The organism is Sulfurirhabdus autotrophica, assembly GCF_004346685.1.
In the GTDB taxonomy this organism is placed as follows: domain Bacteria; phylum Pseudomonadota; class Gammaproteobacteria; order Burkholderiales; family SMCO01; genus Sulfurirhabdus; species Sulfurirhabdus autotrophica.
In genome coordinates, this window is the sequence record NZ_SMCO01000018.1 from 1 (window position 1) to 57,671 (window position 57,671).

The window sequence follows — 57,671 nt, forward strand, 5'->3', positions numbered from 1 at the left end:
CCACTATCCTCACCAGATTGCTTAGGGCCTCGGCCGTTACACGGCCTCATCCCCTGTGTCGAATAAGACTGGCTGAGGATGCTTTATAATCAGGATTACTTATATTAATGAGGCTGTTTTATTAGCCAACAATCATTTGCTTTTGCTTGGTGAAATCTGAAATTGGCATGCCGTGGCGATCCTAATATTTACTAACGTAATCGTTATGACTGAATTGGTGGCATTTCCTTGTCCATGTTAGGATACGTAACCTATTTTTTGTTGATATTTATTCATTATGCGACCAAAAAAACGCGCTCATAAATCCGGTATGTCACCCGGGTCTTTGGTTTATGTGGGGGATAAAACTGCTGCCAGTGACGCCCGTATCATGCTGTTCGATTTTGATGAACACCATGTTGTTGAAAAGCCTGTCCATAACATTGTGGATTGTTTACCTTTTGCGAATGCGAAATCAGTAACATGGATTAATGTGGATAGTGTGTTGCTGCCGGGTGTGCTGGAAGCTTTTGGCAAGGTGCTGAATTTTCACCCGCTGATGCTGGAAGATATTCTGCATACAGATCAGCGCCCTAAATATGAAGATTATGGTGATTACATTTTCTTTGTGTTGAAGATGCTGGATTTTGATACCATCAAGAATGAAATTACGATAGAGCAATTAAGTCTCGTTCTGGGGGAAAACTATTTAATTTCCTTTCAGGAACGGCCAGGTGATTCATTTGAACCTTTGCGTGAGCGCATTCGGAAGAGTGTGGGGCGGATTCGTAAATCGCGACCTGATTATACGGCTTATGCGCTGATGGATTTGGTTGTTGATGGCTATTTTGATGTGCTGGAAAAGATCGGGGACAAGATTGAATCGGTAGAAGCCATTTTGGCGAGTAATCCTAAGACGGACACGCTCCGTATGATTCACGAACTGCGCCGTGAACTGATCTTTCTGCGAAAATCCGTATGGCCGTTAAGGGAGGTAATTGCTTCCATGCAGCGCTCTGAATCCCCGCTTATTCACGAAAGTACGGAGCTGTTTCTTCGTGATTTGCATGATCATGTGATACGGGTGGCTGATAGTATTGATACCTATCGGGATATGTTATCCAGCATGCAGGATGTTTATCTTTCCAGTATCAGCAACCGGACGAACGATATCATGAAAGTGCTGACACTGTTTTCCAGCATTTTTCTGCCACTGACTTTTATTACCGGCATTTTTGGAATGAACTTCCATAACTTTCCGGAGCTGGAATGGCGGTATGGTTTGCAAATTACGTTTGCGCTGATGGTGCTGTTAGGGGTGGGAATGTATTTATATTTCAGACTGAAAAAATGGCTGTAGTTCTGAAGTTGGTTCAGTGCTGCGTATTTTTGTGAAATGTGTCGATAGGAAATTTGCTTATTTTCCGCAGCGGTGAACCAATTCGGGTCAAAGCATTAAATCGGTTAATGTGAAGTTAACGACTTCAGAAAAGCAATATAGACTGGCGCAGCCCAGTCTCTTCCACCCAAAGCCAGATAGCGGAGTTTTCCTTCCGGGTCGACAATAAAACTGGAAGGTAAGCCGCGGGGTTTCCACAGTTCGGTTGTCAGGCCATCCCTGTCCATCAACGTATTTAATTCCGGCGCCACAGTCGGTAAAAAAGTAAATACTTCATCATCGGTTTCGGCTGTATTGACGAGCACAAGTTGAACGGGCACGTCCTTTAACTGTTTTTGCATGTTTTGTAGCGTCGGCATTTCTCGTCTACAAGGGCCGCACCAGGTTGCCCAGAAATGCACCAGCACCCATTGCCCGCGCAGCGTTTTGAGATCGGTTTTCTTGCCGTCCATGTCGGATAGGACGAGCGCCGGGGCTAATCGGCCATCTAAAGTTACCAGGCCTGCGGGTTTTTGAATGTCATGCGCCCAAAGTGTTCCATGGGCAAAAAAAAGTGCAAATAGAAGCGTGAAACGAGCAATCATTATTTGTCTCCTGACGGAGTTGGTTGGCTGCACTGCAAGTTTTCAGCTTTAAAGCGGATGTCAGGCCCATTCTTGTCTGAACCTGTTTTAAAAAGTACGTCCACTGAAAACGATTCTTTGGGCGGTTCAATGACGATGTTGCCACCAGCAGTTTCGCCTGTCAGTAAGTCACGACTTTCCGGTAGCTGAGTCCAGCCGAAAGTGGCGCGACTCGCTAAGGGAATAGTTAGTTTGGCCCATCGGGCATCCCATTCTTCCCGGCTGATGCGCCTGACATTGTTCCCTTGTTCTGTAGTAAAGCGCCAGTTTGAAGGCTCAAGCCAGACGATGTCTTTACGACTATTCTGGATGCCAACAGTTAATAGACACTTGCTTTCCAGTTCCCTGATCGCTATTTCAGGAAATCCTCGTGCGGAATAAAACGCACGAATTTGTTCGGGGGTGCGGACTGAGATTGAGAAAGTGACACCATCGTGTTTATAGGCATCGCGTTCAGCGGCATGGCTGTTTGTCATCACCATTAGCCCAAGTGCTATCAGTGGGTAAATGGTAAATGACTGTTTGCCAAATGATTTGAAAGAGAATGAATTTATTTTCATTCTTTCAGTTTACATTTAAATAGTAACGGTTCAAAGAATTCATAGATTATTCAAATACTAAAAGACCATAAAGTTTTAAAATAATGTGCCGATAAGTGATATACATTCGATTATTGTATTTTAATACTTATGCGGTTTCCTACTACTATACCCCCACCCATTATAGTGGGTGATGAAGTGCCAGAAATTCCGGGTGTTGATGAACTCACGGTTGCTCGGCCTGTTGCCAGGCGGGAGCATACTTCATTTGTGCAAGAACGTTTCGATAAGCCCCATCAGAACAAAAGAACGCAAACCATGCGGCGTGCAGTGCCAAGGCCCGAGAGCGTCATTGATCAGGACCGTCGCAAAATGTGTCGTCGCATCTATAATAAGCCCGTCATGCTGGACACCCGTTCCGGTAAAGATCGACGCGGAGAGCGCAGGCGTGAAGTGGATATAGCGACGCACATTACCATTAAAGCTTGAGGATCATAGCTTTAAGAGTTGTTATGCTTCGCTGTTCGCTATTCCTTGCTTAATTTCATACAATTTTTTTAAAAAGTTTTTTGCTAAAAAGAAGACCCCGGTGTTTTCAAAAATGCCTCTTCTTTATCTGTGGATAGGCGACCAAGTAGTTTGTTCCGGTGAGGGAAGCGGCCAAACCGTGCAATGATGTCAAAATGCCGCTGCGCGTATCGAATCGTTTCCGTCATTTCTGGGTCATTCTGCATCTGATTAAATAGTTCAATAGAACGTTGCTGATCTTCTAGCTGTTCGCTGTGCTCAAATGGTAAATACATGAAAGTGCGCGCTACATGGGGTAGCAACAAATCAAACCCTTGTGTAACGCCGTGTTGTGCAGCTGTCAGAGCTGCATTGTCCGTTGAAAATGACTTTGCGTCACCGCGGAACAGGTTGCGCGGGAATTGGTCCAGCAAAATAATCAGGGCTAGGCAATCAAGAGGTGTTTGTCGCCAGTCTGAAAATGCTCCTTGGGCAGCTGTTTTATAAATGTCCAAGAACTTGCTGCGTATTGCCTTATCAAATTCGGGATTTTTAATAAACCAGTCTTTGCGTCTTGCTAATCTATCGGTAAAGTCTGATGTCCCGAACCAGAACGTCAAAACTTCCTTTGCCTGCATATTCATTTCTTGGCTCTTCATAATGCTACTATAGCAGCATTAATTCGGAGAACGTGATGACAAAGCATTTTGATTTTATTGCAATAGGCGGAGGTAGCGGTGGTATTGCAGCTGCAAATCGTGCAGCGCTGCATGGCGCTAAATGTGCTGTAGTAGAAAGTGGCCGTCTTGGTGGTACCTGTGTCAATGTAGGGTGTGTTCCCAAGAAGGTCATGTGGAACGGTGCTGCACTTGCTCATACTTTGGAGCATGCGGAAGACTACGGATTTGAAGTGTCAGGGCATACATTCCATTGGCAAAAGCTAAAGAAGGCCCGGGATGAATATATTCTGAATTTGAACGGCCGTTACCAAACCTATCTCCAGGATAATAAAGTGACCGTTATTCGTGGTTTGGCGGGTTTTGTAGATGCCCACACCATTGAAGTAGATGGCGAACGTTATACCGCTGATCATATTTTGATAGCGACCGGAGGCACGCCACTGGTGCCGCCTGTGCCCGGCGCGGAATTGGGTATTACATCGGATGGTTTTTTTGAGTTGGAAGATAGACCAAAACGTGTCGCAATTGTAGGTGCAGGCTATATTGCGGTAGAGCTGGCAGGCATGTTGAATGCGCTGGGAAGTGAAGTTTCGCTCATGTTGCGGCGCGAACATTTTCTGGATAATTTTGATGCCATGCTGCGTGAAACATTAATGGAAGAAATGGTTGAAGACGGCGTTGAAATTCTGCCTAAAACACAAGTGGTAGAGGTTATAGAAGAATCAGGAAAGCTTACACTGCGCTGTGAAGATGGGCGACAAAATGCGGGATTTGATACAGTGATCTGGGCAATTGGTCGCGTTCCTAATTGTGAAGGTTTGAACCTTGAAGCAGCTGGCATCACTCCGGATAAGAAGGGCTTTGTGCAGACTGATGAATATCAGAATACCCCCGTAAAAGGTATTTATGCTGTTGGGGATGTCACTGGCCGTATTGCACTTACCCCTGTTGCTATTGCTGCCGGTCGCAGGTTAAGCGATAGACTGTTTGGCGGTATGAAAGATCGGAAGCTGGATTATGAAAATGTGGCGACTGTGATGTTCAGCCATCCCCCTATTGCAACCATTGGCTTGAGTGAAACTGAAGCGCGAGATAAGCATGGCGATGCGGTAAAAGTTTATCAAACGCGTTTCACACCCATGTTTCACGCCATCACACAACGTAAGGTAAAAACAGCCATGAAACTGGTCACAGTGGGCGTTGATGAGAAAATTGTGGGTTGCCATATTATCGGACACGGTGCGGATGAAATGATGCAGGGTTTTGCAGTGGCAATAAAGATGGGAGCAACGAAGGCTGATTTTGATAATACAGTGGCGATACATCCTACAAGTTCAGAAGAATTGGTGACAATGCGCTAAGTGATGAGGAGGAGTTGCTATGCAAATCCACAAAATTTTCCAGTTTGATCGCTATACTGAAATACACACAACCCAGCAGGTAAAAACTCCCATGCGTTGCGGTTTTAGTGTGCTCATGATTATTTTGTCGATACTGACATTTGCAGGATGTGCTACACCACGCTTCCAAACCACGTACCGGTATGAACCGCCTGCTGGCGCTGCTGGGCTCATGTGTCTGGAAAAATGCGAGAAAAAACTGGTTGCATGCCAACAGCATTGTGCTATAAATAGTGAGATCTGTGTAAAGCAGATTGAGCCGCAAGCAGACGAACGCTACGCAGAAGCACTCAAACGCTACGAATCAGAAATGAATCTGTACCGCTGGCAATTGCAGCAGTATGAGTTTTCATTAATGATGAGTAGAACGTATGTGCCTTATTGGGATCGGCGGGGTTATTATCATCCCTACCCGGGGCCTGTAGTATTCCCCCCATATCGCCCTGCAAAGCCAAAGCGTGAAGAAATATTCAGTAAACTGCGGGCAGAAAAGTGTGATGTGGATTGTGGTTGCCAGCCTTTATACGATGCCTGCTTTATGACCTGCGGTGGCAAGAAAATTCCGGAGGTGAAGTGTATTGCCAATTGTCCTAAGGAAAAGTAAAAGGTCAAAGTGTTTAAGCCGTTTTCAGGGATTGGATGGGAATGAACTCATCTTGTCCGAATGATTAATATTAATTGGGAAGTTATCATGAAAAGCATTTTATTTTTTGTTTGCCTGATTGCATCGATTACTGCAGTGCCGTCATTTGCGGCTGAAAATGTGAAAAGATCGCAGCCAATGGTCACTGGTGCTATTAGCCAGACCGTAGTGAAAATGCCAATTGCGAAAGATATTTCTATGGATGATGCGGTGGATTCCATGAAATTGCGGGCTAACTTTCTGAATATGAAATTGGTGGCGGAATTGCCCTTGTCCAAGCAGGTTGAAGCGACAACCGGAAAACCGGAACGGCGTATGACCATTTATCAATTCTGTGATGCCCTGACCGCCAAAAATATGGTGGATTACAGTATGGATTTTGCGGCGTATTTGCCGTGCCGTATTGCTTTGATTGAAGATGAAAAAGGTCATGGATGGCTGGTGATGATGGATCTGAACATCCTGATCAATAGCGCGAACCTTAATCCGAAACTCAAAGAGAAAGCCATTGAAGTACGCAACAATCTGGAAAGCATCATGAAAGCCGGTGCGAACGGGGAGCTTTGATTTAACCAGGAACCGCAGTTGGTCGGTTAACTGTGGTTCCCAAGGTTATCTGCTTAAACAGGTTTTGTAGCGCATGTCCACGCGATTAGCAAACCATTCGGTTGTAAGTTTGCGATGAATTTTTGGGCTTTTCAGGTTGATACGTGGCATGGTTTCCCGAGGAAGTATTTTTCCCGCGGATTGATCGGCCAGGCTGAATAATCTCTGATAGAGTGGGGAATGGGCAAATGCCGCATTTTTTTCCTGCTTGATGTCCCGTAAAATTTCGGCTTCACTTAAATGCAATTTTTTGGATAATGAATAAAGCGCCAACTGCGTAGTGCTGGGTTCGATTGAAGGCGAGCCATTATTGTAGCGTAGTAAATCACCATCCAGTGCCAACGGGTGCCCTGTAATTTTGACAATAGCATTTTGGAATGCTGCATTGCGGGCACTATAGCGGCCCGCATTGAAATCTGCGAAGCGGTAAATTGGCTGGCTGTAGGGCGCAGGGTAATCCAGTAAAATGGCGATACCGAAATACAATCCTCCCTTGCGGCTGAAAACCTCATTTCTGAGACTATCTTTTCTTGGGTAGGGATAAGGTTTTTCTTTGACTTGGCTTTCAGCAAATTCAACGCTCACCTGCATCGGGCCGCCTGTCCGGATCGGGTTGTAACCACTCAGCAAAGTTTTGCCGTATGGTAATTCAGAAATCATGTCGTCAAACAGGGCATTCATCTGTTTCTCTGTTTTCAAGGCATTGATTCTGGCTTTGTAGGTTCGACCATCCGGGGATGATTTTAATAAAGCAGCATCCAGCACTAATTCCGGAATATTGTACTTTTTACGTCGTGTATCAATTTCCTTCCAGACAATGCCAGATAAGCCGGGAACAACCGGATCTGACTGAAAGCTCGATTCCTGTTCTATGACAGCAATGGTCGCACAAAAATTTTCTTTGGTGGCTGGTATGTGAAGCGCAGCAAATGCCGAGAAAATATCTGTCGCCCAGCCTTTTTGATCAGAAGTGCGTGGCAGGAGTTTGGCAACAGCAATTTGTCCTTCTTTTGCGCTGGGATAGGCTGTCGAGGGTATAGAAGGTGGTACATTTTGGGGTGGAGTTGTGGTGTAAGGTAAGTTGGTGTCCGGTTTGATTATCCTTTCAATTACCGGTGCGCCTGTTGTTGAGCCGGTACCAAACGTGCTTGCTTCTTGCGAAGGAATTGCTGGTTTCCCAAGTGCAGGAGGTGTTTCGTTTATAGGCGTTGAGGCACAGCCATTGAGCAACGAAACAAAAGAGGCGATAAATAGTAAATGTCTATACTGCATGAGATTCATAGTTTGAATGGATGTCGGGGGCAACGTTATCTTTTCTCGATGCGGTGGTCAAGTGTTGTCAGGTTAAACACCCATTGACGATAAGAAACGCGAACAATTAGTTGGCTTTGTTATCTTGTAATTATCATCCTGTGGGCTAAAAAATTACATTGTTCCAGTTGTATTTTAAAAGCATTCAATATGAAAAAAATAAACTGGAAATATCTAGCATGTTCATCACGCTATATCTCATTGAATTACTAATAGAAAAATACGATATTTTGCGCAACTCATTGTATGTCAATGTATTTTATACATAATTATACTTGATCTTCATCTTGCCATTAACTATATTGACCGTAAGTTAAGCATGCGTATTTTTTGACCCATATACATCCATAATCTCAACTTGGTTGCAATGTTTTAAAGAATTTTTGGCGTAATTTAAGGTTGCGTTATTCACCCAGGTTGAATGATTTAATGGAACGCACATGACATCTAAAAACAACATTTTTAAAAATGTAAAAAGATTGCGCAGGGAGTTTCCCTTACAGGAAAGAATTGAGGCTGCGGATACTGCCACCTGTGAAGCTTACGCAACGGTATTGTTGGCATGGCTGCAAAATGGCAGCGCGCCGCAGCAGGATATTATCCCCGCCGTTGAGCTGGAAAAGCTATTGGCGATCGATGCAGTTGTACTGACTGACGCAGGTCTGGGATGCTATCCATTCAGTGCTTCTAAAACCGGGATAAGTGTCAAGTATGACGCGCATACCGTCTATGCAATGTGTGCTATTGATGCACTTGCCATCCCGTTTCTGGCTGCTTCTCCCGCAACTATTCATACTCATTGCAGCAATTGTGAAGAGCCGATAGTGGTAAGAACGGATGAAACTGGCCAGGTAAAAGAAGAAATCCCTGCTGGTGCACAAGTGGAATACCGTCAAATATCAGTACAGCACTCAGCTTGTTGTAATGATTTGTGCCCAGGCATTACATTTGTATGTCCTACTTGTGTGGCTAATGCACATTTAAAAAACGATTTGATGTCTCTGGAAGAAGCAGCCGTGGTTGGGCGTGCTTTCTTTCACTTCCAGTCTTGCCTGGATGTGTGTCTGGCTTAATAGCTTTCAGCTCAACACACATCTTTCAGGTTTGTGTTTGTCAGCTCATTAACGACTTATAACGAATACGTTTTGGTTTTGCCCCTTCTTCACCCAGACGTTTCTTCTTGTCAGCTTCATATTCCTGATAGTTTAAATTCAAGAAAGCCCCACTAAGTAGCAACTTCGCACGGCAGTATGTATGTGGTTATACGGACAAGGAAATAGCAACCATGAGAAATAACTATCACACAACCGGTGATTTTTAAGGGGTACATCTCTATAGCACTAACAAGGTTTTTAAGACTATATAGTGTAGTGATATATATGGTAATTCTGGTTTTGTCGGTATTTTTTACATAAAAACTTCCATTGTAATCATTGATTTTATTAAGGTGTAACTATTGACTGTAATATTTTAAGACATATGTTGCATATTATTGTCGAAAAATTTTACAGATTTATCCTCTGATATTTTCTGTAATAAAAATCCATTATAAATCTGTATGTTGCAAAATATTTGACCTGCCAGGTATGTTAATTGCTTTAAATAATATAACACCTGCATTATTGAGCTTAAGGTGTATATCAAATCATAGAAAGTGCGCTGTTAATTCCTCTTTTGAGGGATATCCATCACGAAAAACACAAACTTAGTTTAGAAGTTTTGTGAAAATCTAAAATTCAAAAAAAACATCCTTGTAGGGATTAAGAATTTATTTTTGTTTTTTGCGAGTAATAAAAACCATTGCTTGTCTTGTTGATATTTGACATGGCATGCAGGAGATTTCAAGGGGAGAAATAAGTGGGTGAAGTAATAAACTGTTCCGGGTGCTATTTGCAAGCTTTGCGAAATGCCAGAAATATTTTTCGTGCTTTACTCGGGTTGAGTTTAATTATGGGTATATTGCTGCCAATAACCAGCTACGCGCAAACGCAGGCAGACATAGAGGCCGCACAACGGCAGGCAGAGATCATCCAGCGCCAGGAACAAGAGCGCATACAGCGAGACCAGGAAGAAGCCCGTCGCCGCAGTGAGCGAGTAGACGGCATGGACACCCAGACCCTCCAACCCAAGATCACCGTACCCGCCATTGGCGCACCCTGCCGCGAAATCAGTGCCATCACCATCAACGGCGCACCTAACCTTCCCGCCTCAGTACGCCAGCGCATCACCAGTGAATTCACTGGCCGCTGCCTCAATGTAGGTGACATCGAACGGATACTGGCCGAGATCACCAAGTACTATATCGACAAGGGCTTCATTACCACCCGCGCCTACCTCCCGCCACAGGACCTGACCCAAGGCCACCTTGAAATACTCGTCGTCGAAGGCATCGTCAACAAAATCATGATTGATGACGGCAAAGCCAACAGCATTTCGATCGGCAACGTATTTCCCGGCATCGAGGGCAGCTTGCTGAACCTGCGTGATCTGGAGCAAGGCATCGACCAGATCAATCGACTTACCTCCAACAACGCGCAGCTCGATATCCAGCCCGGAGACAAGCCAGGCACCAGCATCGTCGTAGTGCACAACAAACCGCGCTTACCTTACCACTTTAATGTCTCCGTAGATAACCAGGGCTCCGAATCGACCGGCGAATTGCAATCCGGATTCACCGCCAGCGTCGACAACCTGCTGGGCTTCAACGAACTGTTCTCTGCCACCCATCGGCAAGCCATACCCGGCTATCCCGGCCATAAAGACTCCGGCAGCGACAACTTCAGCTTTAATATCCCCTTCGGCTACACCACCCTGTCTTTGGGCACCAGTCGCTCAAAATATGAAAGCACCATACGCGTCCCCAGCGGGCTGGAACTCATCTCCAGCGGCAACAGCAAAACAGACAGCGTACGCCTGGACCGGGTCATGTATCGCGATCAAACCACGCGCGCCACACTGGCCGCCACAGTCACCACCAAAGAATCCAAAAACTATCTGGACGGGCAATATCTGGGCGTCAGCAGCCGCAACTTGACGGTGCTGGATGTGGATGGAGACCTCAATACCGGATTGGCGGGTGGCGTACTGACTCTTAACCTGGGATACGCCCAGGGCCTGAACACCATGGGCGCGCTGCGCGACCCGGACAACCTGCCGGATTGGGCAGCACGTGCCCAGTTTGGCAAATTCAAGGCCGGATTCAACTACGCACGTCCCTTTAAACTGTTCAATAAAGACTTTACATTGACCAGCCAGTTCACCGGCCAGAAAGCCAAAGACGTGCTGTATGGTTCCGAGCAAATCTCAATCGGCGGCATTTACTCGGTACGTGGATTTGTTCGCAACGTGTTATCCGGTGATGACGGCTACTACTGGCGCAATGAAATCTCCATGCGCCAACCCATCGTGATAGGCAATGAAACCATTTCCACCCGCCTCTATGCCGGCTACGACACGGGTGAGGTGCACAATCGCACCGCCAACATTCCGCAGGGTCGCCTGGCCGGCATGGTGGTAGGGATTTCTGCAAACTGGCGGGGTGCTACCTGGGATTTCTTCAATACCCGGCCTCTCACCTTACCCGACACCATGATCAAGGAATCCAGCCAGACCTGGTTCCGTGTTGCTTATACCTACTAGGAGAATAATAATATGAATCGTATCCACCGCCTCGTTTGGAATGAACACACCGGATCCTGGGTTGCCGTCGCTGAAACCGCCCGTTCACGCGGCAAAGGTAGCGGCCGTGGTGCCCGCAAAGCCTTTCTGGCTGCACTGATTGCATCCGGGCTAGGCATGTCGACCGCACTGGCTGATCAGCCCGCCACCACGGTCGTGCCCGCCAGCGGCAAAACCAATGCCTATATCTCCGCCAACGGTGTACCGGTCGTCAACATCGAAACCGCCAATGCAGTGGGTCTCTCCCATAACCTGTATACCCGTTACGATGTTGAAACCAATGGACTGGTGCTGAACAACGGCAACAACAGTCAGATTGCGCGTCAATCCCAGTTAGCCGGACAGGTCGTATCCAACCTGAACCTGGTGCAGGAAGCCAAAGTCATTCTGAACGAAGTGGTATCGACCAATCGCAGTACCCTGGCAGGCTTTACGGAAGTGCTGGGCGGCAAAGCCGATGTCATCGTCGCCAACCCCAACGGTATCACCTGCAACGGATGTGGCTTCATCAACACCGATCACGCCACGCTTACCACCGGTACGTCGAATATCGGGGCTGATGGCAGCCTGACCGGTTTTACCGTTAATCGTGGTGATGTTCTGATCACCGGCCTGGGGGCCAACGCCAGCACCCAGCAGATCTTTGATATCGTCGCACGGTCCGTCAAATTGGACGGAAAAATCAGTACCGTAGCAGATGGCAGCCTCGGGGTGACCACGGGCAACAACATCTGGAATTATGCTGGCCGCAATGTCACCGGCACGGTAGCCGGCAGTGGCGCAGCGCCCACCTACGCATTGGACTCCAGCGTGCTGGGGGGCATGTATGCCGGGCGTATTCGCATTATTGCCACTGAAGCGGGTGTAGGCGTACGCATGTTGGGTGAAGCCGCCGCCAGTGCGGATGACTTCACGCTGAACAGCGCAGGCAAAGTTGAAATGCAATCCGCAGTGAGTGCCGCGCGAGATGCCAGCATCACTTCCACCTCCGCCAGCGGGACCGCCGATCTGTTCCTGAATAGCGCAGGCGCTAAAATCTCGGCAAGCCGGGATGTATTACTCACTGCCACTTCAGGCCAGATCAAACTGACCGAAGGCGAGCTATACGCCGCCAATAACCTCACGCTCACAAGTGCCACCCTGAGCGATGTATCGACAGCCGCAAAAACCCGTTTTGCCAAAGTGAATAACACGCTTGTGACTTCAGGCGCTGCCAGTATTGATGGTGGCGTATGGGGTGCGGGTAGTGCGCTATCAGGCGCTTTTGGCAGTCTTGCGATTGGTGCTAATGGTTCTACAATTTACGCAGGAACGACACTGGGTTTAAGTGCCACCAATGACTTGGCGTTAGCGACGGCAGCGGTTCGCTCGGCGGGTGATATGACGTTGAATTCCAGCGCGGGTATGATCAGCACCGCAGCAGGGTCAACACAAGGGGTTCAGACCACGGCAGGCAATTTGAGTCTGACAGCGGGTAATGGGCTGACTAACGCTGGGACGATGACCTCCGATGCGGGGAGTGTGACGGCACGTGTTAACGGCACAGTCAACAACAGCGGCACATTGCATGCCAAGACCACTTTTGATATTGCTGACAAGACGAACGGCAGTACTGAGAATGTGACAAACAGCGGTATCTTGATGGCTGATGGAAACATCGCTGCGCGCGCGGCCTCATTTCACAATCTGTTCGGCGCGCGGCTTCAAGCCGCGACCGGCTCGGTACTTTCTGCCACGAATTTGACTAATGACGGTACCTATATCGCGTCGAGCACGGTCGGCCAAACCGGCAAGATCGATCTTTCGGGTGCTCTCGTGAACAGCTGGATCCTCCACTCGGCAGGCAACCTGACGATTGATGCCGCCTCGATCAACAACAGTGCTCCCGCAGGAGCGATATCCGCGCTGAATACGCTCACGCTGCATGCCACGGGTGGGGGTCTCAGTAATGGTGGCGCGCTCTATGCCGGCGAGCTTTTGAAGGCCTCTGCAACGGGTAAATTGACGAACCAGAGCACCGGCGAGATTGATTCAAGCGGAAGCATTGACTTGTCGGCGAGAGATATTGAAAACCGAAACAAGATCAACGCGACCACCGACATTACGATCACTGCGGGAAACAGCTTTGTCAACGCACCAGCAACCTTGCCAACGCTTTATGAAAAACCACCTGTAATAGTGGAACCGACAAATGAAATCAAGACTTACATCGAAAAAGGAATGCAAGCCTACGACAACACGTTGAGAATCTTTGAGGAGATACAACGCGTAGACTACTTCACGGATTCCCCGCTAGGGCAGGTACCACAAATCGTGGCCGGTCAAACTTTGACGATCAACTACGGCACTCGTGGAGAAAACAAGGCCGCACTCCTGTCTGCTGGTGATCTGCTTACCATCGCTGGAAGCGGCACGTTTACAAACCAGTCGTTTGACCTTGAGAGCACCACCTATAGTAAACGCTGGGCGAAGTTTTTTGATAGCGACGGTGCTGTTGTTTATGTCGGAACTGGCGACGTGACGTTCTGGTATGCCAATAATGAAGTGCAGTGGGCCAATGGGCCATCGCTGGTCGGAAACGATGCCTATGCAACCTGGCCATCGGTCGATGGCGTAAAGGTGTACTGGGCATTGGCCGGGAAGGCGGCCAGTGTAAGCCCTACCGATAACCAAGCAAAGGCTGCTCAATCGGCACGGATTGCCCTCTTGGAGACGCAGAGCAAAGCGAATGCATTTCGGAAAGTGTTGTACACCACCTCGAGCAACACCATAACCTCAGCAGGCATCCACGCGAGCTACGGCAAAGTGGATATTTCGGGGGGGCATCTCATCAACCGAGGTGCCACGAGCGCGAGCGATACCACCGTCACTGGTGCCGATGTGGACGCGCTTCTCAAGCCTGTACAGGGGGCAAGCGTGACGAGCAAAGGCGCAGATAGCATTGGCTTTGCTGGGTTGCCGACCACGCTGCCCGCAAATCCCAATGGTCTTTTTGTGACACCGGTGAACCCTGGTGCCGGCTATTTGGTTGAGACCAATCCGCTCTTCGCAGTTGGATCACCGTACGTCGGGTCTGATTACATGTTGAGCCGCTTCGGCTACAGCCCGGACGACATCATGAAGCGCTTGGGCGATTCCAACTACGAGGCCTACCTGATCCGCCAGCAGTTGATTGCACAGACTGGCAACAACATCATCAAGGGCTATGGCAATGAGGCCAGCCAGATGAAGCAGCTGATGGACCAGGCTCTGGACCAGAGCCAGAGCGGTGGTTTTACCTTTGGCAAAGCCTTGACCCCGGCACAGATCGACCGCCTGGACAAGGATGTGGTCTGGATGGTGGAAACTACCGTTGCAGGGCAAAAGGTATTGGCTCCCGTGGTCTATCTCGCCGCGAATACGCGCAGCGCGATCCTGAGAGGCGCGGTGATCAGCGGTGAGCACGTGAAGATGGATGTGACCTCGCTGACTAATACGGGAGGAACCATCGATGGTTCCGTTTCACTCGATGTTTTATCGCAGGGCGACATCACCAACACCAGCGGTACTCTTCACGGCGGCAAAGGAAGCCTAGTTTCTACCGAGGGTAGCATCGTTAACGAGACCTTGGTGAATGGCGGTGGTGATGACCTGACCTATGCCACCGCCATCGGCAACACCGGCAGTATATCGTTCGACGGCGATATGAAGATGCTCGCCAAGAAAGACATCATCATCAAGGGGGCCACCGTGGCCGCCGGCACAGACGGTTTGGACCACGAGGTGTCTATGGTGGCCGAAGATGGCACCGTGCGTTTTGACACCATCGTTGACAAGACCACTCACACCACCAGCTCATCTTCGTCAACCTATTTGCAGGATTCGACCACTACCAGCACTACCACCAGCGAGCGCAACATCGGCTCCAAGCTGCAGCTGGGCCCCCAGGCGGGGCACGATGCGCGCAAAGCCGCTGAAGCTCAGATGCAGCAGACGGTCAATGAGCTCCAGGACCTGAATAAAGACATTGCCAAGCTGCAGGCCATCGTGAAGCATAACGAGGAGACCGGCGTACCGAGCGACCCGGCTCTGTTGGGCCAGCTCCACAGCGCGCAGATAACTGCCAAGGGACTTCAAGTCGAGCAGGCCACGCTGCAGGCCAAAGCAGATTCGCTGCCAGTGACCAACCTGACGATGAGGGCTGGCGACAAGGTCGTCGTGCGCGGGTCTGATGTGATGGTGTCCGGCGATGGCGATGTTAAAGGTGCCAATGGTGTCCAGATCGTTGATGCCCAGGATACGACTCGCACCACAAGCCAGACTAATACCACTGACTATTTCAGCATGGGCAAGAGCGATAGCGATTCCAAATCGGCGTCCGTGTCCGACAGCGGCTCACAATCAAGTAAGGGGGGTAGCGCGAGTGCCAACGCCAGTACGGGTACCGGTGCAGATGCCTCAGCAACGGCTGACCTCAATATTATGAGCAACACGGTCACGACCACCACCTCCGGTTCCAACACCAGTCGGGGCAGTAACGTTAGTTTTGGTGGAAATCTTGTCGCTGCGGTTGATGATCCGAAGGGTGAACTGTTGATTCAGGGATCTACTCTGTCAACCGGCGGTTCGGCTAACCTGGACGGCGCGCAAAACGTGACAGTCACAACCGGCCGAAACGAAACATGGAGCCGCACAGAGAGCAACACCACGTCGGTCGGCCTGTTCAACGAAGCCAGCGCTGAGGCGGGGTCCCACGCCAATGCAGATGCATCGACTTCGGGTTCTAGGGCAAGCGCTGAGGCGGGGGCTTCCGCAAAAGCCGGCGCCACCACTACGCTGGGTGTTCAGACCGTCAATGAGGTGACCGACACGTACAAGCTCCAAAACTCGACCGGTGCCATCAACACTGGCCGTAACCTGTCGATTAACTTGACTAACGGCGATGCCACCTTCGAGGGGGCGCAAGTGACTTATGGGGGCGAGGCCAATATCCACGGGGAAAACATAGTTAACAAGGCAGTCCAGGATATTGATTTCACTAGTTCATCCAGGACGAGTCAGTTGACTGGTCTGTATATCGATGCAAATGCCAGCACTGAGACCCAGGCGGGGGCCGGGGCCGGAAACCTCTACCCAGGTGAAAAGGTCAACAGTGCCGACGCTAGCGCCGAAGCAGAAACCGGGGTGAGTGGTGGGCTGAGAAGTAAAACGGAGAATAGTTCCAGCACCGATGGTTCAATAGCACAGGTTGCGTCGAGCTTCACGGGGCGAGATCTAACCCGCACCGCAACAAACACTATCACAGACGAAGGAACCCAGCTCAATACGAACGTGGTGCAGTCCGCTCGCGAGATCACCGATGTTGCCATCAGTAATTCAACCTTCTCGACCAGCACAAGCTCATCAGATGACGTGAAATTAGGTCTGGGTGCCAGCGCATCTGCCAGTGCAAGTGCCAGCTCAGATGGCAAGGCTGAAACCGAGGCCGGTGCCGGCAAAGGGGCGCGGGCCAGTTACGAAGGAAGCAATGAGACCAGCAGCGAGTCGAGCACAACGGCGGTAGTCACCCGTTATGGCGGTTCGGTGGATTCCAGCTCTACAGGCAAAACTACGTTGATCGGTACGCAGTTTTCCGGCAATGGTACTATCAACATTGATGCAGGTTCGCTAGATTCCAAAGCGGCCTACGACACGCACACCAAGTCGTCTACCGCCCAGGATATAGAACTAAGCGGCAAGCTGGATGGTGGCAAGAAGCCAGAGGGCAGTCTGGACGGCAGCTACAGCAGTACCAGCGAGACCGAGTCGAGCCGAACCGCCCGCGTGAGTAACATGAGTTCCGCCACAGGCCCTATCAACATCAACGTTCGGGATGACGCTCGATTTGAAGGGACAAATATTACTGCCGGAGGGCCGGTGAACGTGTTGGTAGGTGGCAACCTGACCCTGGATGCCGCACGTAACACGGTCGAAACATCCAGCAAGATGTTCGGTGGCAGCATGGAGCTCAGCGGTAGCAAAGGTGGTGAAAAGGAAGCTGGATTGGCGGGAAGTATTACACAAGATCGAAGCTACTCGGAAACGGCCCAAGTAGGCAGCATTCAATCTGGTGCTGAGGGCACCCATATTGTCTCTGGTGGCAACACAAGTTTTGAAGGAATTAGGTTAGATTCAACGGGAAAAACCCTTGTTGAAGCTGGCGGTGATGTCAATCTCTTGGCTGCCAGTAATGTCGAAGCTACCTCCGGTTTTGGTCTCGATGCAGGTTTGAAGGCTTCAACCAGCAACGAGGGGCGCAGCCAGTCTGGTTCTATCGGTGGAAACGCGGCTTATAGCGGAACGGTGACTTCCACACCAGTGTCTATTAACTCTGGAGGCAAGGCCATTGTCACAGGCAAGAATGTTGTGAACCAGGAGGCTGCCATCACCGCCTTAGCTGGGAAACAGATTGTTGGTAATGAGGTTAAAGTCAAAGCTGAGCGATCTGATGTTTCTGTAGATTTGGAAGCCAAGGTTTCTGGTAGCAGCGATAACAAGAAGCCACAATTGGAAAACATACAAGTGACAACCAGCTTACGCACCGAGGTGGTTGATATGGTAGCTGGTTCTGAGCAACCGATGGCAATGCCGAAAACAGCAGTTGCGGCATTGAACATGAATGTCGAAACTAAGAAAGCGATCATTAATCAGGCTGGTTTGTCAAAAGGGCTGACAGGCGAGGTTAATGCTGACGTTGCAAAGGCCTACAGCCTTGCCCAAGGGAATCCTCTAAAATATGCGGCGGGGTCGCCAATACAAGACGAGGTTCTTGAAAAGGAAAAAGTTCTTGTACAAGTTCGCTTAGAGGGTACCAATTCAGGTTCATGGATGATGCGCCCTGAAGATATTGAAGGCCTGAGCGCGCAACAGATCAAAGACAAGTTTGCTCTACCTGCGCTACCTAGCTTTGTATCCGATGTGCGCGTACCTGCTGGTACAAGGATTCGCAAAGGCATGGTAGCGCTGCCACCGGAGGCAACAGGTGGAGATGTGGTGCAGTATGAGTTGTTCAAACGTTTGCCGAACGATGCCATTTCGAATCAAAGGCCGTTGTTGTGATTGATACGGCGTAAACCTAAGCCGATGCAGTTTTTGAATTAGCCTAAACAAGCTGGTGTTTTGGATACTGATGCCCGACTGGAAAATTTAGTTCTTCAGCATCTCCAGCCTATTTTTTCTTTAGAGGATGATGATAGGCTGGGTATTCAAGCGAGAGTAAAACGAAAGTGAACGTGCTAACTCATTAACGGCTTATAACGAATACGTTTAGGTTTTGCGCCTTCCTCACCCAGACGTTTCTTTTTATCCGCTTCGTATTCCTGATAGTTTCCGTTAAAGAAAACCCATTGTGAGTCACCTTCGCACGCCAGTATATGTGTGGCAATACGGTCAAGAAACCAGCGGTCGTGGGAAATGACCAGCACGCAACCGGCGAATTCCAGTAACGCATCTTCCAGTGCACGTAAGGTTTCCACGTCCAGATCGTTGGATGGTTCATCCAGCAGCAACACATTACCGCCCGCGATCAGGGTTTTGGCCAAATGCAGACGGCCGCGCTCACCACCAGAAAGATTGCTGACTATTTTTTGCTGGTCTGAGCCTTTGAAGTTGAAGCGGCCCAGATAGGCGCGAGCAGGTGTTTCATATCTGCCTACCGTGAGGATGTCTGATCCATTGGAGATTTCTTCGAACACGGTCTTGTTGCCACCGAGGGCATCGCGGGATTGGTCTACGTGGGCAATTTTAACGGTAGGCCCAATTTTGACTTCGCCGGAATCCGGTTGTTCTTGACCTGTGATCATGCGAAAGAGTGTGGACTTACCTGCGCCGTTCGGGCCGATAATGCCGACAATGGCCCCTGCTGGAATTTGAAAGCTGAGATTGTCGATCAGCAATCGGTCACCAAAGGATTTGGAAACGCCGTCAAACTCAATCACGTTGTCACCTAAACGCTCTGCTACAGGGATAAAAATCTCCTGAGTTTCATTGCGTTTTTGGTATTCTTGCGAGTTCAGTTCTTCAAAGCGCGCTAAACGCGCTTTGCTCTTAGCCTGGCGGCCTTTAGGGTTTTGACGAACCCATTCCAGTTCTTTGTGCAGTGCTTTCTGGCGGGCGGATTCAGTGGACTCTTCTTGCTTAAGGCGTTCTTCTTTCTGCTCTAACCATGAAGAGTAATTGCCTTTCCAGGGAATACCGTGGCCACGGTCAAGTTCCAGAATCCATTCTGCTGCGTTATCCAGGAAGTAGCGGTCGTGGGTGACGGCAACCACTGTGCCAGGAAAGCGGGTGAGGAATTGCTCCAGCCAGTCGACGCTTTCAGCATCCAGGTGGTTAGTGGGTTCGTCCAGCAGCAGCATGTCTGGTTTTGATAGTAGCAGTCTGCATAATGCAACACGGCGCTTTTCACCGCCTGAGAGATTGCCGATTTTGGCTTCCCAGGGGGGCAGGCGCAATGCATCGGCAGCGATTTCCAGTTGCTGGTCGGCGCTGTGGCCATCAGAGGCAGAAATAATGGCTTCCAGGCGTGCTTGCTCCGTGGCAAGTGCGTCAAAATCTGCATCAGGTTCGGCATAGGCAGCGTAGACAGCTTCCAGCTTTTTCTGGGCTTCGAATACTTCACCTAGTCCTTGCTCTACAGACTCACGAACGGTCTGTTCCGGGTCAAGTTGCGGTTCCTGGGGTAAGTAGCCGATGGAGAGATTAGGCATCGGCGTTGCTTCGCCAATAATATCTTTATCCAATCCCGCCATGATTTTGAGCACGCTGGATTTACCCGAACCGTTCAGACCTAAAACGCCGATTTTTGCGCCCGGGAAAAAACTGAGAGAAATATCTTTAAGAATCTGGCGCTTGGGCGGAACGATTTTGCCCACGCGGTTCATTGTAAATACGTATTGAGCCATGTTGTCTATTCAGTGCATTGGGAAGTGTATAAGCTTAACCTATGCAGCTGAGTTTTGGGAGATGAAAATTTGAATTAAAGCGTGTGCCTTCGGCAAAGGTTACTCAGGTTCCAATCACAATATGTTCGATTGCGATATCAAGCAGGAATTTTGTCACCTACTTTCGCTTGTGCATACCATGCATTCAGTTTTTCCGCATCGAGGCCTTCATCTTGACTACTCCAGGGAGCATAGTCTGATTCGGAAACGGGCGTATAAGGGCCATGCTTTACTTCAAAAATAATGCCACCTTTGTCCAGCGATAGTACGGCATGCCAGGTGCCAGCCGGATTTTCCAGTACGCTACTATCTTCACCTAAAACCGTTCTATCGGTTACTGTGCCGGATTCATCGAAATACAGGACCACAAAACGTCCGCGCAATGGATAAAGCATTTCCCATGTGTGGGGATGTCGGTGGGGGCGAACAAATGTGTCCGGCTCCATGGCAATGGCCAAACGCTGTATGGGGTCGCTTAACTCGCTGTGCAAGTTGTAATTGGCGCGTCTGCGCGGTGATTGTTGCGCTTGCAGGCTGAGTGTGTCCAGCGTGCTATTTGAAAGCTGTTTCAAGTTTGGACTCCGTGAGATTCAGCCTGTTCAGGCATGGAAGAAAATGGCTTATGCCAGCCAGTGCCGCTTTGGTTTGCTCAAGAAAATGTAAACTGCTATACCGATCAAGATAGTAAAGCAAACAATCGACCATTCCGGAATATTGAGCGATAAAAATCGCCAGGTGACACTGGTGCAGTCGCCGTTGGCTTCAAACATGCTTGGCCACCATTGGGCAATAGGCAGAGAATTGAGAAACTTTTCTTCCGGGCCGATGCCGCATTCGGCCAGTTCAGGATGCCGGATAGCCCATGTGTGATGGATGGCAACAGCCACCCCAGACAAAGAAAATAATGCCACAAAGGCGCTGTATATACGCTGACCAAATATTTTCGGCCGGTGAATAAACGCCAGTAAAGCGGTTAATCCGGCAAGCCAGTAAGCAATGCGTTGTGCGACACAAAGCGGGCAAGGTAAAAGGTGCTGGCCTATTTGTAAATAGAGGGCGAAACTGATCAGGCTGGCACAGGCGAGAAAAATTAACAGAAAAAGGAACCGTACTTCATGCTTCATAAAATCATTCCATGATGAATTCAAAGGGAGCCATGATTGTTGTGATATCCAGTAAAATGAATGCTGGCAATGCTCCAGAAATGGCAGGTTATTATAGTTGTCTTTACAGATAACCACGATATCATAAATTATATTTGCTGATGACAGGCTTCTTTTGCTCAGATAACAGATTGAACGATTAGTTCGCACAATATAATGTAGGCAAGTCAATAATGTCTTTCATTCACACAAAGTGGGTTAAATGAAAAACGAGAAACAGCAGTTAAACGCACCCAGTAAAATCACTGGCGAAGTTTCACCGGTAAAAACTATAGAGCATGAATTGTCTGGCGCCCGGTTTATTACCCTCGCTCATGGAAATGGGGGGCGGTTCATGCGCGAACTGATCGACGGTTTGTTTGCCCGGCATCTTGCTAATCCCTTACTGAATACCCAAACCGATGCTTCCCTACTACCTGAAATAGCGGGGGATATCATGGTGACGACAGATGGCTTTACCGTTCAGCCTCTGGAGTTTCCTGGTGGCACCATTGGTTCTCTGGCAGTGCATGGCACAGTGAATGACCTGGCTGTGTCCGGCGCTAAGCCTTTGTATTTGACGTTGAATGCGTTTATCGAAGAAGGGTTGGAAATAGCACAACTGGATCGGATTGTAGCAAGCCTTGCATCTGCTGCAACAGAAGCCGGTGTATGTGTAGTGGCAGGAGACACCAAAGTGCTGCCACGTGGTGAAGGGGGTGGTTTGTATCTGGCAACCACAGGGGTGGGGGTGAAATCAACAGGATTGCAACTGGGGATGGGGCAAATTCAGGAAGGAGATGCCATTCTGGTGAGCGGGCCGGTAGGGGATCATGGTATCGCAGTGATGCTGGCAAGAGAGCAGTTTGGTTTGCGCGGTGACTTATTGTCAGATTCGGCCAGCGTCATTTCTTTGACGCAGTCCTTATTGGGGTTGAAGGGGCTGCGTTTCATGCGTGACCCTACACGAGGCGGGTTGGCGACCGTTGCACATGAAATTAGCCGCGCTACTGGTATGAGTGTGCACCTTAATGAAACAGCGATTCCCGTGCGAGACCCGGTGAGATCAGTTTGCGATATGCTGGGTTATGACCCTTACTATCTGGCGTGCGAAGGACGGGTGGTGGCGGTGGTGGACAAAGAACAAATGGCGGAAGCACTTGCATTATGGAGAGCGTTGCCAGAGGGGCGTGAATCTAGCGCCATTGGATATGTTTTGGGAGATGTTTCTCATGTGATCTTGCACACTGAACTGGGAGGAGAAAGGCTGCTGGAAGAACTGGAGGATGACCCGTTGCCACGAATCTGTTAAAAATATAGAGCAGTATTTCAGATTGTCAGAAATTATTTTTAGTTTGATATGGCGCTTGAACCCCCTGATTTTCCTTGCTTTTGCTAATTATTTGCTTGCACAAAGCATGCTGACTAAAATTTAATGTAAAGAAACTTCTAAAGTTTTTCTTCTATCTTCCGATTTTTATTGTATAAAATGGTTATAATTATTTTGAATTGCAGGTAAACGTTTTATGGGGCGAAACGTTAACTTGGCAAATAATGTGCGAAAAACGGAGATGGTATGCGGAAAATTTTGATGGCAGGAGCGATGCTTGCAGCTTCGCTGACACTTACAACTTTTAGTGTTTCACTGTTTGCTGCAGATTCAGGTTCTGTATCTAAAACAAAATCATCCAAGTCAGTCGCCAAAAAATCCAGAGTAAAAAAAGCAATACCAAGTACCCACGCTTCAAATAAACGGTCTTCCAGGCATCACGCTAAAAACTTAGGTAACGCGGAACTGGATGTTGGGAACGGGCCGCTGAAGCTGGCCTCTTCTGCTGCGATGGTTTTTGATGAAAACAACGACAAACCGCTTTTTGCTAAAAATGCGACGACTATGCAGCCCATTGCTTCCATCACCAAATTAATGACAGCCATGGTTGTGCTGGACGCGCAACTGCCTATGGATGAATATCTCACTGTTGAAAATGCGGATGTGGATACACTGCGTAATTCAGGCTCCAGGCTTGGAGTGGGAACTGTATTAACGCGAACTGAAATGTTGCGGCTTGCGTTGATGTCTTCTGAAAATCGTGCTGCTTCGGCATTGGGGCGTACTTACCCTGGCGGAATCAATGCATTTGTTGCCGCCATGAATCGCAAAGCGGCTTCATTAGGGATGCTTCACAGTCGGTTTGTCGACTCTTCTGGCTTGCATAGTGAAAATGTCTCTACTGCCGAAGACCTGGTCAAGATGGTGACGGCAGGTTATCGTTATGACCTGATCCGTGAATACACCACGACTTCCAATTATGGTGTGGAACTAAGCAATTCGGGACGCAATCTGGAATTCAATAATACCAACGCCCTTGTGAAAAACAAAAGCAAGGATTGGGATATTGGTTTAAGTAAGACAGGCTATATTTCTGAAGCGGGCCGTTGTCTGGTGATGCACGTGAATATCTCGAACCGCCCAATGGTGATTGTATTGCTGGATTCCGTCGGAAAGTTCACTCGTATTGGCGATGCCAATCGTATCAAGAAATGGGTTGAAAACAATCGAAGCGGAAGTGTAGCCGCATCACGCAAATCCTCTAATGATGTCTGATATTTTTATTGGGGTGAAGCAGCTGCTTTAGTAGCGGCACCCCATCGTTCTGGAAATCTCGTCGGCTGCTTGTTTTACCCTGGTGGCCCATTTCTTGTTTAATCTATCAGTTGGGGCAGAAACAGACAGCCCTGCTATGATGTGGTGGTCCGCATCGTAGATGCCAGCACCAATACAACACACCCCTTTTTCTGCTTCTTCATCATCAAACGCATACCCCTGTTTTTTAGCTTGCTGAACTGCTTTGCACAAACGTTCAAAATCTGTAATGGTATGATTTGTATAGGCAGGTAGCCCTGTACGATTTGCATATTCTTCGCAGGCGTGCGGCCCTTCCTCAGCTAAAAATATCTTGCCTACTGCCGTAATGTGGATAGGTGCGCGTGCGCCAACCAGTTGCACTACCCGCATCATGGATCGTTCAGTAGATGTGCGTTCGACATAAACTACTTCATCGCCCTGACGTAGTATTAAATTGACTGTTTCACCTAGTTCTGCATTGAGAGCCTGCATGAAAGGCAGTGCGATTTTGCGAATGTTGATACGGGATTTAACCAGATCACCCAGCGCCAGCAACTTGATACCCAGGCAATAGGTGCCCGGTTCGATACGGTCTACAATATGCTTTTCAACCATGACATTGAGTATGCGATGCGCACTTGAAGGATGTAAGCCAGTTAAATGGGCGAGTTGCTTCAAGTTCATTGGGTCAGGATGATCGGCCAAAGCATCAAGCAAGTTCATCATGCGATCGATCACCTGGATGGAAGATTTGGATTCGGTGGCGCTCAAGTTTGATGCCTCAGTAAAAAAGTGGTGAAGTTAATGTGGCTAGTTTATATTGCATGTTATGAAATACAAGATCATCATGCAAAATAATGATGAAGTTAGTGATATTAGTCAACATGTAAAAAGCATTTATAGGTGATCTACATGCGAGTCGGTTTGTTTGTAACCTGTCTGGTAGATTTGATGCGCCCTCGTATCGGATTTGCTGTATTGCAGTTGCTGGAATCTTCCGGGTATGAAGTTGTTGTGCCCGAATCGCAAACCTGTTGTGGTCAGCCAGGTTATAATTCTGGAGACACCTCGGCGATTAAAACCCTTGCTATGAAATTTATGCGTGAATTTGAAGGGTGCGATTACATCGTTGTACCTTCAGGTTCTTGTGCCGGTATGATCAAAGTGCACTATCCTGAGTGCTTAAAAGCTGATCCTCAATTAGCAGAAAAGATGCAGGCAATCAGTGAACGTACCTTTGAACTGACAGATTTTTTGCTGAATGTTGCTAAACTTAAAGTGCTGCCTGGTGATTTCAAGGGAACCATCACTTATCATGACTCTTGTTCAGGATTGCGTGAACTGGGTGTGCAAAGACAACCCCGAGAATTACTTGCCAAAATGCCTGACATACAACTAATTGAAATGCAGGAATCGACTACTTGCTGTGGCTTTGGTGGGACTTTTTCAGTGAAGTATGGCGAAATCTCAACCCGCATGGCAGATAACAAATGTCGCCATGCTGAAGAGACTGGAGCAGATGCTATCGTGGCTGGTGATCTTGGATGTTTATTAAATATTGAAGGTCGCCTGCGTCGGCGGGGTAATCTGCATACCAAGGTGTTTCATATTGCTGAAATACTGGCAGGGGAGGACAAAAAATAGTGCAAGTGGCTTCCATTCATTTTAAACGTAAAGCGTCTGAAAACCTTGGAAATGAAAAGCTTCAGAGCGCGTTGATGCGTTTGCAGGAGCGTTTTGTAGATGCGCGGACAGCAGCAATCACGGATCTGGATGACTTTGAAGCAACGCGCGATGCAGCCCAGAAAATTCGTGATCGTGTACTGAATAATCTGGATGGCTGGTTATTGTATTTTGAGCGGGAAGCGATTTCCCGTGGTGCTGTCGTTCATTGGGCCGAAACGGCAGAAGATGTCAATCGGATTGTCATCGACATTGCGCGCCAGCATGGCGTGAAAAAAGTAGCAAAATCCAAATCCATGGTGAGCGAAGAATGCGGGCTGAATGATGCGCTTGAAGGTGCGGGTATTCAGGTGCTGGAAACTGATCTGGGGGAGTATATTTTACAGCTTGCCCATGAGCCTCCTTCTCATATCGTAGCGCCCGTAGTCCATAAAACCAAGGAAGAAATCTCCGATCTGTTTGCAGAAAAACACCAGAAACCCCGAAAAACAGGTATTGCTGAACTGTGTCTGGAGGCACGGGAGGAATTGCGACCAGGCTTTCTTGCAGCTGATATGGGGATTTCAGGCGCCAATTTTCTGATTGCGGAGTCAGGTTCGGCGCTGATTGTGACCAATGAAGGCAATGGCCGGCTGGTAACTACGCTCCCGCGTGTGCATGTGGCGATAACCGGTATAGAAAAAGTCGTGCCTACACTGGAAGATGTGAGTACCTTGATCAGGTTATTGCCTCGTTCTGCCACGGGGCAATCCATCACCAATTATGTCTCAGTGCTGACCGGCCCTAAAGGCACTGAAGATCAAGATGGCCCTGAGCATTTTCATATTGTTCTGCTTGATAACGGCAGAAGCAGCCTGCTGGGTAGCGAAATGCAATCCATGCTACGCTGTATTCGCTGCGGTGCCTGTATGAATCATTGTCCTGTTTATCAGAATATTGGCGGTCATGCTTATGGTTGGGTGTACCCTGGTCCAATGGGGTCTATACTGACACCTACTTTTGTCGGGCTGGAAAATGCAATGGACTTGCCGAACGCTTCTACACTTTGTGGTGCTTGCGGTGTAGTTTGCCCTGTTAAAATTCCTCTGCCGGATTTATTGCGCAAACTTCGAGAGAAGCAAGTTGAGCAAAAGTTACGGCCCAAGCGAGAGATGTTGGCATTGAGAGCGTGGAGCTGGATGGCGGGGCATCCGGTCTTCTATGCATTTGCTACACGTATTGCTGCCAGGCTGATGCACTGGATGGGCGGGCGTGAAGGCAGATTGCACTATCTGCCAGGAGCTGCAGGTTGGACAGATGGACGTGATATGTCCGTTCCGGAAGGGTCAACCTTTCGTGATCTTTATCGGAGGCGTAAATCATGAATGCGCGCGAGAGAATGCTTGCACGCTTAGCTGCTCACACCATGAATATCGCTGAAACTATTGGTGATATGGACGCCTATATTGCCAGACATAATCGTGGACCGATACCGGCGATTGGGCGGGATTTGGTAGCGTGTTTCAGGGATCGGGCTGCCAAGCTGTCAAGTGATGTTACCACTGTTTCCAGTTTGCTTGAGGTGCCGACCACAGCAGCAGCTTACCTGCGAGAGCGCAATCTCCCCGTTGAAGCGGTTTGCTGGCCAGAACTCGAAACAATGGACTGGCGTACTGCCGGAATAACGGTTCAGGCCCGTTCTGCTATTGGCAGTGATCTGGTGGGCATCACAGGCGCGTTTTGCGGCATAGCAGAAACCGGTACATTGATGTTTTTATCTGGCGCTACTACGCCGGCAACTGTCAGTTTGCTACCGGAAACGCATATTGCAATATTGCCAGCGAGTCGGGTTGTGTCATCCATGGAAGATGCATGGGTGTTGCTACGAAAAGAGTTTGGTAAATTACCGAGAGCCGTCAATTTTGTGTCCGGCCCTTCCCGAACAGCGGATATTGAGCAGACCGTGACATTAGGGGCGCATGGTCCCTATCGAGTGTTTATAATTTTGACGTTGTCAGAGTGAAATTTGCACCAATTTAGAATTTGTCTAAAATTAATATTAAAAATAATTATATAAATCAATAACATGATGTTGTATTTTTTATTTAATTATTGTTGAAACATCAAAAATTAAGGAGTAGTATATCTCACAAGGTAGCACCGGATTTCACAATGTAAAAAATATAATAATATCTTGGTGCCACGTTACATGGTCTTGCCATGTTGTCTTTTGTTCCATAATGTTAAAAATCACCAAAGGAGAAAGAGCATGAACCTGAAGCTTAAATCCATCGTAGCCGCGCTTGCCTTGTGCGCTACATCAACCTCATTTGCAGCAGATCCCATTAAGATTGGTGTTTCTGGTCCCTTTACCGGTGGCTCTTCACCTATGGGTGTCAGCATGCGTGACGGTGTAAAGCTTGCTGCCGATGAAATTAACAAAAAAGGTGGTGTGCTCGGACGCCAGATCGAATTGATTGAGCGGGATGATGAAGCGAAAAACGAGCGCGGTGTACAAGTAGCACAGGAATTGATCAACAAAGAACGTGTGATTGCTACCCTGGGTTATATCAACACGGGTGTTGCGCTAGCCTCGCAGCGTTTCTACCAGGAAGCCAAATTGCCAGTGATTAACAATGTGGCAACTGGATCCCTCGTCACCAAGCAGTTTGTTCCCCCTCAATATCCAGATAATTACATTTTCCGTACTTCTGCTAACGATACCATTCAATCTGCCATGATCGTGAATGAGGCGACTGAAAAGCAAAAGTTCACCAAAGTAGCTATCTTGGCTGATTCTACCAATTATGGCCAGTTGGGACGTGAAGATCTGGAAAAAGCATTGGCGGCAAAAAATATGAAACCGGTTGCTGTTGAGAAATTCAACATCAAAGACGTGGATATGACTGCACAGTTGCTGAAAGCAAAAGAAGCCGGGGCGCAGGCAATCTTGACTTACGCTATCGGACCAGAGCTTGCGCAAATTGCCAACGGTATGGAGAAGCTGGGCTGGAAGGTACCGATGATTGGTAGCTGGACGTTGTCTATGGGCAACTTCATCGATAATGCCGGTAAAAATGGCGCAGGTGCACGCATGCCGCAAACCTTTATTCAGGAGCCAAATACGCCAAAACGTAAAGCATTTATTGAAGCCTATCAGAAAGCTTACAAGGTTGACCGCATCCCTTCACCCGTATCCGCAGCGCAGGGTTACGACTCCATGTACATTATGGCTGCTGCTATCCAGCAGGCAGGTGGCACGGATGGTGTGAAGATTCGGGAAGCGCTTGAGAACCTGAATACAAAAGTGGACGGCGTAATTACGACCTATAACCATCCTTACACACATGATGACCACGAAGCAATTACCATGAACATGGTTGTCATGGGCGAAGTAAAGGATGGACATGTGGTTTACGCCTATGAGTCAGACAAAGGTACGGTGGTACGTGAAAAAATTAAGCACAAGGCACCTGCCAAGAAATAAAAGGTATTAATCAGATTGGTGTTGTTTCAAGTATGTGAGCCGGACTTTTTTCCGGCTCACTTCTAGTGGAAAGAAACTCATGGAAATTTTCTCACAGCTCGTCGTAAGTGGCATATCACTGGGCATGATTTATGCGGTGATAGCGTTTGGTTATCAACTGACTTTTGCAACATCGCGCACACTGAACTTTGGTCAGGGTGAAGCGCTAATGCTGGGGGCATTGGTTGGTCTTACGTTGGTTGACCATATGAGCTATTGGATGATGATTCCAATTGTGCTTGTTTTTGGTGCACTCCAAGGTGTTTTCGTAGAGCGTGTAGCTGTTTTGCCTGCGCTCAAAATTAAATCCGAATTTGGTTGGATCATGACCACTATTTCTCTGGCCATTATTTTCAAGAATGTGGCAGAAAATATATGGGGACGCGATGATCTGAGATTTCCTTCACCGCTTTCGTCAGCACCGCTTAAATTATTCGGTGTGAACGTACTGCCAATGGAATTGATGGTAGTGGGTGGCGCGCTCGCCATGATGATAGCGGTAGAGATTTTCAATCGAAAATCCATATATGGAAAGGCAGTGGTTGCCACATCAAATGACCGTGATGCTGCCGGGCTGATGGGTATTAACACCAGTTTGGTCATTACGTTTTCTTATGCACTGAGTTCCATGACGGCGGCTTTTGCAGGCGTGCTGGTTGCACCAGTTACCCTGACCGGCGCAACCATGGGGGCGGTGCTTGGTTTGAAAGCCTTCGCAGTCGCTATTATCGGTGGTCTTAACAGCGGTATGGGCGTGGTGGTGGGTGGATTGATTCTGGGAATTGCTGAAACAACAACTGGATACTATATCTCAACTGGTTACAAAGACGTGCCAGGTTTGGTGCTGCTGCTGCTGGTGCTGGCAATCAAACCAGCAGGATTATTTGGCAAAACTGTAATTAAAAAGGTGTGATATGGGGTTGATCAAAAAAGTTTTACTGGGTGTTGCCATAGTCGGGTTAGCTTCGTTACCTCATGTGTGGGCCAATCCTTATTATATTCATCTGATGGTTGTGATTGGTATTTATGCCATTTTGCTGCTGGGGCTGGATATCGTAGTAGGGTATATCGGTGAAGTGTCGTTAGGACATGCGGCGTTATTTGGCATCGGTTCATATACAGCAGGGGTGCTGAACTTTCAGCTTGGTGTGCCTTTCTTGCTGGCCGTGCCGGCCAGTATTGCCGTCACTGCCGTGTTTGGTGCAATTCTGGCGTTACCCGCACTACGAGTAAATGGTCCGTATCTGGCGATGGTGACATTGGCTTTCGGTACGATTGTGCAAATTCTGATCAACGAGATGACTTTCCTGACCAATGGTCCAATGGGTTTGTCTCTGCGTAAACCGGTATTCTTCGGACATCAGTTGAATGGCATGGATTATTACTACGTTGTGTTGGCAGCGTTGCTGCTCACCATTGTGGTGGTAAACCGTATTTTAAAGTCTTATCTGGGACGTGCTTTCGAGGCGTTGCGTGACAGTCCTGTTGCCTCGGATTGTATGGCAGTGAGTGTATATCGGTACAAAGTCTATGCTTTTGTGATCAGTGCGGCTTTAGCGGGCTTGGCCGGTAGCCTGTTTACTTATTCCGAGGAATATATTTCCCCTAATACCTATAATTTTGAATTGACGATTCTGTTCCTGCTGGCAGTGATCATGGGGGGGCGAAAAACCCGTACTGGCGCCATTATTGGCTCAATTATCATTGTGATGCTGCCAAACTGGTTGTCCGATATAGAGTTATTCCGAAAGATTGCTGTAGTGATTGCCGCTATTGGCATTGTTTACGTAGCTTATGCACTGGTATCCAGAAAACGTACTCCACAGGAAATGATTTTGCCATTGTTTCTGACGGTAGGTTTGGCAGTATTCGCATACTGGATAGAAAATATTACGGATTATCGCCTGACGATTTTTGGCGTGATGATTCTCTTTGTTGTGTATTACCTACCAGACGGCATCATGGGATTTTTGCGTAGCATTGTGCAGAAGTTTCGCCCGCAGTGGATACATCACCATGAAATCGTGACTGAAGTAGGCGATACGAAGCATATCTGGGCGGCTCCTGATCACCCATTGACCAGTAAAGGGCATTTGCTGGAAGTACGTAATATGGTCATGCAATTTGGCGGTTTGAAGGCACTGAACGAAGTGCAGCTGGAAATTGCTAAAGGCACCGTACATGGCTTGATTGGGCCAAACGGTTCTGGAAAAAGCACGATGATGAATGTTTTGACGGGTATCTATAAACCGACAGAAGGTGAAATCGAGTTTAACGGTAAGCTTATTTCCGGTAGTACCCCATCTGATATTGCAAGCGAGGGCATTGCACGCACTTTCCAGAACGTGCAGTTGTTTGGAGAAATGACTGCCATAGAAAACGTATTGGTAGGCTTGCATCATACTTATCGCAGCAATCTGTTAGGCATCATTTTCAATACAAAACATTACCGTGCAGAGGAGCATGCGGCCAGATTACGTGCTGCAAGTTTGCTGAAATTTGTTGGATTGGCCGATCTGGCAAATGAAGAAGCGCGAAACCTGCCCTATGGTAAGCAGCGTATGCTGGAAATTGCACGCGCATTGGGTTTGAATCCAAGTTTGCTGCTGCTGGACGAACCCGCTGCCGGATTGACTGCACCAGACATCAAGGAATTGATTGTGATGATCGAAAAGATCAAAGAGCATGGCATCACGATTATTCTGATCGAACACCATATGGATGTCGTAATGAGTATTTCAGATACGGTATCAGTGCTGGATTTTGGCACCAAGATTGCTGAAGGCAAGCCTGCTGAAGTGCAGACAGATGAAAAAGTGATCGAAGCCTATCTCGGCGGTAACGCCGATGAGCAGGCAGCATAAGGGGCAAATGCATGTTATTGATTAAAGATTTGTATGCTGCATACGGCAAAGTCCAGGTGTTGCACGGAATTTCCCTTGAAGTACCCAAGGGTAAGGTAGTGACATTGATCGGATCCAACGGTGCGGGAAAAACCACCACCATGCGTGCAATTTCCGGCATGATCAAGCCAGTAAGTGGGCGAATTCAACTTGGGGATAAAGATATTACCGGCATGGGTTCTCACAAAATTGCCAAGTCCGGGCTGGCGCATTCACCTGAAGGCAGACGTGTGTTTTCTACATTATCCGTCACAGATAATCTTCAGCTAGGGGCGTTCCCCCGGCTTACTTTTGGCCGTCCGCGTGGCAACGTGGAACAGGACATGGAGCGCGTATTCGAATTGTTTCCTCGTTTGAAAGAACGTTCTGAGCAGCTTGCAGGAACCCTTTCTGGCGGCGAGCAGCAAATGCTGGCCATGGGCCGTGCGTTGATGCTTAACCCGGATGTGATATTGCTGGACGAGCCCTCTATGGGGTTGGCACCGCTGCTGGTAGAGGAAGTTTTTCGCATTATTCGCCACCTGAAAGAAAAGGGTGTCACCATGTTGCTGGTTGAACAGTTTGCAGCAGCTGCACTGAATGTGGCCGACTATGGCTATGTGATGGAAAACGGCAATATTTCTGTGCACGGTCCGGCTGATCAACTGAAAAATGACCCCGCTGTGAAGGCCGCCTATCTCGGCGCTGCGCATTAAGTAATTCGTGCGTTATTAACGCAGAGGATGATGGTTAATTTAGTCAGCCTGCCGGAAAACTTGCCTGTACCCACTGATGATGGTGGGTGTTCACACCTTGCCGGGATGAAGCTTCCTTCTATTTATTTACCGTCTACATCTGGCCAGCTTGTAGATTGTTCAGGATTGAATCAGCGTGTCGTTCTCTATTGTTATCCCATGACAGGCAGGCCAGATGTCAGTTTGCCAGAAGGGTGGGACGATATCCCCGGGGCCAGAGGATGCACCCCGGAAGCATGCGGGTTTCGGGATCATTATCAGGAAGTAAAAACGCTAGGTACAGAAATTTATGGTTTGAGTACTCAAAAAACAGCATACCAACAAGAAACAGTAGCACGTCTGCATCTGCCCTATGCGCTTTTAAGTGATGCGGATTATTCGTTTACCAAGGCATTAAAGCTTCCTGTGTTTGAAGTGGATTCCGTGGTGTTAATTAAAAGACTGACCTTGATTGTTATGCAAGGTGTTATTGAGCATGTGTTCTACCCTGTTTTTCCACCTGACAAGCATGCGGCAGAAGTACTGACATGGCTCAGATCACATTAAAACTACAACTTTTATCCTTATGACCAAGCCTATTCATAGTCGCATGCGGCGTCTGCGCTGGACCAGCTACACTTTAGTGGTGCTTGGCTATATGCTGGCTTATTTTCATCGAATGGCACCGGCTTCAATTTCGAGCGATCTGCAACAGTCTTTCATGGCTAGTGGAGTTGCATTAGGTGGCATGGCAGCCGCTTATTTTTACACGTATACCGTGATGCAAATTCCGGTTGGTGTCATGGCTGATGTGTTGGGCGCAAGAAAAATAGTGGCCATTGGTGCAGTGCTATCGGGAATGGGTTCCCTGATGTTTGGAATGGCAGATACATTAAGCATGGCAACGTATGGTCGTGTGTTGGTAGGGTTGGGTGTTTCAGTGATGTTTATATCCCTCATGAAGCTTAATTCAGTATGGTTTCATGATCGCCATTTTGGCACAGTAGGGGGTATGTCGCTGCTGCTCGGTAATCTTGGTGCAGTGTTAGCGGCAGCACCTTTGGTGTGGCTGGTGGCACAAACTTCCTGGCGTAATGTGTTCATTGGTGTTGGCTTTTTTTCAATATTATTAGGTGTGCTTGTCTGGTTCTTTGTACGCAGTAATCCGGGTGAAGTAGGTTTGCCGACTATGCGAGAACTGGAAGGAAAAGAGTCGCATCCAGCCCACCAAGGTCATTGGTATGACGGTTTAATCAAGGTGATGAAAAACCGTGCAACCTGGCCAGGGTTTTGGCCTAACCTCGGCATCGGTGGCAGCTTGTTTGCTTTTGCAGGGTTATGGGCAGTCCCTTATTTGCGCGATGTATATGCTATGGATCGGGCTACTGCGGCAAACCATACCACCGTATTGTTGTTGTCATTTGCGGTTGGGTCACTGTTCTCTGGCTGGCTTTCAGATAAATTGGGTAAACGTCTTCCAGTGATTCTGGGTGGGTTGATGGTTTATGTGCTTTGCTGGCTTCCAATTGTCTTTGATTGGCGGCTCCCAGTGAGCTTGGGATATGTCTTATTTTCATTGATGGGGATAGGCGCATCTGGTTTTACCTTGACTTGGTCTAGTGTTAAGGAGGTTAATCCTCCAGCACTCTCGGGGATGGCAACGGGTGTGATTAATATCGGTGCATTTTTGGGCGCGGCAATATTGCAACCGCTGGTTGGCTGGGCGATGGACCAGGGGTGGGATGGAAAGCTGGTCGCAGGCGCGAGGGTATATTCAGCGCACAATTATCAGATGGGATTAAGTATTATGCTCGGTTTTGCGGTTGTCGGATTAATCGGTGCGCTGACTATTCGTGAAACTTACTGCCGGTATATTTCCGTTGCAAAGCATTAGTCTGTGTAACGTGGATTCGCCAAAACTGCTGTTCAGAATGCACGTGAGAGCCCCTTCAGTTCACATAATTAACTATCCAATGTCTGAGGCTATTTCTTTAACGTAATTAACCCATCATTCAGGCCATTGGGGCTGTGATGAAGATAGGAGAATGAAATGTCGAAACAGGTTCTACCTTTATGGATTAATGGTCAGCGAACTGAAAGCACTAGCTTGCGTCGGGCAGACATTATTAATCCCGCATCCGGTGAGGCAATTCGGCAGGTGCCGCTGGCTAATCGCGAGGATATTGAACGAGCTGTGGCAGCAGCAAAAGCCGTTTTTCCCCTCTGGCGGGATACAACCCCGCTGCGGCGCGGGCGTATTCTTAATCGGTTTCGTGAGCTACTGGAAGCCAATCGGGATGAACTGGCACAGTTGGCAAGTGAAGAGCATGGCAAGACGCTGGCTGACGCAGCGGGTTCAGTGCAGCGAGGTATCGAAGTAGTGGAGTTTGCTGCAGGTGTACCCCATTTGCTGAAAGGTGAGCATTCAGAAAACGTGGGGCGCGGGGTGGATTGCTATTCCATGTTGCAACCGGTTGGCGTTTGTGCCGGCATTACACCGTTCAATTTTCCGGCAATGGTGCCCATGTGGATGTTTCCCATAGCCATTGCCTGCGGTAATACGTTCATACTCAAGCCATCAGAGAAAGTACCGTCCTGCAGCTTGCGCATGGCCGAGTTATTCAAGGAAGCGGGGCTGCCAGATGGTGTGCTGAACGTGGTGCCCGGTGATAAAGAAGCTGTGGATACTTTGCTGGCTCATCCGGATGTGCGGGCCATTTCTTTCGTAGGATCCACACCAGTAGCTAAATATATTTATGAAACCGCAGCGCATTACGGTAAGCGTGTTCAGGCGCTGGGTGGCGCAAAAAATCATGCCATAGTATTGCCGGATGCCGATTTCGATTTTACCGCCGATGCAATTATGGGTGCTGCCTATGGGTCGGCTGGCGAAAGATGTATGGCGATCTCCACAGTAGTGGCAGTGGGAGAGGCGGGCGATGCATTGGTAGCAAAGCTGAAGAGCAAGGCTGAAAAACTGGTGGTGGGGCCTGGACATGTGGCTAGCAGCGATATGGGGCCGGTTATTTCAGCCCCTCATCGTGACAAAATTGTTGGGTACATTGATAGCGGTGTTGAACAGGGTGCAAAACTGGTCGTAGATGGGCGCGGCCTGAAAGTGGCAGGTTATGAAAATGGTTACTACGTTGGCCCTACACTATTTGATAATGTTTCCACCAACATGACGATTTACAAAGAAGAAATTTTTGGCCCGGTTTTGATTGTGTTGCGCGTGAACACCTACGATGAAGCCATTAATATGGTGAACAGCAACCCCTATGCCAATGGTACCGCCCTCTTTACGCGCTCTGGCGGCGCTGCCCGGCGTTTCCAGAACGAAATAGAAGTGGGGATGGTGGGTATTAATGTGCCTATTCCCGTGCCTATGGCATTTTTCTCATTTGGCGGCTGGAAATCTTCGCTGTTTGGCGATTTACATATGCACGGTATGGAAGGCGTTTACTTTTATACTCGCACCAAAGTCATTACCAGTCGCTGGCCTGCAAGTGACGAGCATGTTTCGCCTAATCTGGCGATGCCGACCTTGGGGTAACGGTAATTCAGATACAGCTTGTTTAACCGCAGAGGCGCAGAGGCGCGGAGAAAAACAAAAAGCAGGAAAAGTGCTCAGAGAGGCGACTGGTAACCGTTTCAGATTTACTGTGAGATGGCACCTGCCCTCTGTGCCTCTGCGATTAATTAGGTAGAACCAGCATTTTCAATAATTTCAACCTGATCAGAAGTATTTTTAGTACATAGGCCTTGAAATTTGGGAGTCAGGCACCATAATATGAAGATATAGAGATTTTATTAACCTGTTTGAAAGGATCGTTATGTCTCATTTTCACGCTGTAGTCTGGATTGATCACGCTGAAGCCCATGTTATGCATATCAGCCCGGATGATGTAGAAAAGTCGGTGGTGCAGCCGGCAAATCCACATAAGCATTTACACAATAAGCGTGGCGCAGTCGGGGTTGGCCACGCTCCTGAAGATCAGCATTATTACCACGAAGTAGTTGAAGCATTGCGTGGTGCCAAGGAGGTGCTGATTGTTGGCCCGGCCAATGCCAAACTGAATCTGATCAAACATATTCATGCCCATGATCCTGCAATGGCAGAAAATGTGGTGGGTGTGGAAACGGTGGATCACCCGTCAGATGCGCAAGTTGTGGCGTATGCCCGTAAATACTTTGATGCAGCAGATCGTATGTTGCCGTAACAGTTTATAAAGAGCCATAATTAGCCGGACTGGAGTTGTATTGCCAGTCCGGTTTTTTATTGTGCGTTATTGAGCTAACGACTCGATGCCAGAATAATGAGATAAGTGACTGAGTTGAACTAATAGCTTGCAGGCAGATGAAGTGAAATGGATGCACCACCCAAGTCACTTCGTCCAATCTGAATCTCTCCCTGATAGGCTTGCAATATATCGCGCACAATAGCCAGGCCGATGCCGTGTCCGGGGACAGACTGGTCAGCACGAACACCACGCTGCAGTATCAACTCAATTTGAGAAGGTGCAATACCCGGACCGTCATCTTCGATGGTAATAACAAGTAGTTTATCTTGTAAAACACCCGTGATTTTAATTTGGCTATGGCACCATTTGCAGGCGTTTTCAATCAGGTTGCCCAGCAATTCCATCAAATCACCTTCATCTCCCCGAAAGGTCAGGTCATCGGAAATTATCAATTGAGTCGAGATATTTTTATCAAAGTGGACTTTACTCAGCGCACCGATGATTTTTTCTGCGATGGGCTTAATATGGATTGGTGCCGACAGTTTTGAGGCGCCGGCAGTTGCCGCTCGCTGCAGTTGATACGCCACAATATTATCCATGCGGGAAATCTGCTCTTCCAGCAAGGCATGAAATGCTTCTTTTTTTTCTGTGCCTGATAGTGCGCCGCGCACAACGGCGAGAGGCGTTTTGAGGCTGTGGGCAACGTCAGCCAGTCCATTGCGGTAACGTTTTTGCTGAGCGTGTTCGTGCTGAAGCAAGGAATTGATGTTATCACTAAGATGTTTGATTTCACTGGGGTAACTTCCCAGCAACTTTTCCTGTTGGCCAGATTCAATCGCAGATATTTCTTGCGTTACCTGTCGCAGGGGTTTTAAGCCCCAGCGTAAGGCGGCAACTTGAGCCAGCAGTAATAAAAACCCAAGGCCAGCCAGCCAACCCCACAAGTTTCTGCGGTAATGGTTAATCAATGAATTAAATTCCGTGAGATTTTCACTGACACTGAAAGTAAACCCGTGGCGGCTATTTGCTACAGACCAGTTAACACCCAGGCTCTGAACAAGAAAAGAATGTCCATCCGGGTTTTTGCGTTCTTCAAACCGATTATCGCCAGCGGATAGTTTGTTCAGGAAGGGCGCTTGTGTACTCACAACAGAAGGTGAATGCCATATGGGGGTGCCGCTGCTATCTGTGATGTAAGCGTATAGCCCGGAATCAGGCAGGTTTAAGCGAGGTTCAGAAAGTGTAGATGGCAAAGTTAAGTGGCCTTGTGCATCTACTTCGGCGCTGGCAATCAGCATATATAACTGCCCCAGTAAACGGTCTTCTCTGGCAGATAGCGCGCTTTCACGGAAAGCCCGGTCCAGTGTAATAGCGGTGAGCGTGATAAAAATAGCCAGCACCAGACTGGCACTTAATAGCATGCGCTTATTAAGCGACATCATGGAGCAGCGTCGCACAAAGTAAAACGGTAGCCACGACCACGTAGCGTTTCTATCGGAGCGAGGTCACCTTCCGGATTCAGTTTACGGCGAAGTCTGCCAACCAATACTTCCAGCACGTTGCTATCGCGATCTTCATCATGGGGGTAAAGATAATCCGCCAACTCGCTTTTTGGTACCACCTTGCCTCGTTGCATCATTAAATATTCCAGCAAGCGATATTCAAAGGTGGTGAGTTGAATGGGGGTGTTGTGAGAAGTAACAGTCTGGGATGTTAAATCCAGTGTGACTGTACCACAGCGTAAAATATTGTCAGTGGTGCCTGTAGCCCGTCGTAACAGCGCTTTGACACGTGCCTGCAGTTCCTCCATCTGAAATGGTTTCACCAGATAGTCATCAGCGCCAGCTTCCAGTCCTTCCACTTTGTCCTGCCATCGGCCCCGCGCCGTTAAAATCAAAATAGGCAGGGTTTTGCCTTGCTGCCGGAGTTGCCGGATAATCTCAAGTCCGGATAAGCCCGGTAGGCCTAAATCAATAATCGCAGCATCAATCGGATATTCGCTGGCAATATACAGACCGTCTTTCCCGTCACCGCTGCTGTCTACAGTGTAACCATCGGTTTGTAATTGTTGCTGGAGTTGTTCACGCAAATTTTTTTCATCTTCAATAATCAGCACGCGCATGGTGAGTTGTTGTCCCTATTCCATCTCGCCTGTATCTGCATTCACGAAAATAATGCGCACTTCACCCTGCGGTGTCAGTATTTTGATGCGATAAGCGTTGCGCTCACGTATTTCTTGCGCTGCCAGCACCCGCCCGCCCGTGCGGTTTTGTACCAATTGTGTGGCTTCACTCAGACTGATGTGCGGTTGGTTTGCAGTTTCTGCCCGAGCAATCTGAAAGTGGTCATGTGCAGTATCCATGGCAAAAGCATGCCCCTGAATAGCCATGAGTGCGGCAATGGCCAATAAAAACGATTTCATGCTGTTACCTCCGTAATCTGCGGAATAACTTGGCACCAGCCAATGCTAATCCGCTTTCTATGCCGCTAGTGTACGGCAACCTGATTACCATTTGGAACCATTTCGGGCAAAGTCACCCACGGCAGGCACCACAGATACCCGAACCGGCAGCTTGCGCCCAGGCTCATCAGGCATAACAGTTGTGTAAGTACGGCCAGCATATTCATACTCAACCCGGTAGCCAGTGAGGCGGTTTTCCCAGTTATCCACTGTGCGGCAACGGCTCACTTCACGTCCTCTGTAACGGTCATCATCGTACTCGTCATTGTCGTGGCGACGGTTGTTCTGCATATTGCCACCGATCACTGTACCGGCTATCGCAGCCACTGCAGTTGCCGCAGTATTACCCCGTCCCTGGCCGATCTGACTGCCAATCAGCGCGCCTGTCACACCACCAAGCAACGGGCCAACATAAGATGGGTTACGATCAGAAGAAGAACGCTGGTATCTGCGATCAGCACCGGGAATATACTCATTGGTACATTCTTGACGAGGCGTGTTGACTCTTTCGTATTCAGGTGTTGCACTTCTCACCCTTGCATAATCATCATAGTGTTCTGCGAATGCAGGGGTAGAAACCGCTGCCAGCAGTGATAATGAAATCAGGGTTCTTTTAAATTGGCTGTTATTCATTTGTTGCTCCATTCATTAGGTTTAGTGGGTGTCAGTTGGTCCCTGACGATTTGAACTTTACGCCTGGATAGCTGAATGGAAGCTGAATGAAAGTGGATTGTGTGAGTTTAATGTTAGGTACTGAAAATTCAAAAAATATGCTAAATCTATGTAAATATTTGTTTAATGAATTTTAATGGAATATTTGCATAATGCTTTTTGTAACCTATAAATACATCTGCAATATTTTTTTACAATGGTTAAACAAAATTTAAATATTAATTGGAGAGGGATATGAAGTTGTTCGCCAAAACGTTAGTTAATACTACATTGGGGTTCTTTGCTTTTGTGACTTGCTCATACGCGGCTATTGATAACACTGCCCCAGCGGTAAAATTACAAACTAGCTGCACCGAAGCTGGAGTTGCTTTGAATAATTGCTTCACAAGCATGGGGGCTTTAACTAGCTGGATAAACTATACAAGGCTTCCTAATAAAACCGCACCTTTGGTGGTTAATATTGGCCCGGGAACGTTTGGTCGACTGGCATTGACATGCAATGCTGCAGCCAATTATACAGGTTATGTATCTTTTAGTGGATCAGGGCCAAAACAATCGGTAATCCAATTTGCTGCCGGCGGAAGCCCTCCCTTTGGCATCATTGAATCCAATGGCTGTACAAATCTATCCTTTTCTTCTCTTAGAGTGAGTAGTGGTGATTCTGCTGGCGGTATGAATTATGGTTACATTGTTTGGAATGGCGGCGGCATGTCACAATGGAGCAACGTAGTGGCTGAAGTTTCAGCGCGAGGTTGGTCTGAGGACACTTGTGGAAGCACAAAAGGTGAGCACTACTGGATGGGTAGCCGATTTGTGAACACCGCACTTGTGGGCATTGGCACCGGGTACTCGGCGACCTGTGATGATAGTTGGTTCATTGGTTCAGAAATCACGTTGACGACAAGAAAGAAAGGTATTCTTACAGCCTACAATGGTGATTTTGTTGCGATCAGTGCCGCGAATAATACTGAGGTACATGTTTATGGCTCAGTTATTCGTGCCATCGGGCCAGACGCGAGTACAAGCACCGGAAGCTTGACTGCTGTTTCTGCAACATCGAACGGTCAAGTGCACCTTCATGGCACCGGAATCGATGTGCTTAGTGCTGAAGCCAGAAATGTCATTGCTTTATCTGCAGCTTCAGGAGGAATGATTCATGCGAATGGATCAGCTTACAATCTTTCGACTGCTAGTGGAACAGTGACTCGCATAGCCAATAATGGCGGTCATATTCACGCACCTTATCTTTGGGAGCACATACCTACCGCTCCTCTAATTTCTGTAACGGGAGCGGATATGACAACAGTCGCGACAGGTACTAGCGATGGGCATCCGCACCTGGCGATTTATGATACTACTTGTGTATCCAAATGGTACGATACAGTAGATAAGGTTTGTCGACCTTAGTATTTAATAATGTATTCCTAAGCTATAATTTCTTGCTTTAGTTTATGGGTAAGAGCTTTCGAAATGTATTTATTGATAGCAAACTATAAAGTTTGTCTGATATTGAAGTTAAAATTTAAAAGGCCTGGTCTTTAAACCAGGCCTTTCTTTTTAAATGAGTATTTTGATTTAGAAAGCCAGCTACATATCGCATTTTCCCTGGAAGAAAGCAACCTGCCGTGTCGGGGTCTTCTCCGGGGTACGCAGACATGCTCGGCGTTGGGTGCATGGCACGTAATCCTGTTTAGCACCGCTAAACTTCATCACCACATAGCCATTGATCGTACAGTTCGACCCGTTGCTATAGAGTTGCTTACCCGCAGAACAGGAATGCCTCGCACGATGCAATCTCTAATGCGCCGCATGAAAACTTCCGGTGCAATGCGCTACGCTTATTGACACCCTACACTACACCTTACGCGAGTTATTTAGCGCCAAAGTATCTTGCAACACAGACAGAACGAGCACGGCTCGCTGACGCTATGATGCTTTTTTCGTCGCTATTAACGGGAACGTATGCCGAAGGAATCGTCACAGCACCAATGTAGTTTTCAAAAGTGATAATCCAGTGCAACTCTTGGCTTAAGCATTCGCAAAACTCACGGTGCCCGAAAGCGTTAATGCATGCATTTTTTCTTTCTCGGGCTATCCCCTCTTGTTTGGCCGCCCAAGTTTCGGATTCGCGTTGCAGCTTATCCAATTTTTGGAGTCGTTGAGATGACGATGTGTCTTGCGCTTGCGCCGAGATTGCGGTAAGAAGCAATAGCACGACGACAAAAATTGTTCTCATTAACCTAACCTCGCTTTGACGCCGAACGTCCGAATTGTACGGCGCCGATAGGCGTCCGCACCAATGAGTAGTTATGCCCCAATCGCAAGTTCATTGACTGCGCCTTTATCAGACACTAAAAAGATGCGCTCAAAGTAATGGCCGATTTTTATGTGCCGTCCGGCAACAGCATAGGTATCAGCATCGGCAAGCCAATAGTCGTTCAGAACGGCAAGCCAAAGGGGCTGCGGTAAGAGGGCGCAAATTGCGCTCTTCGTGCGGATGCGGTCCTCCAGCACCAAACGCGCGTTGAGGCCGATGTCGGCAGAGGAATTCTTGTTTACCACGAAGCCCACAATCTTTTTTCCAGATGGACGCTCAGAAATAACCGAGATACTCGTTTTCGAACCCTCTATTTCCCGTTCCTGTGTGAAGCCATTTTCTGGAGCGGAGGCAACCTTCGCGACCCATTCAATTAAGCGTTTTCGGAAACGCCTCGCGTTCGACACAGGTACCCACAAGCCGAGCAGGAGACTAATGCCTTCGGGGAGTGAAGGGCCGACCCTGGCGTTGAGGTCATCGAGCAGTCCTAGGCCAAAGTAATCTTGCGTTCTCCGATTGTCCAAGGTTCCGTCGGGTTCAAAAGTGAATTGCGAGAGCTGTGTTACCTCGACACCTACGCGAGACGCACCGACGGTCAGGTAGAGATCAGGCGGATCATCGCCGTCGGCCGCGGATGCGCACGTCTGGCCGCCAAAAAACTCGACCAACGCGCGACCTACGAATTCTTCGTCAGGGCGCATATCGCCTCGCTATCCCTTGGGGCATAACGACGCTGTAGAAAAACCCCATTCTGAACTCCTCGTTCAGCGTAGGGTAGATTTTTTTCAAACCAAACAGCCATCATCATTTTTGATTCCTTGTTAATCTAAAATATTGCCATCGCAAATCCGGCTAACCAGGTAAGCCTATACGCACGTTACAGCGACGAATAGCCCCTCTCGCTTGCTATTTACCTAGCATAACCCTGATGCGCCAGCTTCTCAATATTATGCACCATGCAATACAGCTTCCACTGCCCATCGACCTTGCTTCTGCCACGCAGCGTAAAGCGGTGCAAACGTTTATTCCCGCGCAGATTACCAAACACCGGCTCTACTGTTGCAAAGCGGCGCGTGATCATCTCTTTCCCCTTGTCAGTTAGCGTAGGTTGGGCTGAAAAAATGAAGCCCAACATTAAAAAAGTCTTAATTTTGCAATATTGACCAGCAAATATAGTCTAATGTTGGCTTTAAAAGCCCAACCTATGTCTGCTATAGCTTTGCAGCGATGGAAAGCGCCGCCGCCCGCAATGGCACCTTGGACGCCGCCGAAGCCTTGGCACCCCCGAGGGCAATTCCAACTACCTTGTTCTTCTTCAAGAATGTGTACATCACACCGTTCGCTGATGTTCCGAAAAATGCCTTGTCGCCAAGCCCTGGCTCTTCGGTAACCTTTGCATCCGCTGCATCCATCCGGTCGCGTACAAGGTTGACGCTGAGTTGCTTGCGTGCCTCGGCTTCTGCATTGAATTCAACTACTGATAACACCAGCGCCAAGGATGCGCCACGATAGGTGCAGTAGGTTAGTTGCCCGCTGGAGTCCTCATCGCGTTGTGGTCCGGCAGGAACGACAGCGGCGACTGGTTGACCAAGAAGTGCTGCTGTATCGCTCTTAGACAGCAGGGCACAGCGGTCTGCAGCACTCGCAGTGGAAACCGCCAGCATGAGACAGCCTTGAACAACGACGAGTAAGAAGTGGCGCATTAAAGTTCTCCTTGAATTGAACATTCGGAAAGTCGGGGACGTTGCTTGTGCCGCCCAACGCCGCGTTGAAACGCGCGGAGCACGGACATAACTGGGAACGATAGACTGTTTCACCGCGTCGGCCTCAGGGCGTGGGTTAGGCGGCAGCGTTTTATTCTTCATATAGGTGTGCGAGAGGTAGGTGTTTCTTGTTTCGATTAATTGTCAGTACAAGTGATTTGTTGCCTTTTGAGAAGGCGGCCTGACAAATAGCGTCGTACCCCGACCCACACGGGTTAGGGGGCGTCATATTGTCCCACCCTTTGATAGTGCTCTAGGCACCATTTGCGGCCCTCTGCGGTGAGTGTGGCCCAGTATTCGGGAAACTGGCCACCGGCTGTGCGTTGACGTGGAGTGCTAGGGATGGAAACGAGGCCACGGCGCTCCAGTGCCCAAGCAGTGCTAAGGGCAACAAAGTCAGTGTGCCCTTCCGCCTTAAAAAGGCGTTCCAAAGTTTCTTTCATGTTGCGAGTCATTTTGCTGCCCCTAGTTATGCGCTACACCAGTAAATAGCCCAATACCCATTGCAAGGATGATAGCGGCTGCTAAATAAATGATTGGCAGGGAAAACATGATCAGCTTTTTATGGGTTTCTTTAAGAACTGACTTGTCAACAATCGAGATCAGTCGGGAAGAAAGAAAATAACCTACTACGATTAGCAGTACAGTAAGTGCGCCAGCCATGTTTGCGGCTATTTGAGCTGACTCAATATCCCCTTGTGAGTGACTGGATGAGTGGCTCATTAACTTGGTAACCCCACTAGCATCAGCAGTAGCTTTTAGGCATAGGCCTGCCCAAAGATGTAGGAGTAACCGTAACTTTGACGGCTTAAGCTTTGTTTGAAGGGGGTCAGGCATCATGTTGCTCCCTAACGACGCTGTAGAAAAACCCTATTCTGAACTCCTTGTTCAGCGTAGGGTAGATTTTTTTCAAGCCAAACAGCCATCATCATTTTTGATTCCTTGCTTATCTAAAATATTGCCATCGCAAACCTGCCTGATCCAACCAACCTATACGCACGATACAGCGACGGATAGCCCCTCTCGCTCGCTATTTACCCAGCATAACCCTGATTCGCCAGCTTCTCAATATTATGCACCATGCAATACAATTTCCACTGCCCATCGACCTTGGTTCTGCCACGCAGCGTAAAGCGGTTCAAACGTTTATTCCCGCGCAGATTACCAAACACCGGCTCTACTGTTGCAAAGCGGCGCGTGATCATCTCTTTCCCCCGGTCAGAATCAATCTTCACCTTCATTTTATCGAGATGATCCTGCTTAGGGTCGCGCTTTCCCTGGAAGAAAGTAACCTGCCGGGTTGCGGTCTTCTCTGGGGTACGCAGACATGCTAGGCGTAGTTCGAACGGCACGCAATCCTGCTTAGCACCACTAAACTTCATCACTACAAGCTATTGATCGTACAATTCGACCCGTTGCTATAGAGTTGCTTACCCGCAGGGCAGGAATGCCGCCTGTAGCAACTGAAGATAAACTTTATTTACTGTCCGGAAATAGTTGACCACTACAGTCTGTTTAATGCCAGCACTAAGACGGGATGAATTTTAAGGTAGCCCCTTCTCTCATCCTGACTGATTAATTAGATGAATGCGCGTACTTACATAAGTGACAGATGGAAAGTTGAGCACATCTCGTCTTGATTAATGGTTTATTTCTGCCTAATATTTAAGTGCCTGGAGAAGCTTGGGTGGCGGAACGTCATGACGGATCGCGTCCATGTGGGTTTCGTGAATGTTCTCCGGGCATTTCTTATTTTATGAATCACAAATGATCAATTTTCATTGTGTTTGCCTGTGAAGTTTCTCGGGGTGCAGTTAACTGGATTTTTTCTGGCAAACCTGATGACCTTCAGGTGGAAAGCCAGCCATCTTGCACAAAGCTTGCCAGACATCTTCGTCAAACACAGCTTTTTGCCATGTATTGTTGTATGAATTCAAAACGGTTTTTAGTGCAGATTCATTGAATAATGCGCCACAAAAGTGGGTGTTTTTGAGATTTGCCTGAACAAAACAGGCGCCCAGCAGATTGGCATCGTCAAAGTGGGCTTCCTGTAATGAAGCGCGATTAAATTGTGCACCTCGCAAGTCGGCTCTTTCGAGCCGGGCTGAAACCAGGTTAGCGTCATGCAGGTTGGCATCATTCAAATAGGCATCCTGGAATCGCGCTTCTTGCAGGTTGCAACCGGAGAGTCTGGCGTTTTCCAGGTGAACATTTTTGCCTTTTGAACGATACAGTCTGGACTTGCTCAGATTTGCATATTGCAAGTCTGAAAACGCAATATCCACCTCGCTAAGATCAACGTTTTTCAGGTTAATACGTTTGAGATAGCTGCCCGCCCAATCTAATCCAATTGCTTCCAGTTTCCAGGAATCCAGATTAACGCTGATGGCTTTTTCAAACCCATGAACAAGAATTTTTTTTACCGGGTTGGGAAGTTCGTCTACTTTCAGGGCAGCGAGTATGACGCGGAATACTTGTTCGTGAAGGTGGGGGTATTCTGGTTTCAGAAACACCAATATGGATGTCGCTGCTGTCATCATGGTTGGCATACTAGCGCTGGACGCTAATTTTTCCACTGTGGCTGAAAAGCGTTCATCTGAGCGCCGCTGATTTTCATCTTCTCTTTCTTCTCTGTTTTTTTGGTATTCACTCAGGGATTTAAACGCTGTTGCGCCTAGCGTGCCCAGCGCCACTAATATGGTGACCAGTGAGCCATATTTGCCACGCCAGCTTGCGAGTTCGTCGTTTTTGAGTTCCAGTTCTCTAATCTCTTGCTGTAATTTGTGATTCTGAAGTGTTGCATCTGTAGCGGCAGTTGTGACTTCGCCATAGCAGTTGATGGACGCAACCAGTATGAAAGAAAGGGAACCCAAGGAAATGATTTTCCAAAAGATGCTTGGCAACATTCATGCTCTCCAAGAGTTGGTTTTTCGAAGGTGCTGGCTATTCAGATTGCTATTGGAACTATAGTAAATAATAGTCCTGATTTTCGATTATTCTCAGCCAATTAACGAGAATAGGTTTGCAGTTCATCATTAACAACACGTTGGCGGGTTTATCAGGTGGTTTACGCAATTTTGTACAATAACCGCAGAGGCGCGGAGAAAAACAATATTTTGTGAAAGTACACAGCCTCCCCCTGTAAAAAAAGCATCACAAATTTATTATGTTATGGCACATTAACTCTGCGCCTCTGCGCCTCTGCGCCTCTGCGGTTCAAACTGAGATTTCTGGATTTGCATAATTTCCAAAATGGGTAAGAACTTTCAATGTAGCTGAGCTTTCTTGCTAATCAGGATAATAGTTAAAAAAGTGTCGATATGTTTTGCTTTATATCTGCGTTACTTGTAAATCAATGTATACCATAGCTGAAAGTGATAAAGTGGCGTGAAGAACTAACTGATTTTGTAGAGCATATCCCTGGAAAGTATATGGCTGAATTTTTGAAGTGGCAGACTGATTAATTGTGAATAGTGGCGCGCTAGTTATAGCGCTCTTGATCAAAGGTGATAGAAAGAGAAATGGAGAGCAATATGGGAATGAAAGTAGGCTTTATCGGTATGGGTATCATGGGTACCCCTATGGTGCTAAATCTCATCAAGGCAGGTCATCAATTATGGGTGCATGGTCGTCGTCCGGAATCCATGCAGCCGCTGGCCGATGCGAGTGCTATAGCTTGCGCCAGCTCACAGATGGTTGCAGAAAATGCGGATGTGATCTTTGTTATGGTGTCAGATACGCCCGATGTGGAGCAGGTGATTCTGGGTGAAAACGGCGTGATTCATGGCGCCAAAGCAGGTTCTGTGGTGGTGGATATGAGCACCATTTCACCCACTGTCACCAAAGCTATTGCTGCTCAATTGGGTGCGCGTGGCGTGGAAATGCTCGATGCCCCGGTTTCTGGTGGTGATGTAGGTGCGGTAAATGGGACGCTCTCTATCATGGTAGGTGGCAAGCCGGAAGTGTTTGAACGCGTAAAGCCATTGTTTGAAGCGATGGGTAAAAATATTATCCATATTGGTGGCAATGGTGCCGGTCAGGTTGCGAAAGCGTGCAATCAGATTGTGGTCGGTGTGACCATTCAGGCAGTGGCGGAGGCTTTGACCTTTGCACGAAAAAACGGAGTCGATGCTGCCAAAGTGCGGGATGCTCTGATGGGCGGTTTTGCTGGCAGTAAAATTCTGGAAGTGCACGGAAAACGTATGTTGGACCACGATTTCAAGCCAGGTTTTAAAACCAGACTGCACCAGAAAGACATGAATATTGTGATGCAGACCGCGCGCGAAGTTGGATTGGCATTGCCTGGCGCAGCGCTGGTGATGCAAAACCTGAATGCGCTCATGGGAACGGGAGACGGTGAGATTGATTCGGCAGCGATTGTTAAAGTCGTGGAGCGGATGTCCGGTATGTGATTTTTCTTTATGGTGACACTTCATTTACCTGTTCTGGATGTAAATATGCGACATAAAATTGTTTTTCTTGATCGAGACAGTCTGATCGCCAATGTGCGACGCCCCGCCTTTGAGTATGAATGGGAGGAATATGCGGCAACCGCGCCGGATGAAGTGCTCGCACATATGCAGGGCGCAACCATCGCTATCAGTAATAAAGTCATGTTGAATGCAGCAACGTTATCGCAGTTACCAGCGTTAAAAATGATTGCGGTTGCTGCAACCGGTACCAATAATGTGGATCTGGATTATTGCAGAGCGCAGGGTATTGCCGTATCCAATATTCGCAATTACGCGGTGCATGCGGTCCCTGAACATGTGTTTTCGATGGTTTTGGCGTTACGCAGAAATCTGCTGGCGTACCGTGATGATATCCAGAAAGGGTTATGGCAAAAGGCAGAACAGTTCTGTCTGTTTACCCACCCGGTGAATGATTTGCATGGCAGCACAATGGGGCTGATTGGCTATGGGGCGCTTGGCCAGGCCGTTGCGCAATTGGCTGCGGCATTTGGCATGGAGATGTTGATTGCTGAACATAAGGGGGTTGAGCAGATCCGCGCTGGTTATACTGCTTTTGATGAAGTGATTCAGCAATCGGATGTGATTTCATTGCATAGTCCGTTGACCGACGCGACGCGCAATCTCATTGGTAAGCGTGAGTTTTCCATGATGAAGTCCTCTGCAATATTGGTGAATACCTCGCGGGGTGGCTTGGTAGATGAAGTGGCGCTCCTGGGGGCACTTCAATCCGGGAAAATTGCGGGTGCGGGTTTTGATGTGCTGGTCAATGAACCACCTCGGGAAGGAAACCCATTGTTGAACGTTACATTGCCCAATTTTATTCTGACTCCGCATGTGGCATGGGCGAGCCGCGAAGCAATGCAAATATTGGCAGATCAGCTTATCGATAACATAGAGGCCTTTGCCCGGGGAACACCGCAAAACGTCGTCGTGTGATCCTGGTTTTGATGTTTCAGGAATTGTTATCGTCGTTTTGAACAAAGAATAAGGTGAGCATGACCAAACGTATTATACTCGCGCCGGATTCTTTTAAAGGCTCGCTTTCAGCGATGGAAGCAGCGGCGGCAATGGAAGCTGGTTTGCGCCAGGTTTGGCCTGATGCCGATATCAGGCAGTTTCCAATGGCGGATGGCGGGGAAGGGACTTTGGATGTACTGCTGGCAGTTGCCAAAGGTAAACGTTGTTATGCCACAGTAGCAGGGGTGGATGGTTTGCCGTTGCAAGCGGCTTATGGTGTGCTGGAGCACGATGGGAAACAGGTGGCAGTGCTGGAAACAGCACAGGTGGTGGGGCTGCCGCTGGCTGGACAGACACAAGTGGCTGCACGAACGACTTTTGGGCTGGGTGAGCTGTTTCGCATTTGCCTCGATCTGGGTATACGCCATTTTATGGTCGGGCTAGGTGGCAGTAGTACCAACGATGGTGGAGCCGGGGTCCTTGCTGCATTGGGTGTTGCTTTGCTCAATGTTGAAGGCAAAGCGATTCAGCCTGATCTGAATGGGCTGATGGCGCTTGATCGGGTGGATTTCACCCAATTGGATCCGCGTGTTGCCGAATGCAGCATTATTATTATGTCGGATGTCAGGAACGCATTATGTGGTCCAGATGGGGCTACTGCTGTGTTTGGTCCTCAAAAAGGCATGGCTTCTGCTGCTATTCTGGAGATTGATGGCCGGCTGAAAGACTATGCAGCTTTATGCGATGCTGCGCTTGGTCAATCGTATTCTGCGCTTCCAGGCACCGGCGCAGCAGGCGGATTAGGGTACGCTTTTCAGTTGCTTGGGGGTGTCAATCGCTCGGGCGCAGAAATGGTTTGTGAATTGTCAGGGATTGACGCCGTGTTGCTGGAAATGGATTGGGTGGTGACAGGCGAAGGAAAAACTGATGCTCAAACCTTAATGGGAAAAGTCCCCTATGTAGTAGCAGCCCATGCCAGGCATTTTGGCGTGCCTGTGACACTGGTTTCTGGTAGCGTAGAACAGGCAAGCCTGCCCGACATTGCCAAACAGTTTGATGGCTGTTTCTCGATCATGTTGCATCCCATGACAGTGCAGGAGGCTATGGCAAATGCAGCACCTCTGCTCACTGATACCCTCGCACAGTTGGCGCGTTTAATGCGTACCAGCTTTTTCAAAGACTGAATAGCTATCTAATTAGCCGTTTTTTTCTATACTTATTAGTTCTGCTGATTAATTAAGATACACAGGGCTGTCTGCCTCATTCGTTGTGTCTTGCGTAAAATTTCCACTTTTATACAGTAGATTAAGAGTTATTTTCATGCTTTTTTATCAATTAGATTGATTGCTTTTTCAAATGTAGTTTGCTACAATTTTCATAAAGCGAATTATGATTTCATAATGTGAAATTAAATGCAGATGGAAGCAAGTTGCAAACTAAGGGAAAGTTATCAGGTGGCAAGGATAGAAGCTCGTCAGTTTCCCGGCAAAATGTAAAAAGATTTCGGCCTGCGTGCCAATAAGATTGTTTTAATATATGGAGAAGGAAATGACTAATTTAATGGAAACTATTGATATGGCTTCGATCCCTGCTTTTTGCGAAGGGATACAATATTTTGCTGCATCCATGCCAGAGTTTGAAAAACTAGGGGCTGCGTCGGTACTGAGTGACAAAATTCATGCCATCCCCAATCCAGAGGATGCGAGTGCGGTTTATCAAACCATGCTGACCGCCGATGCATTGCGCTATCTCACGCTGCAAGTAACCGGCGCAAAATCTTCCGGTCACCCAGGTGGTTTTGCCAGTAGTGCAGATGCTTATGCCGCCATGGTTTTGCTGGGGCATACCAATATTGTGACAGAAGTAGGTCACCATGCGCCTGGTTTCTACAGTGCCATGTTTATGGACACTTCTTTGGAAGAAATGGGCATCAAAACCGTAAAGGATATGCGCGAGCGTTTCCGTGAAATGCATGGCCTGCTCGGACATCTTTCTGGCGCGATTCCCGGATTGCTGGCTCCCGCAGGCCCATTAGGGCAAGGTCAGCACTTTGCGATGGCAGGTGCATTGTTGCATCCAGACAAGTTGTTTCCGGTGACCATCGGCGATGGTGGTTTAGGTGAGCCATATATCATGAGTGCCATGCAGCATTTCAATACGGCCTATCCGCATGCGACCAACTTCCTGCCGATTCTGGTTTGGAATGGTTATTCTCAGGAACACCATAGTATGGTTTCCACCTGGAGCAATGATCGCATGCTGGATTACTGGCGTGGTCACGGTTTCAAGCACGTACACATCATCAATGCCAAGGATTTCGATGACCAGAATCAGTCTGGTGAATACGTTGATAGCACGCTATTTTCCTTTGAAAAGCGCATGGAATTTACCGCTTATCTGCTCAAGACTGCAGCAAAGGCAGCACAGAGCGCGATGAACGGTGAACTGACCGCGATCATTGTGAAACAATTGAAGGGCGCGGGTGTACACGCAACCGGTGCAAAATCACATAACCTGTATGCGCATCACACCTTGGAAAGCGAAGATGTTGTTACTGGATTGAAGCGTCGTGCACTCTCTCCGCAGGCTTGGGAGCTGGTACGTGAAAACATGAAAAATGCAGGTGGCGGCCCGGCTGTAAAAACGGTTGTAACCGAATTCGAATTGGCGATCCCGGATCTGGGTACATTGCCATTGGTTGATTTTGAAGTAGGTAAAGAAAACAAAATACCTACTACCGCATTTGGCGAAGTTGTAGCTGAAGTTGGCAAGCGCGATCCTCGCTTCATCGTCACCAATGCCGATGGTAACGAAGCTTCTGCCATGGCCAATATCAACAAGGCGCTGACCATTCGTCATCCGACAGTTGACGGCCTGTATTTTCAGGGACCGGCAGGTCAGGTTTATGAGCCGTTAAACGAAGATGCTTGTGCGGGTCTGGCAGTAGGTGTTTCGCTTTTTGGCGGTCGCAGCTTGTGGTGCTCTTATGAGTCTTTTGCCATTAACGGCCTGCCTATCTGGCAGACAGTTATCCAGGCAATGGCGGAACTGCGCCGTAAAACACCAAGCACAGTTTGCCTGTTTACTGCAGGCGCATTGGAGCAAGGGCGTAACGGGTGGACACATCAGCGTCCGGAGATCGAAGCCTATTTTGCTGCAATGATGCGTAACGGTAACGTTTTTCCGTTGTTCCCGGTTGATGCTAATATGATTCAAGTAGCTTACGACTGGGCGCTGAAAACACACAACAAGGGTATTGTTATAACCGCATCCAAAACGCCGTTGCCAATTCGTACCACATTGGCACAAGGACGCGAAGCCATGGAAAAAGGCGCGATTACCTTGATGGATAGTGAAGGAAAAGGCAAAGTCGTGTTTGCCGTAACAGGCGACATGGTATTGCTGCCAGTACTGGAAGCGGCAGAAGCGCTCAAGGCACAAGGCAAAGGTGTACGTGTAGTAGCGATAGTTAATCCGCGCCGCCTGTATCGTCCGAACGATGTGCTGTGGAACAGCGTATCTCAGCCAGATGATAAGTTTATGGATGACGCCAGCTTTGAAGCGATGTTCGGGGGGGATGCACTGATCGGTGTTACAGGTGGTCCAAGCGCTATGCTGGAACCAGTGATGTTGCGCAGCAAATCCAACCGGGATGTGTTCTGCTGGAAGCGTGGCGAAACGACAGCTAACCCTAACCAGTTGTTTGATTTTAACGGGATGAATGCCAAAGCAATGACCGAGCGCGCTTTGTCTTTACTTGGGTAATTTCAACACAATCACAGTGGGCAGAAACAGGCTCCTGTAATTGTTACCGGGCTGAAGCCGGGTAACAATCTGGTTGGGAAAATAGTATGATTTTTTCCAACTGAATGTAACCGGCCTTCAGGCCGGTTACTATATGGGTAGCAGGATAAATTTTTAATTGTCTTACTCTGTGCCGCTGTGGCAAAAAGGCTTGAATAATGACGCAACCAAAAATCATAGTACTTGACGACGACCCCACCGGTTCGCAAACAGTTCATGGCTGCTTGCTGCTCACTCGCTGGGATGTTGCAACGCTTAAGCAAGGCCTGAATGACGCTTCTCCCTTGATGTTTGTGCTGACTAATACTCGTGGTATGGGCGCGCATGATGCAGAGCAAATCACGCGTGAGGTATGCCAGAATCTGAAAACGGCCATGAAGGGATTTGATCGCCCTGCATTGTTCGTCAGCCGGTCCGACTCAACATTGCGTGGCCATTACCCCATAGAAACTGATGTGATGGAACAGGAATTGGGCCCATTTGATGCTCACTTCCTGACCCCGGCCTTTTTTGAAGGGGGCCGTTTCACCATGGACAGCGTGCATTATGTGCGTATGGGCGATAAGGCCGTACCAGCGCATGAAACAGAATTCGCGAAGGATTCCGTGTTTGGTTATAAGCACAGTTTCTTGCCTGATTATGTCGAAGAAAAGACCAAAGGGCGTATCAAATCAGAAGATGTCGTGCGTTTTTCTCTTGATGACATTCGGCGCGGCTGTCTTTATAAACTGATGGCACTGCATGGTAATCCTTGCTGTGCAGTGGATGCTGAAAATCAGGAGGATTACAATCGCTTTGCCGTTGATCTGGATGCGGCTGCTACTCAAGGTAAGCGCTTCCTGTTCCGGAGTGCAGCCAGTTTATTGACCTCCCTCGCTAAATTGCCACCCCAGCCTGTACCGGCAGAGGAAATGCACAAGTATGTGAAAGAGGGCAGGCCAGGTGTGATTGTGGTTGGTTCTCATGTAAAAAAATCCACGGAGCAACTGGAAGTGTTGTTGCAGCAAGAGGGAATTGCTGCCGTGGAAGTGGATGTCAGTCGTTTGCCGGAACAACTGCATGCCGTGCTTTCAGAAACGCTGGATAAAGTAGCGCAGGCCCATGCTGAAGGGAAGACGCCAGTCATCTACACCAGCCGTGTTGAGCGCCAGTTTGCAGATCATCAGATGCGGTTGCGTTTTGGGGAACATGTTTCAGGGTTTCTCATGACCGTGGTTCATGGATTGCCAACAACCATCGGCTATATTATCAGCAAGGGGGGTATCACTTCCAACGATATGCTTAGCAGTGGTCTGGCTTTGCCAACCTCGCGCCTGTTAGGGCAGATTTTGGCTGGCTGCAGTGTGGTGCAAACGCCTCACGACCATAGACTGCCCGATATTCCCGTGGTCATTTTCCCGGGTAATGTCGGTGATCAAAATGCCCTTGCCGTTGTTTATAACCGGCTGCGTGGAAAATAGTTTTATTTCGTGATGCTGAAAGCAAGGAAGTTGGGTGGCTGATATGCAAAAACAGGAACTGGTAAAACGGCTGCAAAGCTTCCTTTTGCCCGATGCAGTCTTGTTCGATCTGGAAGATCTCAAGCCCTATGAGAGCGACGGGCTGACTGCGTACCAGCAGACACCGATGATCGTGGTGATTCCCGAGACAGAACCGCAAGTACAGCAAGTGCTTCAGTTATGTTATGAAACGGGAGTGCCAGTGGTAGCCAGGGGGGCGGGCACAGGGCTTTCCGGGGGTGCACTGCCGCTGGGGGATGGCATATTGCTATCCATGGCCAGATTTAAAAAAATACTTCACGTCGATCCGCTTGCCCGGATTGCGCGCTTACAACCCGGCGTGCGAAATCTGGCTATATCAGAAGCAGTGGCCTCACATGGGCTGTATTATGCCCCCGACCCCTCAAGCCAGATTGCCTGCACGATTGGCGGAAACGTCGCTGAAAACTCCGGTGGCGTGCATTGTCTGAAGTATGGACTCACTGTGCATAATATCTTGCGGCTGCGCGTGTTAACCATGGATGGCGACGTGCTGGAAATTGGTTCGGAGGGGCTGGATAGCGCCGGATATGACTTGCTGGCGCTGATGACAGGCTCAGAAGGTATGCTGGGTATCATTACTGAAATCACAGTGAAATTGCTACCCAAGCCAGAACGCGCGCAAGTCGTCATGGCGGCATTTGATGACGTGGGTAAAGCAGGTGAAGCTGTTGGGGATATCATTGCTGCCGGTATCATACCTGCAGGGTTGGAAATGATGGACAGGCTGGCTATTAAAGCGGCTGAAGATTTTGTGCATGCCGGTTATCCGCTCGATGCAGAAGCCATTCTGTTATGTGAGCTGGATGGGGCGAACGAAGAAGTTTCCGAAGAAATCCAGCGTGTACACGATATTCTGCTGAAAAGTGGGGCCATCTCGCTACGTACAGCAGTGGATGATGCCGAGCGGCTCAAGTTCTGGGCCGGGCGCAAGGCGGCATTCCCTGCCGTGGGACGAATTTCACCCGACTATTACTGCATGGATGGTACGATTCCGCGTAAACAGCTATCGCGGGTACTGACAACGATTCAGGCTTTATCCGAAGAATATCAATTAGGCGTAGCGAATGTGTTTCACGCGGGCGATGGCAATCTGCATCCATTGATTTTATATGATGCCAATAAGCCCGGTGAATTGGCCCGCACCGAGGAATTTGGTGGGAAAATTCTGGAATTGTGCGTGGAAGTTGGCGGCACCATTACCGGCGAACATGGCGTAGGCTTTGAAAAAATCAACCAGATGTGTTCCCAGTTCAAGCCAAAAGAACTGATATTGTTCCATAACATCAAGTATGCATGGGATGAGAAAACGCTGCTGAATCCGGGTAAGGCGGTACCTACTTTGCACCGCTGCGCGGAATTTGGGGCCATGCATGTGCATCATGGACAGATCAAGTTTCCTGAGTTACCTCGGTTTTAAAGGCTTTTAACCGCAGAGGCGCAAAGGCGCAGAGAAAGTTGAGTTCAGTTGGTGCAAGATACGTGCAGAAAGTTTTCGCCACCCTTAATGAACTCACCAATTGACTGATTTTTAAAAGCGCTAAAGCACGATAGGGCTTCTTTGTGAAAAATATATATGCAAGAAACAATTGAACAATTTGTAGAAACTATTTGTAAAGCTACTGAGAAGCGTGAGTCATTGTGCATCCAGGGATCGGGTAGCAAGGATTTTTATGGCGGACCACGTTCTGGCACTGTGCTGGATGTGACGCCTTATCGCGGCATTGTCGCCTATGAGCCAAAAGAACTGGTACTGACAGCCCGCGCTGGCACGACGCTGGTGGAAATCGAGCAGGCCCTGGCAGAAAATAATCAAATGCTACCATTCGAACCGCCACACTTTGGACCAGGGGCGACTATTGGGGGTTGCATTGCTGCGGGATTATCCGGACCGCGCCGTCCTTATCAGGGCAGCGTTCGGGATTTTGTGCTGGGCGTGCGGATACTTGATGGTAATGGAGATGATCTGGTGTTTGGTGGCCAGGTCATGAAAAACGTGGCCGGTTACGATGTGTCGCGATTGATGGTCGGGGCATTGGGTACTTTGGGCGTGCTGCTTGAAGTATCTTTAAAGGTACTGCCACGCCCCTTGCAAGAAATCACATTGCGTTTTGATATGGATGAAAAGCATGCCATAGAAGCGATGAATCGCTGGGCAGGTCAGCCTGTTCCCTTATCGGCTACGACTTTTTTCAACAACGAATTAACAGTGAGGCTGTCCGGTACAGCCAGTGCATTAGCTGCAGCGCGAAGTAACCTGGGCGGAATTGAGTTGCTGGATGGTGCTCTTTATTGGAATAGTGTCCGTGAACAGGATAACGCTTTTTTTAAATCAGATTTACCCCTATGGCGCATTTCGCTGCCTTCTACGGTACAGTCGATCAATATACCAGGGACACAATTCATTGAATGGGGCGGTGCTTTGCGCTGGTGCCTGGCGGAAGCAGATGCCATGAGCGTGCGTATGGCTGCCAGCAATACAGGGGGTCAGGCAACATTGTTTCGAAGTGACGATAAAACGCAGGGTGCGTTCCACCCTTTATCACCTG

Annotated in this window: 47 protein-coding genes and 4 pseudogenes (1 of these 51 running past the window's edge); 29 read left to right on the forward strand and 22 right to left on the reverse strand. The window is 48.4% G+C overall.

Annotated features, from left to right (window positions below; translation table 11 throughout):
• The first annotated feature begins 277 nt into the window (after nucleotides 1–277).
• Complete coding sequence (corA, locus tag EDC63_RS14470) at nucleotides 278–1,339, forward strand: magnesium/cobalt transporter CorA (protein ID WP_124946431.1); 1,062 nt, start codon at nucleotides 278–280, stop codon at nucleotides 1,337–1,339.
• Between the two features lie 104 nt (nucleotides 1,340–1,443).
• On the opposite strand, the gene EDC63_RS14475 is transcribed toward corA, so the two are convergent.
• Both EDC63_RS14475 and EDC63_RS14480 read right to left on the reverse strand, forming a co-directional pair.
• Entirely contained in the window at nucleotides 1,444–1,962 is a 519-nt protein-coding gene (locus tag EDC63_RS14475) for a TlpA family protein disulfide reductase (RefSeq protein ID WP_124946432.1), read from the reverse strand.
• Nucleotides 1,962–2,561, reverse strand: a complete 600-nt coding sequence (locus EDC63_RS14480; protein WP_124946433.1) for a hypothetical protein — start codon at nucleotides 2,559–2,561, stop codon at nucleotides 1,962–1,964. Before EDC63_RS14480 ends, EDC63_RS14475 begins: the two co-directional genes overlap by 1 nt.
• A gap of 129 nt (nucleotides 2,562–2,690) precedes the next feature.
• On the opposite strand from EDC63_RS14480, the gene EDC63_RS14485 reads away from it, so the two are divergent.
• A complete protein-coding gene (locus tag EDC63_RS14485; RefSeq protein WP_124946434.1) occupies nucleotides 2,691–3,029 on the forward strand; it encodes a hypothetical protein in 339 nt (112 codons plus the stop codon).
• Between the two features lie 83 nt (nucleotides 3,030–3,112).
• Here EDC63_RS14485 and EDC63_RS14490 read toward each other — a convergent pair whose 3' ends face one another.
• Nucleotides 3,113–3,706 carry a DUF924 family protein gene (locus EDC63_RS14490; protein ID WP_124946435.1) on the reverse strand — a complete coding sequence of 198 codons (594 nt, stop codon included), beginning with the start codon at nucleotides 3,704–3,706 and terminating at the stop codon, nucleotides 3,113–3,115.
• Nucleotides 3,707–3,741: 35 nt separating this feature from the next.
• Here EDC63_RS14490 and gorA point away from each other — a divergent pair, with 35 nt between their 5' ends.
• From gorA to EDC63_RS14505, 3 genes are all read left to right on the forward strand, one after another.
• Entirely contained in the window at nucleotides 3,742–5,088 is a 1,347-nt protein-coding gene (gorA, locus tag EDC63_RS14495; RefSeq protein WP_124946436.1) for a glutathione-disulfide reductase, read from the forward strand.
• Nucleotides 5,089–5,107: 19 nt separating this feature from the next.
• Entirely contained in the window at nucleotides 5,108–5,731 is a 624-nt protein-coding gene (locus EDC63_RS14500; RefSeq protein WP_124946437.1) for a hypothetical protein, read from the forward strand.
• Nucleotides 5,732–5,818: 87 nt separating this feature from the next.
• Nucleotides 5,819–6,337, forward strand: a complete 519-nt coding sequence (locus EDC63_RS14505) for a DUF302 domain-containing protein (RefSeq protein ID WP_124946438.1) — start codon at nucleotides 5,819–5,821, stop codon at nucleotides 6,335–6,337.
• A gap of 45 nt (nucleotides 6,338–6,382) precedes the next feature.
• Here EDC63_RS14505 and EDC63_RS14510 read toward each other — a convergent pair whose 3' ends face one another.
• Nucleotides 6,383–7,648 (reverse strand): DUF1615 domain-containing protein, encoded by a 1,266-nt coding sequence (locus tag EDC63_RS14510; RefSeq protein ID WP_124946439.1) that lies wholly within the window; start codon nucleotides 7,646–7,648, stop codon nucleotides 6,383–6,385.
• 479 nt (nucleotides 7,649–8,127) lie between these two features.
• On the opposite strand from EDC63_RS14510, the gene merB reads away from it, so the two are divergent.
• Nucleotides 8,128–8,760, forward strand: a complete 633-nt coding sequence (gene merB, locus EDC63_RS14515) for an organomercurial lyase (RefSeq protein ID WP_124946440.1) — start codon at nucleotides 8,128–8,130, stop codon at nucleotides 8,758–8,760.
• 40 nt (nucleotides 8,761–8,800) lie between these two features.
• Here the strand turns inward: merB and EDC63_RS18850 are convergent.
• Nucleotides 8,801–9,026: pseudogene (locus EDC63_RS18850) on the reverse strand (energy-dependent translational throttle protein EttA); the annotation flags it as partial.
• A gap of 611 nt (nucleotides 9,027–9,637) precedes the next feature.
• On the opposite strand from EDC63_RS18850, the gene EDC63_RS14520 reads away from it, so the two are divergent.
• Nucleotides 9,638–11,326 (forward strand): ShlB/FhaC/HecB family hemolysin secretion/activation protein, encoded by a 1,689-nt coding sequence (locus EDC63_RS14520; protein ID WP_132920949.1) that lies wholly within the window; start codon nucleotides 9,638–9,640, stop codon nucleotides 11,324–11,326.
• Nucleotides 11,327–11,338: 12 nt separating this feature from the next.
• A complete protein-coding gene (locus EDC63_RS14525) occupies nucleotides 11,339–18,442 on the forward strand; it encodes a two-partner secretion domain-containing protein (RefSeq protein ID WP_124946441.1) in 7,104 nt (2,367 codons plus the stop codon).
• A gap of 176 nt (nucleotides 18,443–18,618) precedes the next feature.
• On the opposite strand, the gene ettA is transcribed toward EDC63_RS14525, so the two are convergent.
• The 3 genes from ettA to EDC63_RS14540 all read right to left on the reverse strand — a co-directional run bounded on the left by ettA (nucleotide 18,619) and on the right by EDC63_RS14540 (nucleotide 21,449).
• On the reverse strand, nucleotides 18,619–20,286 hold the full coding sequence (ettA, locus tag EDC63_RS14530; protein ID WP_132920950.1) for an energy-dependent translational throttle protein EttA: 1,668 nt from the start codon (nucleotides 20,284–20,286) through the stop codon (nucleotides 18,619–18,621).
• A 137-nt stretch (nucleotides 20,287–20,423) separates the two neighbouring features.
• Entirely contained in the window at nucleotides 20,424–20,897 is a 474-nt protein-coding gene (locus EDC63_RS14535) for a WbuC family cupin fold metalloprotein (RefSeq protein ID WP_124946442.1), read from the reverse strand.
• A 48-nt stretch (nucleotides 20,898–20,945) separates the two neighbouring features.
• Nucleotides 20,946–21,449, reverse strand: a complete 504-nt coding sequence (locus EDC63_RS14540) for a disulfide bond formation protein B (RefSeq protein WP_124946443.1) — start codon at nucleotides 21,447–21,449, stop codon at nucleotides 20,946–20,948.
• A gap of 241 nt (nucleotides 21,450–21,690) precedes the next feature.
• Between EDC63_RS14540 and hypE the strand changes: the two genes are divergently transcribed.
• Together hypE and pbpG are read left to right on the forward strand one after the other, a co-directional pair.
• Nucleotides 21,691–22,779 (forward strand): hydrogenase expression/formation protein HypE, encoded by a 1,089-nt coding sequence (hypE, locus tag EDC63_RS14545; protein ID WP_124946444.1) that lies wholly within the window; start codon nucleotides 21,691–21,693, stop codon nucleotides 22,777–22,779.
• A 264-nt stretch (nucleotides 22,780–23,043) separates the two neighbouring features.
• Nucleotides 23,044–24,072: a D-alanyl-D-alanine endopeptidase gene (gene pbpG, locus EDC63_RS14550; protein ID WP_223248276.1), complete on the forward strand. Its 1,029-nt coding sequence runs from the start codon at nucleotides 23,044–23,046 to the stop codon at nucleotides 24,070–24,072.
• A gap of 27 nt (nucleotides 24,073–24,099) precedes the next feature.
• On the opposite strand, the gene EDC63_RS14555 is transcribed toward pbpG, so the two are convergent.
• Nucleotides 24,100–24,864, reverse strand: a complete 765-nt coding sequence (locus tag EDC63_RS14555; protein ID WP_223248277.1) for an IclR family transcriptional regulator — start codon at nucleotides 24,862–24,864, stop codon at nucleotides 24,100–24,102.
• A gap of 141 nt (nucleotides 24,865–25,005) precedes the next feature.
• Between EDC63_RS14555 and EDC63_RS14560 the strand changes: the two genes are divergently transcribed.
• From EDC63_RS14560 to EDC63_RS14610, 11 genes are all read left to right on the forward strand, one after another.
• On the forward strand, nucleotides 25,006–25,737 hold the full coding sequence (locus EDC63_RS14560) for a (Fe-S)-binding protein (protein WP_124946445.1): 732 nt from the start codon (nucleotides 25,006–25,008) through the stop codon (nucleotides 25,735–25,737).
• 5 nt (nucleotides 25,738–25,742) lie between these two features.
• Nucleotides 25,743–27,140, forward strand: a complete 1,398-nt coding sequence (locus EDC63_RS14565; RefSeq protein WP_223248278.1) for a LutB/LldF family L-lactate oxidation iron-sulfur protein — start codon at nucleotides 25,743–25,745, stop codon at nucleotides 27,138–27,140.
• A complete protein-coding gene (locus EDC63_RS14570; protein WP_124946447.1) occupies nucleotides 27,137–27,778 on the forward strand; it encodes a LutC/YkgG family protein in 642 nt (213 codons plus the stop codon). Before EDC63_RS14565 ends, EDC63_RS14570 begins: the two co-directional genes overlap by 4 nt.
• 246 nt (nucleotides 27,779–28,024) lie before the next feature.
• Nucleotides 28,025–29,242, forward strand: a complete 1,218-nt coding sequence (locus EDC63_RS14575) for an ABC transporter substrate-binding protein (RefSeq protein ID WP_124946448.1) — start codon at nucleotides 28,025–28,027, stop codon at nucleotides 29,240–29,242.
• 79 nt (nucleotides 29,243–29,321) lie between these two features.
• Nucleotides 29,322–30,194 carry a branched-chain amino acid ABC transporter permease gene (locus EDC63_RS14580; RefSeq protein WP_124946449.1) on the forward strand — a complete coding sequence of 291 codons (873 nt, stop codon included), beginning with the start codon at nucleotides 29,322–29,324 and terminating at the stop codon, nucleotides 30,192–30,194.
• 1 nt (nucleotide 30,195) lies between these two features.
• Nucleotides 30,196–32,145, forward strand: a complete 1,950-nt coding sequence (locus tag EDC63_RS14585) for a branched-chain amino acid ABC transporter ATP-binding protein/permease (RefSeq protein ID WP_124946450.1) — start codon at nucleotides 30,196–30,198, stop codon at nucleotides 32,143–32,145.
• A gap of 11 nt (nucleotides 32,146–32,156) precedes the next feature.
• A complete protein-coding gene (locus tag EDC63_RS14590) occupies nucleotides 32,157–32,879 on the forward strand; it encodes an ABC transporter ATP-binding protein (protein ID WP_124946451.1) in 723 nt (240 codons plus the stop codon).
• A 27-nt stretch (nucleotides 32,880–32,906) separates the two neighbouring features.
• Nucleotides 32,907–33,464 (forward strand): peroxiredoxin, encoded by a 558-nt coding sequence (locus EDC63_RS14595; RefSeq protein ID WP_223248279.1) that lies wholly within the window; start codon nucleotides 32,907–32,909, stop codon nucleotides 33,462–33,464.
• A 19-nt stretch (nucleotides 33,465–33,483) separates the two neighbouring features.
• The gene (locus EDC63_RS14600) at nucleotides 33,484–34,791 is read left to right on the forward strand and encodes an MFS transporter (protein ID WP_124946453.1); all 1,308 of its coding nucleotides are present in this window, start codon (nucleotides 33,484–33,486) and stop codon (nucleotides 34,789–34,791) included.
• Nucleotides 34,792–34,947: 156 nt separating this feature from the next.
• Nucleotides 34,948–36,450: a CoA-acylating methylmalonate-semialdehyde dehydrogenase gene (locus EDC63_RS14605; RefSeq protein WP_132920951.1), complete on the forward strand. Its 1,503-nt coding sequence runs from the start codon at nucleotides 34,948–34,950 to the stop codon at nucleotides 36,448–36,450.
• A gap of 280 nt (nucleotides 36,451–36,730) precedes the next feature.
• The gene (locus tag EDC63_RS14610; protein WP_124946454.1) at nucleotides 36,731–37,117 is read left to right on the forward strand and encodes a translational machinery protein; all 387 of its coding nucleotides are present in this window, start codon (nucleotides 36,731–36,733) and stop codon (nucleotides 37,115–37,117) included.
• Nucleotides 37,118–37,236: 119 nt separating this feature from the next.
• On the opposite strand, the gene EDC63_RS14615 is transcribed toward EDC63_RS14610, so the two are convergent.
• From EDC63_RS14615 to EDC63_RS14630, 4 genes are all read right to left on the reverse strand, one after another.
• Nucleotides 37,237–38,580 (reverse strand): ATP-binding protein, encoded by a 1,344-nt coding sequence (locus EDC63_RS14615; protein ID WP_132920952.1) that lies wholly within the window; start codon nucleotides 38,578–38,580, stop codon nucleotides 37,237–37,239.
• A complete protein-coding gene (locus EDC63_RS14620; RefSeq protein WP_124946456.1) occupies nucleotides 38,577–39,260 on the reverse strand; it encodes a response regulator transcription factor in 684 nt (227 codons plus the stop codon). The genes EDC63_RS14615 and EDC63_RS14620 overlap by 4 nt, the downstream gene beginning before the upstream one ends.
• Before the next feature lie 15 nt (nucleotides 39,261–39,275).
• A complete protein-coding gene (locus EDC63_RS14625) occupies nucleotides 39,276–39,560 on the reverse strand; it encodes a PepSY domain-containing protein (protein ID WP_124946457.1) in 285 nt (94 codons plus the stop codon).
• A gap of 84 nt (nucleotides 39,561–39,644) precedes the next feature.
• Nucleotides 39,645–40,232 (reverse strand): glycine zipper 2TM domain-containing protein, encoded by a 588-nt coding sequence (locus EDC63_RS14630; protein WP_165923004.1) that lies wholly within the window; start codon nucleotides 40,230–40,232, stop codon nucleotides 39,645–39,647.
• 273 nt (nucleotides 40,233–40,505) lie between these two features.
• Here EDC63_RS14630 and EDC63_RS14635 point away from each other — a divergent pair, with 273 nt between their 5' ends.
• Nucleotides 40,506–41,678, forward strand: a complete 1,173-nt coding sequence (locus EDC63_RS14635; RefSeq protein ID WP_124946459.1) for a hypothetical protein — start codon at nucleotides 40,506–40,508, stop codon at nucleotides 41,676–41,678.
• 186 nt (nucleotides 41,679–41,864) lie between these two features.
• Here the strand turns inward: EDC63_RS14635 and EDC63_RS19160 are convergent.
• The 9 genes and pseudogenes from EDC63_RS19160 to EDC63_RS14680 all read right to left on the reverse strand — a co-directional run.
• Nucleotides 41,865–42,044, reverse strand: a pseudogene (locus EDC63_RS19160) (IS1182 family transposase); the annotation flags it as partial.
• Nucleotides 42,045–42,141: 97 nt separating this feature from the next.
• Nucleotides 42,142–42,507, reverse strand: a complete 366-nt coding sequence (locus tag EDC63_RS14645) for a hypothetical protein (RefSeq protein ID WP_124946460.1) — start codon at nucleotides 42,505–42,507, stop codon at nucleotides 42,142–42,144.
• 71 nt (nucleotides 42,508–42,578) lie between these two features.
• Complete coding sequence (locus EDC63_RS14650) at nucleotides 42,579–43,289, reverse strand: hypothetical protein (protein WP_124946461.1); 711 nt, start codon at nucleotides 43,287–43,289, stop codon at nucleotides 42,579–42,581.
• 209 nt (nucleotides 43,290–43,498) lie between these two features.
• A pseudogene (locus EDC63_RS14655) lies at nucleotides 43,499–43,687 on the reverse strand (transposase); the annotation flags it as partial.
• Nucleotides 43,688–43,799: 112 nt separating this feature from the next.
• On the reverse strand, nucleotides 43,800–44,291 hold the full coding sequence (locus tag EDC63_RS14660) for a hypothetical protein (protein WP_124946462.1): 492 nt from the start codon (nucleotides 44,289–44,291) through the stop codon (nucleotides 43,800–43,802).
• A 275-nt stretch (nucleotides 44,292–44,566) separates the two neighbouring features.
• Nucleotides 44,567–44,806 carry a hypothetical protein gene (locus tag EDC63_RS14665; protein WP_124946463.1) on the reverse strand — a complete coding sequence of 80 codons (240 nt, stop codon included), beginning with the start codon at nucleotides 44,804–44,806 and terminating at the stop codon, nucleotides 44,567–44,569.
• Nucleotides 44,807–44,816: 10 nt separating this feature from the next.
• Complete coding sequence (locus EDC63_RS14670) at nucleotides 44,817–45,074, reverse strand: hypothetical protein (RefSeq protein WP_124946464.1); 258 nt, start codon at nucleotides 45,072–45,074, stop codon at nucleotides 44,817–44,819.
• 311 nt (nucleotides 45,075–45,385) lie between these two features.
• A pseudogene (locus EDC63_RS14675) lies at nucleotides 45,386–45,795 on the reverse strand (transposase); the annotation flags it as partial.
• A gap of 370 nt (nucleotides 45,796–46,165) precedes the next feature.
• Nucleotides 46,166–47,257 (reverse strand): pentapeptide repeat-containing protein, encoded by a 1,092-nt coding sequence (locus EDC63_RS14680; protein WP_124946465.1) that lies wholly within the window; start codon nucleotides 47,255–47,257, stop codon nucleotides 46,166–46,168.
• A 633-nt stretch (nucleotides 47,258–47,890) separates the two neighbouring features.
• Here EDC63_RS14680 and EDC63_RS14685 point away from each other — a divergent pair.
• The 7 genes from EDC63_RS14685 to glcE form a co-directional block, all read left to right on the forward strand.
• Complete coding sequence (locus tag EDC63_RS14685; protein WP_124946481.1) at nucleotides 47,891–48,763, forward strand: 2-hydroxy-3-oxopropionate reductase; 873 nt, start codon at nucleotides 47,891–47,893, stop codon at nucleotides 48,761–48,763.
• 45 nt (nucleotides 48,764–48,808) lie between these two features.
• Nucleotides 48,809–49,759, forward strand: coding sequence for a D-2-hydroxyacid dehydrogenase (locus EDC63_RS14690; protein WP_124946466.1), 951 nt, complete (start codon nucleotides 48,809–48,811; stop codon nucleotides 49,757–49,759).
• 59 nt (nucleotides 49,760–49,818) lie between these two features.
• Nucleotides 49,819–50,964, forward strand: coding sequence for a glycerate kinase (locus EDC63_RS14695; RefSeq protein ID WP_124946467.1), 1,146 nt, complete (start codon nucleotides 49,819–49,821; stop codon nucleotides 50,962–50,964).
• Nucleotides 50,965–51,328: 364 nt separating this feature from the next.
• The gene (locus tag EDC63_RS14700; protein WP_124946468.1) at nucleotides 51,329–53,545 is read left to right on the forward strand and encodes a phosphoketolase family protein; all 2,217 of its coding nucleotides are present in this window, start codon (nucleotides 51,329–51,331) and stop codon (nucleotides 53,543–53,545) included.
• 197 nt (nucleotides 53,546–53,742) lie between these two features.
• A complete protein-coding gene (locus tag EDC63_RS14705; RefSeq protein WP_124946469.1) occupies nucleotides 53,743–55,044 on the forward strand; it encodes a four-carbon acid sugar kinase family protein in 1,302 nt (433 codons plus the stop codon).
• A gap of 43 nt (nucleotides 55,045–55,087) precedes the next feature.
• On the forward strand, nucleotides 55,088–56,542 hold the full coding sequence (locus tag EDC63_RS14710; protein WP_124946482.1) for an FAD-linked oxidase C-terminal domain-containing protein: 1,455 nt from the start codon (nucleotides 55,088–55,090) through the stop codon (nucleotides 56,540–56,542).
• A 156-nt stretch (nucleotides 56,543–56,698) separates the two neighbouring features.
• A protein-coding gene (glcE, locus tag EDC63_RS14715) for a glycolate oxidase subunit GlcE (RefSeq protein WP_124946470.1) crosses the window boundary here: on the forward strand, nucleotides 56,699–57,671 show its 5' portion. The gene runs 83 nt beyond the window's last position; the window shows 973 of its 1,056 coding nt (coding positions 1–973); the start codon lies at nucleotides 56,699–56,701; the stop codon falls past the right edge of the window.

What these genes read in the sequence shown, in the direction of transcription:
- EDC63_RS14475 (WP_124946432.1), bottom strand. Translation starts at nt 1,962, where the DNA reads ATGATTGCTCGTTTCACGCTTCTATTTGCACTTTTTTTTGCCCATGGA.
- EDC63_RS14660 (WP_124946462.1), bottom strand. Translation starts at nt 44,291, where the DNA reads ATGCGCCACTTCTTACTCGTCGTTGTTCAAGGCTGTCTCATGCTGGCG.
- EDC63_RS14610 (WP_124946454.1), top strand. Translation starts at nt 36,731, where the DNA reads ATGTCTCATTTTCACGCTGTAGTCTGGATTGATCACGCTGAAGCCCAT.
- EDC63_RS14695 (WP_124946467.1), top strand. Translation starts at nt 49,819, where the DNA reads ATGACCAAACGTATTATACTCGCGCCGGATTCTTTTAAAGGCTCGCTT.
- EDC63_RS14635 (WP_124946459.1), top strand. Translation starts at nt 40,506, where the DNA reads ATGAAGTTGTTCGCCAAAACGTTAGTTAATACTACATTGGGGTTCTTT.
- EDC63_RS14690 (WP_124946466.1), top strand. Translation starts at nt 48,809, where the DNA reads ATGCGACATAAAATTGTTTTTCTTGATCGAGACAGTCTGATCGCCAAT.
- EDC63_RS14605 (WP_132920951.1), top strand. Translation starts at nt 34,948, where the DNA reads ATGTCGAAACAGGTTCTACCTTTATGGATTAATGGTCAGCGAACTGAA.
- EDC63_RS14500 (WP_124946437.1), top strand. Translation starts at nt 5,108, where the DNA reads ATGCAAATCCACAAAATTTTCCAGTTTGATCGCTATACTGAAATACAC.
- EDC63_RS14570 (WP_124946447.1), top strand. Translation starts at nt 27,137, where the DNA reads ATGAATGCGCGCGAGAGAATGCTTGCACGCTTAGCTGCTCACACCATG.
- EDC63_RS14650 (WP_124946461.1), bottom strand. Translation starts at nt 43,289, where the DNA reads ATGCGCCCTGACGAAGAATTCGTAGGTCGCGCGTTGGTCGAGTTTTTT.
- EDC63_RS14585 (WP_124946450.1), top strand. Translation starts at nt 30,196, where the DNA reads ATGGGGTTGATCAAAAAAGTTTTACTGGGTGTTGCCATAGTCGGGTTA.
- EDC63_RS14510 (WP_124946439.1), bottom strand. Translation starts at nt 7,648, where the DNA reads ATGCAGTATAGACATTTACTATTTATCGCCTCTTTTGTTTCGTTGCTC.
- EDC63_RS14520 (WP_132920949.1), top strand. Translation starts at nt 9,638, where the DNA reads ATGGGTATATTGCTGCCAATAACCAGCTACGCGCAAACGCAGGCAGAC.
- EDC63_RS14645 (WP_124946460.1), bottom strand. Translation starts at nt 42,507, where the DNA reads ATGAGAACAATTTTTGTCGTCGTGCTATTGCTTCTTACCGCAATCTCG.
- EDC63_RS14595 (WP_223248279.1), top strand. Translation starts at nt 32,907, where the DNA reads ATGATGGTTAATTTAGTCAGCCTGCCGGAAAACTTGCCTGTACCCACT.
- EDC63_RS14685 (WP_124946481.1), top strand. Translation starts at nt 47,891, where the DNA reads ATGAAAGTAGGCTTTATCGGTATGGGTATCATGGGTACCCCTATGGTG.
- EDC63_RS14560 (WP_124946445.1), top strand. Translation starts at nt 25,006, where the DNA reads ATGCGAGTCGGTTTGTTTGTAACCTGTCTGGTAGATTTGATGCGCCCT.
- EDC63_RS14525 (WP_124946441.1), top strand. Translation starts at nt 11,339, where the DNA reads ATGAATCGTATCCACCGCCTCGTTTGGAATGAACACACCGGATCCTGG.
- merB (WP_124946440.1), top strand. Translation starts at nt 8,128, where the DNA reads ATGACATCTAAAAACAACATTTTTAAAAATGTAAAAAGATTGCGCAGG.
- EDC63_RS14680 (WP_124946465.1), bottom strand. Translation starts at nt 47,257, where the DNA reads ATGTTGCCAAGCATCTTTTGGAAAATCATTTCCTTGGGTTCCCTTTCT.
- EDC63_RS14625 (WP_124946457.1), bottom strand. Translation starts at nt 39,560, where the DNA reads ATGAAATCGTTTTTATTGGCCATTGCCGCACTCATGGCTATTCAGGGG.
- ettA (WP_132920950.1), bottom strand. Translation starts at nt 20,286, where the DNA reads ATGGCTCAATACGTATTTACAATGAACCGCGTGGGCAAAATCGTTCCG.
- EDC63_RS14700 (WP_124946468.1), top strand. Translation starts at nt 51,329, where the DNA reads ATGACTAATTTAATGGAAACTATTGATATGGCTTCGATCCCTGCTTTT.
- EDC63_RS14580 (WP_124946449.1), top strand. Translation starts at nt 29,322, where the DNA reads ATGGAAATTTTCTCACAGCTCGTCGTAAGTGGCATATCACTGGGCATG.
- EDC63_RS14575 (WP_124946448.1), top strand. Translation starts at nt 28,025, where the DNA reads ATGAACCTGAAGCTTAAATCCATCGTAGCCGCGCTTGCCTTGTGCGCT.
- pbpG (WP_223248276.1), top strand. Translation starts at nt 23,044, where the DNA reads ATGCGGAAAATTTTGATGGCAGGAGCGATGCTTGCAGCTTCGCTGACA.
- EDC63_RS14705 (WP_124946469.1), top strand. Translation starts at nt 53,743, where the DNA reads ATGACGCAACCAAAAATCATAGTACTTGACGACGACCCCACCGGTTCG.
- EDC63_RS14665 (WP_124946463.1), bottom strand. Translation starts at nt 44,806, where the DNA reads ATGACTCGCAACATGAAAGAAACTTTGGAACGCCTTTTTAAGGCGGAA.
- EDC63_RS14590 (WP_124946451.1), top strand. Translation starts at nt 32,157, where the DNA reads ATGTTATTGATTAAAGATTTGTATGCTGCATACGGCAAAGTCCAGGTG.
- EDC63_RS14620 (WP_124946456.1), bottom strand. Translation starts at nt 39,260, where the DNA reads ATGCGCGTGCTGATTATTGAAGATGAAAAAAATTTGCGTGAACAACTC.
- EDC63_RS14485 (WP_124946434.1), top strand. Translation starts at nt 2,691, where the DNA reads ATGCGGTTTCCTACTACTATACCCCCACCCATTATAGTGGGTGATGAA.
- gorA (WP_124946436.1), top strand. Translation starts at nt 3,742, where the DNA reads ATGACAAAGCATTTTGATTTTATTGCAATAGGCGGAGGTAGCGGTGGT.
- EDC63_RS14710 (WP_124946482.1), top strand. Translation starts at nt 55,088, where the DNA reads ATGCAAAAACAGGAACTGGTAAAACGGCTGCAAAGCTTCCTTTTGCCC.
- EDC63_RS14480 (WP_124946433.1), bottom strand. Translation starts at nt 2,561, where the DNA reads ATGAAAATAAATTCATTCTCTTTCAAATCATTTGGCAAACAGTCATTT.
- EDC63_RS14490 (WP_124946435.1), bottom strand. Translation starts at nt 3,706, where the DNA reads ATGAAGAGCCAAGAAATGAATATGCAGGCAAAGGAAGTTTTGACGTTC.
- EDC63_RS14540 (WP_124946443.1), bottom strand. Translation starts at nt 21,449, where the DNA reads ATGAAGCATGAAGTACGGTTCCTTTTTCTGTTAATTTTTCTCGCCTGT.
- EDC63_RS14600 (WP_124946453.1), top strand. Translation starts at nt 33,484, where the DNA reads ATGACCAAGCCTATTCATAGTCGCATGCGGCGTCTGCGCTGGACCAGC.
- EDC63_RS14630 (WP_165923004.1), bottom strand. Translation starts at nt 40,232, where the DNA reads ATGAATAACAGCCAATTTAAAAGAACCCTGATTTCATTATCACTGCTG.
- EDC63_RS14670 (WP_124946464.1), bottom strand. Translation starts at nt 45,074, where the DNA reads ATGAGCCACTCATCCAGTCACTCACAAGGGGATATTGAGTCAGCTCAA.
- EDC63_RS14505 (WP_124946438.1), top strand. Translation starts at nt 5,819, where the DNA reads ATGAAAAGCATTTTATTTTTTGTTTGCCTGATTGCATCGATTACTGCA.
- EDC63_RS14615 (WP_132920952.1), bottom strand. Translation starts at nt 38,580, where the DNA reads ATGATGTCGCTTAATAAGCGCATGCTATTAAGTGCCAGTCTGGTGCTG.
- hypE (WP_124946444.1), top strand. Translation starts at nt 21,691, where the DNA reads ATGAAAAACGAGAAACAGCAGTTAAACGCACCCAGTAAAATCACTGGC.
- corA (WP_124946431.1), top strand. Translation starts at nt 278, where the DNA reads ATGCGACCAAAAAAACGCGCTCATAAATCCGGTATGTCACCCGGGTCT.